A 54,691-nucleotide genomic window follows, 5' to 3' on the forward strand; every position below is an offset into this window, starting at 1 on the left:
CGCCATCCTTGCAGGCACCAGCGTCGCCACGGCCGACGATGCCGGCTGTGCTGCCTTCAAATGGCCGGTGACGCGCGAGGAGGCCCTGTTTGCGGCGGCGCCCGCCGCGCAGTCCGGCGCTGACCTTTCGGTCGGCGAGGCTGCAGATGTGGCGTTGGCGCCGGTCGGCACGATCAGCTTCACCGTTCCGCCGGAACGCGCGCCGGCAGCCGGTACATTCGGCGCGATGGCGAGCGTGGCCGTGCCCCCGGAGGGAGAGCTCCAGATCAGCCTGTCTGATGAGGCTTGGATCGATGTCGTTCAGGACGGTAAAGCCGTGAAGTCGGCGGCTTTCAGTGGTATAAAAACCTGTCCGGGGATCCGCAAGAGCGTGCGCTTCAAGCTAGCCGCCGGCCCGGCGACCATCCAGCTCAGCGGCGCCAAGAAGCCCGATCTCAAAGTTTCCGTGCTGACGCCGGAATAGTTCTCAAAGAGCGTAAGGTTGGAGGGACAGCGCCCCTCTCTGTCCTGCCGGACATCTCCCCCACGAGGGGGGAGATCGGTTTTTGCTGCCGGTTTCGCCAATCGCGACGCGACGTTGCTACCGCACCGGTGCCATTAGCGCGAAATGGGCGCCTTGCGGGTCTGTGCACTGCACGATCCAGCTGCCGCCGGGGACCTCCATCGGACCCATCAGGATCTTGCCGCCATTGTCGGTGACGCGCTTGGCTGCCGCGTCGATGCCGGGCACGTTGAAATAGAACTGCCAGACCGGCATCGGGATCTGCTCGGGCTTGTTCATTATGCCGCCAACGGGCTCGCCGCCGAAGGCGAAAAGCTGGTAGACGCCCATCGGACCCATATCCATGGCGTCGCCCTTCTCCCAGCCGAACTGACTGGAATAGAAATCGGACGCCGCCTTCCAGTCTGATGTGTAGAGCTCATGCCAGCCGATGTTGCCGGGTGTCGCCAATGGTAGCGGCGGCTGGTCGGGACCGCTGGGCTGCAGGAAGTTGAACATCGCGCCTTGCGGATCGGCAACGACGGCGAAGCGGCCAACGCCCGGAATGTCGTCTGGCTCGCGGTGAACCGCGCCACCAGCCTTCTTGAGGGAGGCCGTTGTGGCATCGACATCCCTGGTGAGGATATAACCGATCCAGGCCGGCGGCATTCCCATCTTGCGCGCGTCATCGGGCAGCGTCATCAGCCCGCCGACGCCGCGCTCGCCGACATTCATGACGATATAGCGCGGCATGCCCGGCGCCCCGTCGAAAGGCTGCCCCCGCCAGCCTACCACGGCGGTGTAGAACGCCTCGGCGGCGTCGAGATCGGTGGTCATCAGCTCGTACCAGAAGAAGGGCGTGGGGGACTGTGGCATTGTCGTGCTCCTTGCGGTTTTTCGATCATGCGCGATCCATTCTAGGACGATCTTCACGACGAAAATCCGACAGCCAACCAAAAAAGATGACGGCAAACCGGAAATGTTACCGGGTTGCGCGCCCTGTGGTTTTCGACTTTGCTTGCAGTCAACGAGGGGTTGTTGATCCATGCGCCGGATGTCGCTCACTTCCGAACTTGTCGCGCTGTGCGACGAGATCAGGTTGCTCCATGGCAACGCTCCTGAATGCGGTTCCGTACCTGCTTCGTGACGTATATGGCCGTTTGGAAAAACATGATTATTACAATCATGTTTGTTGAAGCTTTTCAGTCGCTTGGCCGAAAATTGACCAATTGATAAAAAAATAAAACGTGCTAGCCTTCCCCAAAACAAGAACATGGGGAACTGACGATGGCAGAAGGCCAGTTCAAGCAAGGCATTGCCGGCGGGCGGCTTTCGCCGGAACAATATGCCGACAATTTTGCCGACCTGCATCCGCCGCTCGATCATCACGAGGCGCTGGTCGAATCCGACCGCTGCTATTTCTGCTATGACGCGCCGTGCATGAATGCATGCCCGACCTCGATCGACATCCCGCTGTTCATCCGCCAGATTTCGACGGGCAATCCGATCGGCTCGGCCAAGACGATTTTCGAACAGAACATTTTGGGCGGCATGTGCGCCCGCGTCTGCCCGACCGAAACGCTGTGCGAAGAGGTCTGCGTGCGCGAAGTGGCCGAAGGCAAGCCGGTGCAGATTGGTCGCCTGCAGCGCTACGCCACCGATGTCGCCATGGCCGAAAACAAGCAGTTCTACAAGCGCCCCGAACCGACCGGCAAGACCGTCGCCGTGGTCGGCGCCGGTCCGGCCGGGCTAGCGGCCGCGCATCGGCTCGCCCGCTACGGCCACGACGTGACCATCCTGGAAGCCCGCCCGAAGGCCGGCGGCCTTAATGAATACGGTATCGCGGCCTATAAGAGCGTCGACAATTTCGCCCAAGCCGAGGTGGACTATGTCACGTCGATCGGCGGCATCGACATCCAGAACGGCAAGGCGCTCGGCCGTGATTACCAGCTGTCGGACCTGACCCGGAATTACGACGCGGTGTTCCTCGGCATGGGGCTTGCCGGCGTCAATGCCTTGCGAGCGGATGGCGAGGAGGCGCAAGGCGTCACCAATGCTGTCGAGTTCATTGCCGAGCTCCGTCAGGCCAGTGATCTGGCCAGCCTGCCGGTCGGCCGGCGTGTTGTCGTCATCGGCGGCGGCATGACGGCGATCGACGCGGCGGTGCAATCGAAGCTGCTCGGGGCCGAAGAGGTGACGATCTGCTATCGGCGCGGCCCGGAGCACATGAACGCCTCCGAATTCGAGCAGGACCTGGCCGCTGCCAACGGCGTCATCATCCGGCACTGGCTGCAGCCGAAGCGGGTCATTGCCGATGGCGGCAAGGTGTCGGCGATCGAGCTCGAATACACCGCGATGGACGGCGACCGGCTCGTCGGCACCGGCGAGCGGCTGACACTGACCGCCGACCAGGTGTTCAAGGCGATCGGCCAGAGTTTTGTCCCGGCTGCGCTCAACGGCAGCGGGGCTTTGCTTGACCTGGAAGCCGGCCGCATCAAGGTCGACGCCGAAGGCCGCACCTCGCTGCCAAACGTCTGGGCCGGCGGCGACTGCATCTTTGGCGGCGACGACCTGACCGTCTCGGCCGTCGCGCAAGGCCGCGACGCGGCGGAAAGCATTCATCGGGCACTTGCCTCGAACGGGAGGGCATGAGCATGGCAGACATCCGCAATAATTTCGTCGGCATCAAATCGCCGAACCCGTTCTGGCTGGCCTCGGCGCCGCCGACCGACAAGGCCTACAACGTCATCCGCGCCTTCAAGGCGGGCTGGGGCGGCGTTGTCTGGAAGACGCTCGGCGAAGAGGGTCCGCCGGTGGTCAACGTTAATGGCCCGCGCTACGGCGCGATCTGGGGCGCCGATCGTCGCCTGCTTGGCCTGAACAATATCGAGCTGATCACCGATCGTGACCTGCAGGTCAATTTGCGCGAGATCAAGCAGGTCAAGATGGATTGGCCCGACCGGGCGATCGTCGTCTCGCTGATGGTGCCGTGCGAGGAGCATGCCTGGAAGGCTATCCTGCCGGTGGTCGAGGAGACCGGCGCTGATGGTATCGAGCTCAATTTCGGCTGCCCGCACGGCATGTCGGAACGCGGCATGGGTGCGGCGGTCGGCCAGGTGCCGGAATACATCGAAATGGTGGTGCGCTGGTGCAAGGCCAACACCCGCATGCCGGTCATCACCAAGCTGACGCCCAACATCACCGACATACGCAAGCCGGCACGCGCTGCCCTTGCCGGCGGCACCGACGCGGTGTCGCTGATCAACACCATCAATTCGATCACCGGCGTCAATCTCGACAATTTCGCACCGGAGCCGACGATCGACGGTAAGGGTTCGCATGGCGGCTATTGCGGTCCGGCGGTGAAGCCGATCGCGATGAACATGGTGGCCGAGATCGCGCGCGACCCGGAAACGCATGGCCTGCCGATCTCCGGTATCGGCGGCATCACCACCTGGCGCGACGCCGCCGAGTTCATGGCGCTCGGCGCCGGCAATGTGCAGGTGTGCACGGCGGCAATGACCTATGGCTTCAAGATCGTGCAGGAGATGATCGCCGGCCTGGAAAACTGGATGGACGAGAAGGGCCATGCCTCGCTCGACGACATCGTCGGCCGCGCCACGCCCAACGTCACCGACTGGCAGTATCTCAACCTCAACTATATCGCCAAGGCGCATATCGACCAGGACGCCTGTATCAAATGCGGCCGCTGCCACATCGCCTGCGAGGACACCTCGCACCAGGCGATCACCAGCATGGTGGACGGCGTCAGGCATTTCGAGGTGATCGAGGCCGAATGCGTCGGCTGCAATCTCTGCGTCAATGTCTGCCCGGTCGAGAACTGCATCACCATGGAGCCGCTGGCGGTCGGCGTGATGGACCAGCGCACCGGCAAGCCGGTGTCACCGATCTACGCCAACTGGACGACGCATCCGAACAACCCGATGGCCAAGGTGGCGGCGGAATAGCATTGCGAAAAAAAAGCGGCGTTCACGGGCGCCGCTTTTTTAATTTCCCTATTGCGGACAAAGATTATCCACGATAATCTATATCCATGACTAGGAGAGCGAAATGAAGCTGGGTGAGGGCGTCGAAGCGGCCATCCACTGCGCCGCGATGCTTGCTGGCGTTGATGGCGCCGCGACCATGCCGGGTGCTGCCATGGCGGAAGCGTTCGGGCTGTCGCCGAGCTATCTCCTCAAGCATCTCAACATGCTGACGGTGTCGGGCATTCTGGAATCGGTTCCGGGGCCGTCCGGCGGCTACCGGCTGGCGCGGCCGGCGGAACGCATTACGCTGCTCGATATCGTGTTGGCCGTCGAAGGGCGAGAACCGGCCTTTCGCTGCGCCGAAATCCGCCAGCGCGGCCCCGCCAGGCTCGATGCCTCGGTTTATGTCAAACCCTGCGGCATCAAGGTGGCGATGCTGAAGGCCGAGCGTGCCTACCGCGCAGCGCTCGCCGACGCCCGGCTGTCCGACATCGTTGCAGAATACACGGCCGATGCCGATCCCCGTTCGGTCGCCGCCAACTGCGCCTTCGTCGAGCGCCGTCAGCGTCCGCAGAAATCAAGTTCAACCAAGCAAGCATGAAAGGCTAAAAACGATGAAAGAGAGGCTGCAATTTTTCGGCGCGGCGCCGGAGATCATGAAGGCGGTGTCGGTGCTCAACAAGGCAGTCGACGAATGCGGGCTCGAAAAAAGCCTGTTGCATCTGATCAAGCTCAGGGCGTCGCAGATCAACGGCTGCTCGTATTGCGTCGAGATGCACAGCCGCGAGGCGCGCCACGACGGCGAGAGCGAGCAGCGGCTCTATCTCGTCTCCGCCTGGAAGGAATCGCCGCTATTTTCAGAGCGCGAACGCGCAGCCTTTGCCTGGACCGACGCGCTGACCAGGATCGCCGACAACGGTGTTTCGGACGAACTCTACGCAAGGACGCTCGAGCATTTTTCGGAGCAGGAGTTGGTCAAGCTGTCGGTTGCACTCGGCATGATCAACACCTGGAACCGACTTTGCGTTCCGTTCCATGCAATCCATCCGATGCCGGCGGTCATGGCCGCTTGAGCATGGACCAGGCGCGCGGCCTGCGTCGCGCGCCTCTTTTCTGCCCAAGGACCAACAGCATGTTTTCAAGCTTTGATAGTGAGATTCTATTCGCGGCCCGCCTGCTGCTCGGCGGCGCCTTTGTCTTTGCCGGCCTGCGCAACATCCAGAACGCGGCGTTCCTGACCCAATTGATGACGACGCGCGGCGTGCCGCAGGCGCGGCTGGTGCTCTGGCTGGGGATCGTCCTGCAGACCGTCACCGGAGCACTGGTGATCGCGGGCATCTGGACCGCTGCCGCCGCTCTGTGCCTGGTGTTGTTCCTTGTCGTTGCTACGCCGATGTTCCATAATTTCTGGGATCATCAGGGTCCCGAGCGCGCGTCCCGCATCAATGGCTTTGTCGGCAACGTCGCGCTGACCGGAGGATTTCTGGCGCTGATCGCGCAGTCGCTTTGAAAGCGATTGCCGCGTAAATGTAGCCGCGTTACGCCGCATACCGCAAGCCGCCGTCGCAGGTCAGGATCTGGCCGGTGACGAAGCTGTTCGAAACCAGGAACGCGATCGCCTCAGCAACGTCCTCGGCGCGGCCGATGCGGCCGACCGGCGTCTTGCCTGCATAATCGGCAAACACCGCATGGCGCTGTTCATCAGGCAAAAAATCCCACCAGGGCGTGTCAATGACGCCCGGCGCCACGACATTGACGCGTAACGGCTTCAGCTCCATTGCCAGGATCGGCACTACGGTCAGCAGCATGCCGTTGACGGCGGCGATGCCGGCGACACCCGGCGCCGACAATTGCGCCGACACCGCCGAGATGAAAGTCACCGAGCCGCTCTTGTTCAGCGTCGGCAAGGCGGCCTGCAGGCAGGAGAGCTGCGGCCGGACCTTCTCGTCGACGCCGCCGCCGATGTCGGTCAGGTCAAGCGTTTCGAACGGGCCGAGCCCCTTGCCGCCGCTCGCGGCCAGCACCAGGTGATCGAAAGGGCCGAGATCGCTGAAAAACCGGCGAACCTCGTCCGGCTTCGCGGCATCGAAGGCAGCTTTTCCGACGGCACCGCCAAGGCTTTGCCATGCGTTGTCGAGCCGTTCCCGGCTGCGCCCGGTGATCGTCACGTTCATGCCCGGGCCAAGCAGTTTTTTCGCGGTGGCGAGGCCGATGCCGGAGGAGCCGCCGACGACCACAGTGTGTTGCGCTTTCTCGATCATGAATTTTCTCTCTTCGATGTTGCGGAAGCCGGTGCGAGCCCGACAAGACCGAGGCTCAATTCCCGCAATCGACGTCGTGTCTTAGCGTCATAGGCTTGCGCATCGGCGCGGGATTCTTTTTGGCCGTCGAAATAGAGGCCGCTCCGCCCTTCCAGGGCCGGCGATGCGGCGAGGTTGATGATGGCTTCGGCGCCGGTTTCGACCGAGCTCCAGGGTGTGACGCCCGCCTGCCGCACCATCGTGGTGTTCATGTAGCTTGCCGGATGCAGGCTGTTGACCGTGACGCCGATGCCGTTCAGCTGCTCCGCCAGATCGATGGTGAACATGATCTGCGCCAGCTTGCTCTGGCAGTAGGCACGGACGCCGTCATAGGAGCGGGTCAGCATGACGTCGTCGAAATCGATCGCCTGCTGGCCGGCCGAGGCGACGTTGACAATGCGCGCCGGCGCGCTGGCCTTGAGCAGCGGCAGCAGCTCCGTGGTGAGCAGGAAGCCGGCGAGATAATTGACGGCAAAGCGCAACTCGTAGCCGTCGGCGCTGACCTGCCGTTTCGCGTTGGGGCCGGCGGTGCCGACGCCGGCATTGTTGATGAGGACTTCGAGCCGCTTGGTCCTTGTGCGCACGGCCTCGGCGAGGCGGCGGACTTCCGCCAAGGAGGAGAGATCGGCGACGAGCAGCTCGGCCTCGCCGCCGGTGGCTTCGATCTCGGCCACGACCGCCTTGCCCCTGGTCGCGTCGCGGCCATGCACCAGGATGCGGGCGCCGCCGGCGCCGAGCCTTTGCGCGACGACGCGGCCGACGCCGTCGGTCGAACCGGTGATGAGGATTGTCTTGTCTTTCAGTTCCATGTTCAGAGCCTCCATCTCATCGCTCTGAGCGGAAAGATGGGGCACCAGCCACTTGCCAAACAGTTCAAACTTTATCCTGGTATCGGTACTGCTATAATAGCGGCCATGGATTCCACCGCGCATTCCGCCGAAGACAGCCGCCGCCGCGAGCTCGGCGCCTTCCTGCGTTCGCGGCGCGAAAGGCTGACGCCTTCGGCCACCGGCATCTCGACCGGCTTACGCCGGCGCACGCCCGGGCTGCGGCGCGAGGAGGTGGCGATGATCGCCGGCGTCGGCACGACCTGGTACACCTGGCTGGAGCAGGGCCGCGACGTTCGGCCGTCGGTGGAAGTGCTGACCGCACTCAGCCAGGCGCTGCGCCTGGACGCGGCTGAGCAACGGCATCTGTTTATTCTCGCCGGCCGGCCGCAGCCGGAGCGTCGCGTCGACGCGCCGGAAAGGATCGACGGCCCCTTGCTGCACATGCTGCAGAGCCTGGTCCTGCAGCCGGCCTATGTCGTCGGGCGGCGCTGGGATGTGCTGGCCTGGAACCCGGCGGCGGCAGCCGTGTTCGGCGATTATGGCCTGCTGGAGGGCGATGCCCGCAACATCGTCCATATGGTTTTCACCAGCCCGCAGCATCGGCGCCTGCTCGTCGACTGGGAGGAACTGGCGCGCGCCGTGCTGGCGTCATTCCGGGCGGAAAGCGCGAAGTATGTCGGCGATCCGGATTTCGAGCGGTTGATTGCGCTGATGACGCATTCAAGCCCGGAGTTCCGCGCCTGGTGGCCGCTGCGCGATGTGGCCCGCAACCTATCGGGTGTGAAGCATGTCAGGCATCCGATAGCGGGCGCCATGGCGTTCGAACATATGAGCCTGTCGATCGACGACGGCTCGGACATGAAGCTGATCGTCTACACGCCGCTCGCCGAGCAGAACTCGATCGCCAAGCTGCAGAAGCTGCTCGATGCGCTGCCGGCCGCGCGGCGCAGCGCGTGAACCATCAAGGCTAGTCTTTCGGCTTCAGCCCGTCGATGAACAGTTGCTCGAGAAACCTTGCGGCATCCTCGAAGCGGCCGTCGCCGCCGCGGTCGGGGCCGAGCACGGCGCGGACCTGGACGTCGAAATCGGCATAATGCTGCGTCGTCGCCCAGATCGAGAAGATCAGGTGCCAGGGGTCGGTGCGGGCAATCTTGCCGGCGCGCATCCAGCCCTTGATGACGTTGGCTTTCTCGTCGACCAGCGTCTTCAACTCACCTTCCAGCATCGGCATGATGCGCGGCGCGCCCTGCAGGATCTCATTAGCGAATAGCCGGCTCTCGCGCGGGAAATCGCGCGCCATTTCGAGCTTGCGCCTGATGTAGTTGCGCAGTTCGGTCAGCGGATCGCCAATGTCGTCGAGTTCGCGCAGCGGCGCCAGCCAGGTGTCGAGAAGCCGTTGCATCAGCGTCTCGTGGATGTCCTCCTTGCGGCGGAAATAATAGAGCAGGTTCGGCTTCGACATGCCGGCGGCTTCGGCGATCTGGTCGATGGTCGAACCGCGAAAACCGTTGGTGGAGAAGACTTCGAGCGCCGCCTCCAGAATGAGCTCGCGCTTTTCCAGCTGGATGCGGGTGCGGCGTGGAGCGGAGCTTTCGACCGCCCCCGTCACCTCGAACAACCTTCGCTGTGAGGAGCGTCTGGACCAATTCTCTGGACCAGTTTTTCCCCGCCCTGTGGAGCGCACTTCGAAAGCCGCATTTCCGCTAGTAATCCCTTGACCGCTGATAAGGCGGTGCTAACGTTTGTCCAACCGGTCAAAAATTTGCGTAGCACGAAAACGCAGCAAAGACCAAGTGTTGGAAAGACCAAGCGTTAGCCGCACCGAAACAGGTTACAAGGGGAAGTCTTGGTCATGTCCAACCGGCTGAAAGTCACGCCGAACGATCTCAGCGCATTCTGGATGCCGTTCACGGCAAACCGGCAGTTCAAGCAGGCGCCGCGCATGATGGTGTCGGCCAAGGACATGCATTACACGACCAGCGACGGGCGCAAGGTTCTCGACGGCACCGCCGGCCTGTGGTGCGTCAATGCCGGCCACTGCCGCCCGAAGATCACCGAGGCGATCCAGAGCCAAGCGGCAGAGCTCGACTATGCGCCGGCCTTCCAGATGGGCCACCCGATCGTGTTCGAGCTGGCCAATCGCCTGGTCGACATCGCCCCGAAGGGCATGGACCATGTGTTCTTCACCAATTCCGGCTCGGAATCAGTCGAGACGGCGCTGAAGATGGCGATCGCCTATCACCGCGTAAAAGGCGAGGGCTCGCGCACCCGGCTGATCGGCCGCGAGCGCGGCTATCACGGCGTCAATTTCGGCGGCATCTCGGTCGGCGGCATCGTCACCAACCGCAAGATGTTTGGCACGCTGCTCGGCGGCGTAGATCACATGCCACACACGCATTTGCCGGAAAAGAACTCCTTCACGAAAGGCGTGCCCGAGCATGGCGCGGAACTGGCCAACGAGCTGGAACGCATCGTCGCCCTGCACGACGCGTCGACCATCGCCGCAGTCATCGTCGAACCGGTTGCCGGTTCCACCGGCGTCATCCTGCCGCCGAAGGGCTATCTGCAGAAGCTGCGCGAGATCTGCACCAAGCACGGCATCTTGCTGATCTTCGACGAGGTCATCACCGGTTTTGGCCGCCTCGGCACGCCGTTTGCCGCCGACTATTTCGGTGTCACCCCGGATATCATGACGACGGCCAAGGGCGTCTCCAATGGCGTCATCCCGATGGGCGCGGTGTTCGTCAAGAAGGAAATCCACGACGCCTTCATGACCGGGCCCGAGCATATGATTGAGTTCTTCCACGGCTACACCTATTCGGGCAATCCGATCGCCTGCGCGGCGGCGCTGGGCACACTCGACACCTACAAGGAAGAGGGGCTGCTGACGCGCGGCGAGGAACTGGCGCCGTACTGGGAGGACGCGCTGCACTCGCTAAAGGGCGAACCGAACGTCATCGACATCCGCAACATCGGCCTGATCGGCGCGATCGAGCTGGCGCCGATCGCAGGCCAGCCGACGAAGCGCGCCTTCTCGGCTTTCGTCAAGGCGTTCGAGCGCGGTGCGCTGATCCGCACCACCGGCGACATCATCGCTCTGTCGCCACCGCTCATCATTACCAAGGGCCAGATCAACGAATTGATCGACCATGTGCGCGAAGTGCTGAGGGCGGTGGACTAGATGCTCCCCAACATGTAGGGCGACGACGGGAACCGTCGTCCTAATGTGAGTAAATGAGAGGAACTTGAATGGCCGCCCCCGGCGAGAATCTGCGAATCAATTCAGACCGTTTGTGGGATTCGATAATGGAGATGGCGAAGATCGGCCCCGGCATTGCCGGCGGCAATAATCGCCAGACCGTTACCAACGAGGATGGCGAAGGGCGGCACCTGTTCAAGCGCTGGTGCGATGAGGCGGGGCTCGAAATGGGCGTCGACGAGATGGGTACGATGTTTGCCCGTCGCGAAGGCACCGACCCCAGCCTGCCGCCGGTGTATGTCGGCAGCCATCTCGATACGCAGCCGACCGGCGGCAAGTACGACGGCGTGCTCGGCGTGCTCGGCGGCCTGGAGGTTGTGCGCTCGCTCGACGATCTCGGCATCAAGACCAAGCACCCGATCGTCGTCACCAACTGGACCAACGAGGAAGGCGCGCGCTTTGCGCCGGCGATGATGGCGTCCGGGGTATTCGCCGGCGTGCTCGATCAGGCCGAAATCTATTCGCATGTCGACAAGGACGGCAAGAAATTCGGCGAGGAGCTCGAACGGATCGGCTGGAAGGGCACCGAAAAGGTCGGCGAGCGCAAGATCCACGCCTTCTTCGAATTGCATATCGAGCAGGGCCCGATCCTCGAGGACGAGGGCATCGACATTGGCGTCGTCACCCATGGCCAGGGACTGAAATGGCTGCAGGTGACGCTGACCGGCAGGGAGGCGCATACCGGCTCTACGCCGATGCCGAAGCGGCGCAATGCCGGGCTCGGCATGGCGCGGGTGATCGAGTTGGTGCACGAGATCGCCATGGACTACCAGCCGGACGCCGTTGGCGCGGTCGGCCATATGGAGGTCTATCCGAACTCGCGCAACATCATCGCCGGTCGCACCGTCTTCACCATCGACATCCGCTCACCGGAAAAGGAAGTGCTGGACGCCATGGACGGCCGCATCCGGGAAGGCATCGACACGATCTGCGAGGCGCTCGACATCAAATATCAAATCGAGCAGGTCGGCCATTTCGATCCGGTCACTTTCGACGCGGGCTGCGTCAAGGCGGTGCGGGATGCGGCGGAGCGCCTGGGATATACGCATCGCAACATCGTCTCCGGCGCCGGCCACGACGCCTGCTGGATCAACCGCGTCGCACCGACGGCGATGGTGATGTGTCCCTGCGTCGACGGGCTCAGCCACAACGAGGCCGAGGAGATCACCAAGGAATGGGCAACGGCCGGCGCCGACGTGCTGTTCCACGCGGTGGTCGATACGGCGGTGATTGTCGAATGATGGGATAGCTGCCACCTCGCAACGCCGCTCGCAAGAAGCGCGAAAAGAATAAGGGAACAAGAAAATGTCCAAAGTCATCAAGAATGGCACCATCGTCACCGCGGACCGGACATGGAAGGCCGATGTGCTGTTCAGGCACGGCAAGATCGTCGGCATCGGGCCGGATCTGCATGGCGACCATGAGTTCGACGCCAGCGGCTGCTATGTCATGCCGGGCGGCATCGACCCGCATACCCACCTCGAAATGCCGTTCATGGGCACCTATTCGGCCGATGATTTCGAGAGCGGCACCCGCGCCGCGCTCGCCGGCGGCACGACGATGGTCGTCGATTTCTGCCTGCCGGCGCCGCAGCAGTCGCTGCTCGAGGCCTTGCAGATGTGGGACAACAAGACTTCGAAGGCTTCCTGCGATTATTCCTTCCACATGGCGATCACCTGGTGGGGCAAGCAGGTGTTCGACGAGATGGCCACCGTCGTCGACAGGGGCATCACCTCGTTCAAGCATTTCATGGCCTACAAGGGTGCGCTGATGGTCGATGACGACGAGCTGTATTCGTCGTTCCAGCGCTGTGCCGATCTCGGCGCGCTGCCGCTGGTCCATGCCGAGAATGGCGACGTGGTGGCGGCACTGTCGCAGAAGCTGCTGGCGGCGGGCAATAGTGGTCCGGAGGGACACGCCTATTCGCGCCCGCCGGAAGTCGAAGGCGAGGCGACCAATCGTGCCATCATGATCGCCGACATGGCCGGCGTGCCGCTCTATGTCGTGCATGTCTCCTGCGAGCAGGCCCACGAGGCCATCCGCCGGGCGCGCCAGAAAGGCATGCGGGTATTCGGCGAGCCGCTGGTCCAGCACCTGACGCTGGACGAGAGCGAATATTTCAACAAGGACTGGGACCATGCGGCGCGGCGCGTCATGAGCCCGCCCTTCCGCAACAAATGGCATCAGGATTCGCTATGGGCCGGCCTGCAGGCTGGGTCACTGCAAGTGGTGGCGACCGACCATTGTGCCTTCACCACCAAGCAGAAGCGCAACGGCGTCGGCGACTTCACCAAGATCCCGAATGGCACGGGCGGGCTCGAGGATCGTTTGCCGGTGCTGTGGACGACCGGCGTCAACACCGGCCGGCTGACGATGAACGAGTTCGTCGCGGTGACCTCGACCAACATCGCCAAGATCCTCAACATGTACCCGAAGAAGGGCGCCATCGTCGAAGGCGCGGACGCCGACATCCTTGTCTGGGACCCGAAGCGCAAGAAGAAAATCACGGCCAAGAAGCAGCAGTCGGTCATCGACTACAACGTCTTCGAAGGTTTCGAGGTGACCGGCCTGCCACGCTACGTCTTCTCGCGCGGCGAACTGTCGATCGAGGAAAACGAGGTTAAGGCAAAGCCCGGCCATGGCGAGTTCGTCGCTCGCGAGCCGAACGCGGCGGTCAACCGGGCACTGTCGACCTGGAAGGAAATTTCCGCGCCGCGCAAGGTGGAGCGTACAGGCATCCCGGCGACGGGCGTTTGAGCTTGGCGAGCCACGGAGCGATCATCTCAATGGCCGCGGTGATCCTTGCCGCCGGGCCGGCGGCGGACGTCCTTGCCGGCTCCTTTGGCAATGAGGTCGGTTGCGCTGGTGTACGGCTCGGTTATCAGGACCGCGACGATTATGTCGTGCTGACCGCCGAGGGCGTCGAAACCTATGGCAGCGGCTGCGAGTTCGCACAGCCATTGACGACGACGCCTGGCACCCAGTTGTTGAGCTCCACCTGTTTCGCCGAGGGCGAGGAGGGGACGACCACAGATGTCGTCAAGGTCATCAACAAAGGAGGGGACGGTTTCTTCGTGACCATTCCCGGCCTTGAGGAGATAGGGCCGCTGAAATCATGTTCGTGACGGTGCCGATGACGGCCGCCGCCTCGACCCAGTCCTCAGGCGACCAACCCGTCCAGTTCCGGCAGCAGGACGACGCTTTCCTGTTCGTTGGGATCGGTGCGGGCAATAACCGCCGAGGCGGGGCTGTCGCTCAGATTGGCCGGCAGATGCGGCACACCGGGGGGAATATAGAAAAGATCGCCGGCCTTGACCACGATATGCTGTTCGAGCCGGTCGCCATACCAGGTATGGACTTCGCCGGAGAGCACATAGATCGCGGTTTCATGGTTTTCGTGCATATGCGCCTTGGCGCGGGCGCCCGGAGGCATGGTCAGCAGATGCATGCAGATACCGGAGGAGCCGACTGTTTCGGCGGCGATACCGGCGAAATAGCTCAGGCCCTGCTTGCCTTCATAAGAGCTTTCAGGGCGGATAAGATGGCACGTCGGTTTGGGCGACATCGGGGCAACTCCGGGCGTCTATCTGATGGGACAAGGGCACGTAGAACTGGGGCGCGTAGAACTGGCGCGAGTAGGACTGGGCGAGTGGAAAGCAACATCGGGGTAAAATCAATCGGATTCCGGCCGGTGGCGCAGTGGCCGGAAGCGACAGGCTACGGCCGATGACGGGAGCATCGCCAGCCGTTGTTTCGGCAAGCAAGCTTGGCCTGACCTTCCAGACCAATGACGGTCCGGTGCAGGCGCTGTCGAATGTCGACCTGACCATCGGCAAGGGCGAATTCGTGTCCTTCATCGGGCCCTCCGGCTGCGGCAAGACGACCTTGCTGCGCGTCATCGCCGATCTGGAGAAGCCGACATCGGGAGCCATTTCCGTCAACGGCATGACGCCCGAGCAGGCGCGCCAGCGCCGCGCCTATGGCTATGTCTTCCAGGCGGCCGCACTTTATCCGTGGCGCACGATCGAGCGCAATGTGGCGCTGCCGCTGGAGATCATGGGCCTGTCCAGGGCGGAGCAGGCGGCGCGCATCAAGCGAACCCTCGACCTCGTCAACCTCAGCGGCTTCGAGAAGAAATACCCCTGGCAGCTTTCGGGCGGCATGCAGCAGCGCGCCTCGATCGCACGGGCGCTCGCCTTCGATGCCGACCTTTTGTTGATGGACGAACCGTTCGGCGCGCTGGACGAGATCGTGCGCGACCACCTCAACGAACAACTGCTGGAGCTTTGGGAGCGGACCAACAAGACCATCTGCTTCGTCACCCATTCGATCCCCGAGGCGGTCTATCTGTCGACGCGCATCATCGTCATGTCGCCGCGCCCGGGGCGTGTCAGCGATGTCATAGAATCGACGCTGCCGAAGAAGCGGCCGCTCGATATCCGCGAGACGCCGGAGTTCCTGGCCATCGCGGCACGGGTGCGCGACGGGCTGAGGGCAGGGCACAGCTATGATGATTGAGCGGGATGAGGGTCCTCCTCTCCCCGACGGGGAGAGGGTGGCCGGAGCGAAGCGGAGGTCGGGTGAGGGGGCGGCGCCAACAGATCCAACTAAAAGAAATGTTGGGGCAACCGCTCGTGCCCGAAAGCTCCGGTTTGACGAGACCGAGGCTGAGTACCGGCTTTGGGGGGAACTGAGAGGACGTCATCTCAACGGCTACAAATTTGTGAGGCAGGTGCCGCTTGGCCTTTTCATCGCGGACTTCGTTTGTCGCGAGAAGGGTCTGATTGTTGAAGTCGACGGCAGTCAGCATGCGGATTCTCCAACCGATACGGCGAGAACTGCTTGGCTGAATGGCTATGGCTATTCCGTTCTTCGGTTCTGGAACCATGAAGTTCTGGCCGAACGTCGAGCGGTCCTTGATACGATATTGGCTTGCCTCGACGGAAAGATTTCTACCCCCTCACCCGGCCTCCGCTTCGCTCCGGCCACCCTCTCCCCGTTGGGGAGAGGAGGGCGCCAAGCGCCCGAGGATCGCTAGATGGACTCGTTTCGCGACAAGATCGTTCCCGTGACCTCGATCCTCCTGGGCGTGGTCGTCGTCTGGTACGTCATGGCCGTTGTCCTCAACGCGCCGTTCCAGCGCGATCTCGACCGCCGCGCCAATTTGACACCGGGCATTGTGGAATTCATCGGCAAGACGCTGGCACAACCGAAGCCGACGCTACCGGCGCCACACCAGGTGGCGGTGAATTTTTTCGAAAACACCTTTTTGCGCAGCATCACCTCGAACCGCAGCCTTGTCTACAATGCCTGGGTGACGCTGTCGTCGACGCTGCTCGGCTTTGCCTTCGGCACGGCGCTCGGCATCGTCATCGCCGTCGGCATCGTGCATGTGGCGACGCTCGACCGCAGCATGATGCCGTGGATCATCGCCTCGCAGACCATTCCGATCCTGGCGGTGGCGCCGATGATCATTGTCGTGCTGGCGGCGGTCGGCATCACCGGGCTGATCCCGAAAGCGCTGATCTCGACCTATCTGTCGTTCTTCCCGGTGGCGGTTGGCATGGTGAAGGGGCTGCGCTCGCCCGAGCTCACCCATCTCGACCTGATGCATACCTATAATGCCAGTCCCTCGCAGACCTTCTGGAAATTGCGGGTGCCGGCCTCGGTGCCGTTCCTGTTCACCTCGATGAAGGTGGCGGTGGCCGCCAGCCTCGTCGGCGCCATTGTCGGCGAGCTGCCGACCGGCGCCATCGCCGGCATCGGGGCCAAATTGCTCGCCGGCGCCTACTACAGCCAGACGATCGACATCTGGTCGGCGCTGGTCGCCGGCTCGGTGGTGGCGGCGCTGCTGGTTATGCTGGTCGGCATTGCTGGGCGCCTTGTTGACCGCGCCATGGGCGGGAGGCCGGCATGAGCTCGCTCCTGAGCCTTTCCTCAATCACCCCCCGATCCTGGCAAGGATATGCCGCGCTTATCCTGCTTGTCGGCGCGCTGCTTCTTTGGCCGCTCGTCAGTGCTACGCCCGGTTACGGCATGGCGACTACGGTTTTGATTTTCATTTTGCTGCTCATGGCAATCGAGGCCGACAACTTTCCACCGATGATCGGGGTGGTGTTGCTGTTCCTTGGCGCGCACGGCGCGGCGTGGATGTTGCTCGCCGGCATAACCGGCAATGAGGGCAGCGCTCGTGGCTCCTTCTATCTGCTGCTCGTCGCGGCGTGGTTTTTGGCCTGGCGCTGCGTAACGGTCTTGTCGTCGGTTCGCCCGACGTCGCGCTGGGCGTCAACCGCCTTGCGCCTGATCATTCCAGCCATCTTCGGCGCTTGGATCCTGATCATCTGGGAGGCGGTGACGCGTGGCGCCGGCATTCCCTTCATCCTGTTGCCGCCGCCAAGCGCCATCGGTGCACGCATCGTCGGCTCGCTGCCGGTGCTGGGGGCCGATGTCAGGCAGACCATCTTCAAGGCGGTGATCTTCGGCTATGTCGTGGGCAGCAGCGCCGGCTTCCTCGTTGCCATCGCCGCCGACCGTGTGCCGTTCCTGCGGCGCGGGCTTTTGCCGATCGGCAATATGGTGTCGGCGCTGCCGATCATCGGCGTCGCGCCGATCATGGTCATGTGGTTCGGCTTCGACTGGCAATCCAAGGCAGCCGTGGTCATAATCATGACCTTCTTCCCGATGCTGGTGAACACCGTCGCCGGGCTTACCGCCTCCGGCCATATGGAGCGCGACCTGATGCGCACCTATGCCTCGAGCTACTGGCAGACGCTGTTCAAGCTGCGGCTGCCGGCGGCGGCACCGTTCATCTTCAATGCGTTGAAGATCAATTCGACGCTGGCGCTGATCGGCGCCATCGTCGCCGAGTTCTTCGGCACGCCGGTGGTCGGCATGGGATTCCGCATTTCGACGGAAGTCGGACGGATGAACATCGACATGGTGTGGGCCGAAATCGCAGTTGCAGCACTTGCGGGTTCGGTCTTTTATGGCGTGGTCGCTCTTTTCGAGAGAGCAATCACGTTTTGGCATCCCTCTGTCCGTGGTGGATAGGGGCGGTGGGTTTAGGGCGCTAACTTCAGAGGGTAAAAACATGAAAAGACTTGTTGTTTCGATGCTGGCCGGCGCGATGTCGCTTGCCGCCTTCCAGGCGATGGCCGCGGATAAGGTGACGCTGCAGCTGAAATGGGTCACGCAGGCACAGTTCGCCGGCTATTATGTCGCCAAGGCCAAGGGCTTCTATGACGCCGAAGGCCTCGACGTCGACATCAAGCCCGGCGGCCCGGACATCGCACCCGAGCAGGTCATTGCCGGCGGCGGCGCCGACGTCATCGTCGATTGGATGGGCGGCGCGCTGGCTGCACGCGAAAAGGGCGTGCCGCTGGTCAACATCGCCCAGCCGTTCAAGAAGGCCGGCATGGAGCTGGTCTGCCCGAAGGACGGCCCGATCAAGACGGAAGCCGACTTCAAGGGCCACACGCTCGGCGTCTGGTTCTTCGGCAACGAGTATCCGTTCTATGCCTGGATGAACAAGCTTGGCCTCAAGACCGACGGCGGGCCGGACGGCGTCACCGTGCTCAAGCAGAGCTTTGACGTGCAGCCGCTGATCCACAAGCAGGCGGATTGCATTTCGGTCATGACCTATAACGAATACTGGCAGCTCATCGACGCCGGCTACAAGCCGGAAGAGCTGACTGTCTTCAACTATTCCGCCATGGGCAACGATCTGCTCGAAGACGGGCTCTATGCATTGGAGGACAAGCTCAAGGATCCGGCCTTCGAGGACAAGATGGTGCGTTTCGTGCGCGCTTCGATGAAGGGTTGGAAATACGCCGTCGACAATTCCGACGAGGCGGCCGGCATCGTCATGGACAATGGCGGCCAGGACGAGAACCACCAGAAGCGGATGATGGGCGAAGTCGCCAAGCTGATCGACAATGCCGATGGCAAGCTCGATCCGGCGACGTACGAGCGCACCGCGAAGGCGCTGCTCGACCAGAAGATCATCAGCAAGGAGCCTACCGGCGCCTACACGACCGCGATCACCGACAAGGCCATCAAATAGGGGCTGTCAAACCGGCTCCGTTGGAAACCGAAAGGGGCGGGCGACCGCCCCTTTTTAGTGGGATGTAAAATGAACGTTACCGGTGGAAACATCCGCTCGCAAAATCGTTGTGCCGGTGCATCCGCCTCAAGGGTGTCACAACGGAGGTTTCCATGCGCATCCAGTCCTTCACGCCGATGCTTTCGGCGCTGGCCATTTCTGCAGCCATCTTCTCTGCTTCACCGGCCCTGGCCGAAACTATAAAGATGACGGCGACGCTCGATGGTGCTCAGCAGAACCCGCCCGTCACCACGAAGGGCAAGGGCACCGCCACGCTCAGATTCAACACCGCCACCAAGAAACTCAGCTGGACGGTGAGATATTCCGGCCTCAGCGGGCCGGCGAAGGCCGCACACATTCACGGCCCGGCGGCAGAGGGTCAAAACGCCGATCCAGTGGTGCCGTTCGAAGGCAAGCTGAAGAGCCCGATCAAGGGTTCGGCGACATTGACCGATGCCCAGGCCACCGATCTTGAGGCGGGCAAATATTACGTCAACATCCACACCGCGGCCCACGCCGACGGCGAGATCCGCGGCCAGATCGAAAAGGTCAAATAGGCACATCAAGACGACAAAAACAGGGCAACCACCCTGTTTGTCAGGCCTTGTCGCGAATCTGGGTCATCGTGCGGGTCGGCGTGATGGCTTCGGGGTCGAGCCTGATCTCGACGATCGACGGCTTGCCGCTAGCACGGGCGCGCTCGAAGGCCGCCGCGAAGTCGGCGGTCTTTTCCACCGTCTCGCCATGGCCGCCATAGGCACGGGCCAAAGCAGCAAAGTCGGGGTTTTTCAGATCGGTGGCGACGACACGGCCCGGATATTCGCGCTCCTGATGCATGCGGATGGTGCCGTAAATGCCGTTGTTGACGACTATGACGATGATCGGCAGCCCGTATTGCACGGCGGTGGCGAATTCCTGCCCGTTCATCAGGAAACAGCCGTCACCGGCAAAGGCGATCACGTCGCGGTCGGGGAAAAGCTGTTTGGCGGCGACGGCCGCCGGCGTGCCGTAACCCATCGAGCCGGATGTGGGTGCTGCCTGCGTGCCGAAACGCCGGAAGCGATGGTAGCGATGCACCCAGGTGGCGTAGTTGCCGGCGCCATTGGTGAGGATGGCGTCGTCCGGCAGCATCGTTTCGAGATAATTCATGATCGGCCCCATCTGCACGGCGCCGGGGCCGCTCTCCGGAGGCGTCGACCAGTCGAGATAGGCGGTGTGCAGCTTCGCTGCCTCCGCCGCCCACACCGGCGTTGCGGCCGGCTTGCGTTTGGCAAAGGCTTCGACGAAAGCGGCAGGCGAGGTATTGATCGCCAGCGCCGGCCGGTAGACGCGGCCGAGCTCGCCGGCGTCGGCATGGATATGGACCAGCGTCTGGTCGGGGTAGGGGCTCTTCAGCAGCGTGTAGTCGGATGACGGCATCTCGCCCATGCGGCCGCCGATCAGCAGCACAAGGTCGGCCTGCTTGATGGCGGTTGCCACTTTGGGATTGATGCCGATGCCGACATCGCCGGCATAGTTCGCGTGGAGATGGTCGAACAGCATCTGGCGGCGGAAGGAGCAGCCGACCGGCAGCGACCAGGCTTCGGCTATCGTCCGCATCCGTGCAACGGCCTGCGCATCCCAGCGCGTACCGCCAAGGATGACGAACGGCCGCTTTGCCTTGTTGAGCAGCTCGTCCAGCGCGTCGAGCTCGGCTTCGCCAGGCCGCGTCTCGACAGGGGTGTAATGCCGGGCTTCCCGTGCCTCGGCAAGGCTGGTCAGCATGTCCTCGGGCAGCGAGATGACGACCGGGCCCGGGCGGCCGGACGTCGCCACTGCAAATGCCCGTGTGACGAATTCGGGGATGCGCGCGGCGTCGTCGATCTCGACCACCCATTTGGCGATATCGCCGAAGAACCTGACATAGTCGACCTCCTGGAAGGCCTCGCGCCCCTTGGCGTGGCTGGCGACCTGGCCGATGAACAGGATGAGGGGGACCGAATCCTGCATGGCGATGTGGATGCCGGCCGAGGCATTGGTGGCGCCTGGGCCGCGGGTGACGAAGCAGATGCCGGGCCTGCCGGTCAGGCGGCCATGGCAGTCGGCCATCATTGCGGCACCGCCCTCCTGGCGGCAGACGATGGTGCGGATTGGCGAATCATGCAGCGCGTCGAGCACCGCCAGATAGGATTCGCCGGGCACGCAATAGATACGGTCCGTTCCGTTGGCTTCGAGCGCATCGACGATGAGTTGTCCGCCGGTCTTCATTTTCCTGACCTCTCCAGTTCGGCAAGGATTTCTTCGGTGTGTTCGCCGAGACGCGGCGACGGCCGTTCATAGACCAGCGGCGTGCCGGACATGACCATCGGCGCGCGCACCGAGGGCAAGAGATTGCCATGGCCGTCATCGAGGTCGAGCCGCATGCCGCGCGCGATGGTCTGCGGGTCGGCAAACATCTGGCCGATATTGTTGATCGGGCTGGCCGGCACGCCGACTGTCTCCAGCTTGGCCAGCAGCGGGTCGCGATCGAAGACCTTCAGCGCCTCGACCATGTGCTCGCGCAGCTTTGCCCGGTTGGCGACGCGGGCGGGATTGGTGGCGAAGTCAGGGTTCGAAGCCAGCTCATCGAGGCCGACGGCAGCGCAAAACTTTGCGAATTGGCCGTCATTGCCGACCGCCAGGATGATGTGGCCATCTTTCACCGGCACCACCTCGTAGGGCGCGATGTTCATATGCGCATTGCCCATCTGCACCGGCGATTGTCCGGAGACGAGATAGTTGAGGTTCTGGTTGCCGAGCGTTGAGATCTGGGTGTCGTAGAGCGCCATGTCGATATGCTGGCTTTCGCCGGTCTTCTCGGCGTGGCGAAGTGCCGCCTGGATGGCAACGACCGAATAAAGCCCGGTGAAGACATCTGAAATAGCCACGCCCGCCTTCTGCGGTTCGCGGCCGGCTTCGCCGGTGATCGACATCATGCCGGCCATGCCCTGGATGATGAAATCATAACCGGCGCGCGGCGCATACGGTCCCGACTGGCCAAAACCGGTGATCGAGCAATAGATCAGCCGTGGGTTGATTTTCCTCAGGCTGTCATAGTCGAGGCCGTATTTCTTAAGCCCGCCGACCTTGAAGTTTTCGATCAGCACATCCGATGTCGCGACCAGCCGGCGCACCGTCTCGGCGCCCTCGGGCGTCGAGAAATCGATGGCGATGGAGCGCTTGCCGCGGTTGCAGGAATGGTAATAAGCGGCCGAAAGGTTCTCGCCGTCATGGCCGATGACGAAGGGCGGTCCCCATTTGCGGGTGTCGTCGCCGCCGTCCGGGCTCTCGACCTTGATCACGTCGGCGCCGAGGTCGGCAAGCAACTGCCCGGCCCATGGCCCGGCAAGGATGCGTGCGAGTTCGATGACGCGGATGCCTTTGAGCGGAGGCTCAGTCATGGATCACCTGGTTGATCGAAAGCGCAGCCTCTATCAACCCCGCGCGCCGCTGTCACGGCCCTTGCGATGGGCCAACCGTTACGGCACCCTCAGCACGCGGTCGGCCCAGGCGGCAAAATCCTCCATTATGATGTCTCGGTTGATCTCGTTCAGGCTTTCGTGGCGGGTTTCGGCGTAAACCTTTGAAACGAGATTCGAAAAACCCATCATGTGCATCCGGACGGCAAGATGGCTGACCGCCTTGCCGCTGTCCGAGGCCGGATCCTGCTCGCCTCCGACCAGATTGACGAACAGGTCGCGCCGCACGCCGGAAAAATTGCGGTCGCGGCCGCAATGCAGCGTCATCTTGACGATGTCCTGCCACATCGACACCGATGCGTCCCAGCCGCAGAGCGGGTCGGCGATGTATTTCTCGACTTCGGCGGCATCGCGCGACAGCCAGTCGAAGGGCGTCCGGCGATCGGGCACTGCCTTGCCCCAAGCCCGGAACGTCAGCCGGGGCAGCATGCGCGACGGCACGTCTGAGCCAAGCCGGAACTTTTCCCAGGCAAGCATGCCCAGCGCGATTTGGCCGAGCAGTCCGGCAGAGAAATTGCCGTTCCAGATCGCGGCGGCATGGATGCGCGCCGAGTTGCGGAGGACAAAGTTCAGCGCGACCGACGCGCCCAAGGAGTGACCGAAGGCGATGACCGGCAGGCCGGGCTGTTCCCTGGCGATCAGATCATGGACGGCAGCGACATCGGCGATGACCTTGGCACTTCCATCCGCATCGGCGAACCTGCCAGGTGGCGCGTCGGGCGCCTTGGTGACGCCGTGGCCACGGTGGTCGTGCGCGTAGACCTGGTAGCCGCGCGCGCCGAGGAAATCGGCGAAGCGGGCATAGCGCGCCGCGTGCTCGGCCAACCCGTGATTGATCTGGACAATGGCGCGCGGCTGGCCTGTGGCGTGTTTCACATAAAGGTTGAGCTCGGCGCCGGTCGGCGATGCCAGCATCCTCTGCTTGTCAAATGGCATGTCTCGCTCCCGTCGGCGACTGTTGGGCGACGCAGCGATCGACGTCAAGAGACGTAGGGTACCCATTCGACGCTAGTTGACAGTATGCTGTCAATATGATTACATGACAGCATACTGTCAATTGGCCAGCAGATTGGGGGTATGACTATGAAAACCACCGGGGCCATTTCGCGGCGTGCAATCTTGCTGGCGGGCTTCGCCTTCACGACGGCCACCCTGTTGCCAGGGATTGCTGCGTTCAGTCAGGAAACCAGGGAGATGACCCATGATGACGTCCACCGTTCCAGGCCCGCAAGGCCAGCTTGCCACTTATAGGATCAACGCCGGCAATGGCCTGCCGATCCTGTTCCTGCATGGAGATTGCAGCCGCGCTTCCCACTGGGACCGGGTGATGCAGCTCTCCGTCGAAGGCCGCGAGGCGGTAGCCTTCGATTTTCGCGGCCATGGCGCCTCCGCGCCGGCGCAGGACGGTGACTATGGCTATGACGGCCGTGCAATGGATGTCGGTGCCGTGGCCGACGCGTTTGGCCTGAAGCGGTTTCTCATTGTCGCGCACAGCGGCGGCGGTGGTGTGGCGCTCGCTTATGCCGCCAGCCATGCCGACCGGGTCGCAGGTGTCTTGCTCGTCGACCCGGCGACCAATCCTCGTGCGCTGCCGCAGGCGATTCGCGACGGCTTTGTCCGCGATCTGGCCGGTCCGCAAGGCCGCGATGTCCTGAACGCCTATTACACGTCGATTGCCGGCCCTAACGCGGCTGTTCGCCAGCGTGTTCTGGCCGATGTGGCAGTGGTCGATCCGGCGGCGAGGGCAGGTGTCGGCAAGGCACTGGCCGAATGGAACCCGGAGCCGGCACTCAATGCGTATCGCGGGCCTATGTTCGTATTGGCTACCGAGGCCAGTGACACTCCAGCCGCGCTCTACCGGCTGCGCACGGACATTCCGCGCCAGATCGTGGCGGGCAGCGGCCATTGGGTGATGCTTGACAAGCCCGAGGTCGTAGCCGAAGCCGTTAATAATTTCGTCGCGACCATCGAGGCCGGCCAGAAATGACGACCAGGACCGAAGCGGCAAATGTGTTCACGGAACTCGTGCTTGCCGTGTTCAGGATGAACGGCAGTTTTCTGGATGCGGCCGACCGGCTGGCCGCTCCAACCGGGCTGACGGCAGCGCGCTGGCAGGTTTTGGGTGCGGTTTTGAAGGAGCCGAAATCCGTGGCCGACGTCGCCCGCGACATGGGTCTCGCCCGTCAGAGCGTACAGCGGCTGGCCGACATACTGGCTGCGGAGGGGCTTGCCGCCTATGCCGACAACCCAGCGCATCGCCGCGCCAAGCTGTTGTCGATAACCGATGCCGGCCGGGCAGCGGTCAAGAATATCGGCACACGCCAGCATGTTTGGGCGAACCGCGTTTCGGAGGGTATGGACGCCGACGCGCTAAAAGCCTCGCTTGATCTGCTGCGCACCTTGACAGAACGCGTGGAGGCGGGCGGATCCTGATCGACCACACGGGAACCGTCTCAATGCGCTGGCGATTGTTTTTACGGCCGACGAAAGAAATCGTAATTCTGACATGTCGCAAGTTCTAGCTTGCGGCGTGAATACGAGGAGTGCCGGAATGCGGATTTGGGCGATATGGGGGGCGGTGTTTCTTGCGTTTGCTGGCGCAAGCGCGGCGCGGGCCGATGTGAAGATGACCGGCTCTTTCGTCGCCGATGCCGCCTGTCCGGCAACGCAGGCGATCAAGAGCGGCAAGAATCCCCGCAACGTCTCGACCGCGGCTGGCCAGAGTTACGATCTGCTGGCCGGCAACAAGGACGCGCCCACGCACTATCTCATCCGCGTTCCGGGCGCCGATCCGGAGCGCCGCTGGGTTAAGATCAGCTGCGGTCACGTTTCGGGCGGCAGCGCGTCGACGATACCGGCTGCACCGGCGCCTGCCGAGCCGAACAAGCCATCGGCGTCCGGAAAGCCGGAATATGTCTTCGCGCTGAGCTGGCAGCCGGCTTTCTGTGAGACCAAATCCAGCAAGACCGAATGCCGGGCGCAGACCGCCGCCGGTTTCGATGCGACCCACTTCACCTTGCATGGGTTGTGGCCGCAACCGAATGGAAATTTCTATTGCCAGGTCGCGGCAAGCGACAAGGCGAACGACGATCCGGCACATTGGCGGGATTTGCCGCCGGTCACGCTGGACCCGAATACGCGATCGGAACTCGACCAGGTGATGCCGGGCACCGCATCCGCCCTCGAAAGGCATGAATGGATCAAGCACGGCACCTGCTACGGCAAGAGCCAGCAGGAGTATTTCTCCGACGCTTTGAACCTGATGCAAGCGGTGAACGCGTCGCCGGTGCGCGATCTCTTCACCAGGAACATCGGCAAGCAGCTGACATCCGATCAGATCCGCAGCACCTTCGACAGCGCCTTCGGCAAAGGCGCGGGCGACCGGGTCCGCGTATCCTGCGTGGTCGATCCCTCGAGCGGCAGGCGGCTGATCGACGAGCTGACGCTCGGCCTGGCCGGCCCGATCGCTTCGAACTCTTCGCTCGGTGCGCTGCTGCTTGCCTCGGCACCGACAGCCAAGGTGGGTTGTCCGAAGGGTACCGTCGACGCCGTCGGGTTCCAGTAGACAGGCCGAACGCGACTGTCGCCTTGCGCCGGGGGTGGTATGGTCTTGAAGGCACACATTCGTAGGGGGTGGCGATGAGTGGCATGACGAACGGGGCGCTGGCGCGGCTGGCGTTCTGGGCCAGGGGCATGACGGCGATCCGAGACGGCCATATGGAATGGCCGGGCTTTTCCTACACCGAAGTGGAGTGGGCGCGCATGACCACGCTGGCCAAACCGATCGGCGGCGGCACCTACCAATTGTTCACGCTGGTCAACGCGGCGATCTTCATCGCCATCGCCGCGCTCGGGATCTTCTGTGTCTTCCTGCCGCTGGCGACGCTGCTGTTCCCGGTACCACCCGAAACCAGTGCGCTCAAGTTTTCGCTGCTCCTGGCGGCATGCGCCTTGCTGATCATCGGCATCGGCTTGCCGATTTCGCTGCGTCTCTCGACCGCGCTGGTCGCGCCGAAGGCAATGCGGGCCGCGCTTGTCGCCGTGCCCGGCGACCAGATGCTTGCGGCAAAAGTGTCATGGCAGATCAACCGGATCACGCTCGTGCTTTGCGGCCTGCTGGTGCCGGGCATTCTTCTGTTCATCGCCTACGACATCGATGCCGGCCCGGTCATCGCGGCAATGAAATGGCTGGCGATCGGGTTGATGGCGGTTTCGGTTGCGATCGGCGCATGGCAGCGGCGCAAACAATCCTGATTGCGCCAATCCGAGACCAGAGTGAGAGTTACGCGCCGGCGCTGCGCTCCGGCCTGTTCCATGTGTTGCGCCCGTCTGCTTCGTTGCCACCCGGTTCGCCGACAACGCGATCGCGTCCGGTCGATTTGGCCTTGTAGAGACGCTGGTCGGCCAGCGCAAAGAGATCGGCAAGGCAACGCGTCGTCTCGCTGACCGTCGAGATGCCGGCGCTGACGGTGATGTCGAACCGGCTGGTGCTCGCAGACGTCTTGACCGCTTGCCTGACGGTTTCGCCCAGCAGTCTGGCGAGCGGCTGTGGACGCCAGCAGAGGATGGCGAATTCCTCACCGCCGATCCTGAACAATTGATCTTCGGTCCCGACAAGTTCGCCAAGCAAAATCGCCAGGGCTTTCAGCACCTTGTCTCCCTCGGCGTGGCCGAAGCGGTCATTGATCGATTTGAAGTGGTCGACATCGATGATCAGCAGGCTGAGCGGCCTGGCAGTCCGCAGGCTGGCGGCGACGGCGGCCTCGCCATCGCTGTCGAAGCGCCCCCTGTGCAGGAGGCCGGTGAGGCCGTCGCGACCGACATGCTCGACCAGCGCCTCATAGCGCTCGCGATAGGTCAGCGTGTCGAAAATGTCGGAAAGCCCGCGCGGCGCCGGCACCTGCCGCGCCTCGAACCACCTGATATAGGCGACCAGCATGGTGCTGTAGACCAGGGCCGCTGCCATCTTGGCGAACCAGCCGCCGAAGAACACCGCGACCGGCGCACCGGTGACGAAATGCAGCGCCGTGAAAAAGCCTGCCTGGTCGAAGGTGAGCACGCAGGCGACGGAGACCAGGATGCGGGTGAAAAGCGCCTTGCGCAGATATTTGCCGAGCTTTTCATAGAGCAGGATGATCAGGATGGCGTCGACGAACAGCAGCGTCGTGCCCCACACCATCAGCCAGCCCATCTCGTCGATGAAGCCGATGTCGGGAAGCTTGCCGTCGGGCAGCGGTGCGATGTCATGCAGGCGCAGGATCAGCACGAGCCCGATCATCAGGGCATTGCCGAGCAGCAGGCCGTAAATCGGCTGCCGGACAGTTGCCGCGTCCTCCTTGATGTAGAGCAGGAGCAGCATGACCAGCTTGCCGGAAAACAGCACAGCCGAACCCGGCGACACCATGCCGAACGGCAGCGCGACGTAGAAGACGCTGGCGAGGTAGGTTTCCAGGAAATGCATAACGCCAAGGGCGCAGACAAAGACGCCGAGGCCGATGCGGCCTCTGAACCGGAAAAGCGTGACCATGATGCCGAAATAGAGAACCGCTTCGGCAAAAAGCAGGAAACTGTTCAGCACGGCCCGATCTCTCTCCCCGAAATCGCGGCTGCCAGCGATTTCCCATCCAAACACTGTTTTGACGCGGAATGGTTAACCGGAGCTTTCGCCCGGGCGCCGGCACGAAATGAAGCGGCTAAGCGTTCGCGGTGCGACCAATTCCGCCTGGGACCAAAACTGTTTGCCGTTCGGGGCCGCATCGCTTACATAGCCCCCAACTTCCATTCAATCCGACATCAGTCGACTTTTCAGGGAAAGCGCGCGTGGCACGCCAGTTCATCTATCACATGGCCGGCCTCAACAAGGCCTACGGCACCAAGAAGGTGCTCGAGAACATTCATCTGTCCTTCTACCCGGACGCCAAGATCGGCATCCTCGGCCCCAACGGCGCCGGCAAGTCGACGATTCTCAAGATCATGGCCGGCATCGACAAGGAGTGGAGCGGCGAGGCCTGGCTGGCCGAAGGCGCGACCGTCGGTTACCTGGCGCAGGAGCCGGCGCTCGATCCGAACAAGAATGTGTTCGAAAACGTCATGGAAGGCGTTGCCGCCAAGACCGCGATCATCGAGCGCTACAACGAATTGATGATGAACTATTCCGACGAGACGGCGGACGAGTCGGCCAAGCTGCAAGACGAGATGGACCGGCTCAATCTGTGGGATCTCGAGCAGCAGGTCGAGATGGCGATGGAGGCACTCGGCTGCCCGCCCAAGGAGGCCGATGTCACCAAGCTGTCGGGCGGCGAACGCCGTCGCGTCGCGCTCTGCCAGCTCTTGCTGCGCCAGCCCGACCTTCTGCTGCTCGACGAGCCGACCAACCATCTCGACGCCGAGACGACGGCGTGGCTGGAAAAGCATCTGCGCGCCTATCCGGGCGCGGTGATGATCATCACCCACGACCGCTACTTCCTCGACAATGTCACCGGCTGGATCCTCGAGCTCGATCGCGGCCGCGGTATCCCGTACGAAGGCAACTACACCAAATATCTCGAAGCCAAGGCCAAGCGGCTCAAGCAGGAAGGCCGCGAGGACGATGCGCGCCAGCGGGCGATCGGCCGCGAGCGCGAGTGGATCCAGTCCAGCCCGAAAGCCCGGCAGACCAAGTCGAAGGCCCGTATCCAGGCGTTCCAGGATCTGCTGGATGCGGCCGACAAGCGGCGTCCGAGCGATACGCAGATCGTCATTCCGCATGGCGAGCGGCTCGGCAATGTGGTGATCGAGGTCGAGGACCTGTCGAAGGGCTTTGGCGACACGCTTTTGATCGACGATCTCGAATTCAAGCTGCCGCCCGGCGGCATCGTCGGCGTCATTGGCCCGAACGGCGCCGGCAAGACGACGCTGTTCCGCATGATCACCGGCCAGGAAAAGCCCGATGCCGGCACCATCCGCGTCGGCGAGACGGTCAAGCTCGGTTATGTCGACCAGAGCCGCGACGCACTCGACCCGACCAAGACCGTCTGGGAAGAGATCTCGGGCGGCGCCGAAGTGGTCAAGCTCGGCAAGTTCGAAGCCAACACCCGCGCCTATTGCGCGTCGTTCAATTTCCGCGGCGGCGATCAGCAGCAGAAGGTCGGCAACCTGTCCGGCGGACAGCGCAACCGCGTGCATCTGGCAAAGATGCTGAAGACCGGCGGCAATGTGCTGCTGCTCGACGAGCCGACCAACGATCTCGATACCGAAACGCTGGCCGCACTTGAAGACGCGCTCGAGAGCTTCGCCGGCTGCGCCGTCATCATCTCGCACGATCGCATGTTCCTCGATCGTCTGGCGACGCACATCCTCGCCTTCGAGGGCGACAGCCATGTCGAATGGTTCGAGGGCAATTTCGAGGATTACGAGCAGGACAAGATCCGCCGCCTCGGCCCGGACGCGGTCAACCCGCACCGGATGACGTATAAGCGGCTGACGAGGTAGGGTCTCGATCCGTTGCGGGCGATCGTCGTTTGGCCTAAATTGATCGGATGGAGTTGCCCATGATCACGGTCAAATTGCCGCAAAAAGCCGAGAAGCTGCTGGCCGATATTGCCAAGGCCAGCGGCCGTACGATCGATCAGGTCGCAGTTGAAACGATCCTCGAAACCATTGAGGATTGGCAGGATGCCAGGATTGCGGAGGAACGCCTGAGGGATGACGACGGCGTACGCATTCCGTTGGAAGAGGTGATCCGGAAGCTTGAACTTCGCGAAGTCGAGGAGCGGCACAAGAAACCTGCCGCTGAATGAGTTGGCAGGTCGAGTTTACGCGAGCCGAAAAAGACATTGAAGGGCTTTCACCGAAGGACTAGCGCCGTGTCCTAGAATTCCTGTATCAAAGAGTTTCTGTGCACCCCAATCCAAGAGCACTCGCCAAACGGCTGACTGGGACCAAGGAAGCTTGGCGGTTTCGCGTCGGCGACTACAGAATCATTGCCCAGTTTCAGGACAGCCGGCTCGTCGTGCTGATCGGGAGATAGGCAACCGTCGCGAGATCTATCGATGAATAACAGCATAGCGGTAAAGGCAAAACCCGACTGGTCCGCCGCACTCTACCTGAAATTCGAGGATGAGCGCACGCGGCCGGCGCGCGACCTCCTAGCGCAGGTGCCAGTGCCGGAACCGCGCCGGGTGGTGGACATTGGCTGTGGGCCGGGCAATTCGACCGAATTGCTGGTCGAGCGCTGGCCGCAGGCACAGATCAGCGGCTTCGATACCTCGCCCGACATGATCGAGAAGGCGAAGGCGCGCCTGCCCGGCGTCACCTTTGCCTTGGCGGACGCGGCGACGTGGCAGCCGGCCGAACCGGTCGACGTGATCTTCGCCAATGCAGTGTTTCAGTGGCTACCGGAGCATCCGGCTGTCTTCCAGCGGCTGATAGGATTTTTGGCGCCCGGCGGCGCGCTTGCCGTGCAGATGCCGGACAATATGGGCGAGCCTTCGCACCGGCTGATGCGGGAGACCGCGGCCGAGATGCCGTTCACTGAAAAGTTCGAGCGTGCGGCCCGCGCGCCGCTGCCGCCTGTCGCGTTCTATTACGACCTTTTGTCGCCATTCTCGGATCGGCTCGATATCTGGCACACGATCTACAACCATCCGCTGGCCGATGCCGAGGCGATCGTCGAATGGGTGAAGTCGACGGGGCTGAAGCCGTTCCTCGATCCGCTCGACGAAGGCGAGCGGCAGCTTTTCCTGAAGCGCTACACGGCCAGGATCGCCGAAGCCTATCCGAAAACGGCAAGCGGCAAGGTGTTGCTGCGCTTTCCCCGTGTCTTCATCGTGGCGCGGCGTTCTGCTTAGAAACTCTTAGCTACACCCAAAAACAGCCAGCAGCGGATGCTTGACCGGCTTTCGCCGTCATGCGCATCTCGCTGGGGCAGGGATGGCGGCCCTCATGGGCCATGGGGGGTGGATGATGACACTGAAAACGCTCATTTTCGGCGGCAGCATTTGTGCGGCCGCTGTGCTTGCCTTTCGATATCGGCGCAGGCCAAGCGAGCGCGCTGCTTCACCAGCGATGACGGGTATTTCTCCTGCAGCTATCGGGCGCTGGATGATGCCGGCAGCTTTCGCATCTCGGCGCCGGGCTATCCGACTTACGTCCTGGAGATCGACGACCCGGGTTTTGCCTACGGCTATGTCAATCTCGGCCAGCGCAACGTGCCGCTGCCCGGACAATTCGTGCGCAGCAATGATGACGGTGCCTGCTGGAACAACCCGCAGACCAATACCAAGCTCTGCGCCTGGTAAAGACCCGTTCCAGGGACTTGATTTAAGCCGGCATAAACTGGCTAGGTGCAAAAAGAGGTTGCGCCGAGCTTTTGCGGCGTCGACATGAAGCCGCAACGCCTGCGCACGGGACGAACTGGAAATGCATCGCGTCATCATCAGCGGCATCGGCGTTGAAATCCCCGAAGCGTCGATCACCAATGAGGAGCTCGTCGCCAGCTTCAACACTTGGGTGGACATGGAGAACGTCCGGCGCGAGGTCTCGGGCGAGCCGCTGCTGCAGAAATCGGACAGTGCCTTCATCGTCCACGCCTCGGGCGTCCAGACCCGCCATGTCATCGAACGGGAAGGCATCCTCGACCCGACCCGCATGGCGCCGCGCTTCCCGGCGCGGCCCGACGATGCGCTGTCGCTGGAGGCCGAGTTCGGCATCGCCTCGGCCAGCAAGGCGCTCGATCATGCCGGGCTGAAGCCTGGGGATATCGACCTGGTGATCTGCTCGGCCTCGCACCATCAGCGGCCCTATCCGGCTATCGCCATCGAAATGCAGCAGGCGCTGGGCACGAGAGGCGCCGGCTTCGACATGGGGCTTGGCTGCTCTTCGGCGGCGGTCGCATTGCACATTGCGGTCAATCTGGTGCGGGCAGGGGCGCATAAACGCGTACTGGTGACGACGCCGGAGATCATCACGGGCCACCTCAATTTTCGCGACCGGCAGACGCATTTCATCTTCGGCGACGCGTCCGTGTCGATGATCGTCGAAGGGCTCGCCCAGGGCGAGAAGCGGTCGGGGCGTTTCGAGGTGCTCGACACGCGTGCCTGGACGCAGATGTCGAACAGCATCCGCACCAATCTCGGTTACTATACCCGCGCCACCCAGGACGATCCGTACATGATCGATCTGGAAGGCAATCTGATCAAGCAGATCGGCAACAAGGTGTTCAAGGAAGTCACCGTCGCCGGCCACAAGTTCATCGTCGAATTCCTGGCCGAACACGGGCTGACACCGCAAGCGATCCGGCGCTTCTGGCTGCATCAGGCGAATGCGCGGATGAATGCCATGATCCTGAAATTGTCGTTCGGCCATGACGTCGACCATGACCGCGCGCCGATGGTGCTGGAGCGCCTCGGTAATACTGCCGCCGCCGGTGCCATCATCGCCCTGTCGGAGAACCATGCCGACATGAAGGCCGGCGACTACGGCCTGCTCTGCGCCTTCGGCGCCGGCTACTCGATCGGCGGCGCGCTATTGCGCACGCTTTGACCATTTCGGCGCGAACGGAACCAGCATCGGAACGCGCCGAGCAGAGTCGCATCAGTCCGCTTGATCGGAGCATCAGCGCTTTCGACTGGACCCGATGAGCTGACCGCGGCTAATTGCGCGTATCACGCGAGGAACGAACCCATGCTGGATCTTTTTCCCGAAGCCGAAACTCCGGTCGAGATCGTCCCGGCGCGAAAGCTCACCGCCAGGGTGGCCTCGCTCTATCTCGCACCATTCGATCATTTCGAGACACGGGCGGTGGATAAGTTGCAGCTTGGCTTCGACGGCATTGAAGGCGATTTCCACGCCGGCACGACGCGGCGCTCCGGCGGACGGGAACCCTGGTATCCGCGCGGCACCGAAATGCGCAACGAACGGCAATTGTCGATCGTCGCGGCGGACGAACTGGCAATCGTTGCCGAACGGATGGGCATCGCCGAGATCAAGCCGGAATGGATCGGCGCCAATCTCCTGATCGAAGGCCTGCCGCACCTCTCGATGCTGCCGTCCGGCGCGCTGCTGTTCTTCAAAGGCGGCGCGACTGTCAAGATCGACGCGCAGAACGGGCCTTGCCGCATCGCCGGGCGATCGGTCGCCGAAAATGCCGGGATGGCCGATCACGAGGCCGGCGCGCTGCTGTTCGCGAAAGCGGCGAAGCGTTTGCGCGGCCTCGTCGCCTGGGTCGAGAAGCCCGGCACGATCACGGCCGGCGAGGAGATTTCGGTGCGCGTGCCAGAACAGTGGATTTACCGGGCCTGAAGACTAAAATCTTAGAGGATCAGGGATTGTCTGTTTGTAGTTGGCTGCTGAAACAGCTTCCAATCCATCGCCTTGTTTGGCCGTTTTCTTTGTTCGCCGCAATTTCTTCACCGCAATTCTTGCAACGATAGATGCCGGAATTCGGTGGCTTGCTGCCTGGCGACCATTCGTTGTCGTAAGCAACGCTGTATTCTTGTGCCGCAAGCTCGGTGTTATCATAACAGTTTCAGGCGTGGCCGCGTTTCATCCGCGCCTGCTTAAGGATGGCGCGCCAGCGGATCATGGCGAAGGGGATCGGCTCGTTGTTGTTGGCGATGTGGAAGATCTCGTTGTTGAGGTTCTTCAGCGAGCGCCAGAAATCATAGTCGGTGATGCGTGGGTCAGCCGCCAGCCTGTCCGCCTCGACCTTTATGTCGGTTTTCATGCACGTTCCCCGAACCGCTGCTGCTCCGCCGCCCGTATCGCAACTCGATGCGGATGGTTTTCCAACGCCGCGCTGAGTCGTTCAACGTCTCAATTCGGCTTGTTCACGTTAAAACCTCGGTAAGGTTAACGGCGGTTGGGTTGCGGTTCAAGCCGGCTTACGACGAATACCGATCGAGCGGCCGGCGCGCTCCGGCATCGGCAGGGCGGCATGGGCGGCGCGCATCGCTTCCACCCTGGCAAGGACGTCGGCGGGGAAGGGCGCCACCTTCGGGCCAGCCATGTCGACATGCAGCGACAGCGTTTCGGACGTGGCGGCAAGCCAGCCGTCGACATGGCGGATTTCCTGATAGGCCCTCAGCCGCTTGTCGTCATGGTCGAGGAGCTGGAACGAGACCGTGACCTTGTGGTCGAGATGCAGCTCCTGGACGTAGCAGACATGGACTTCCGCGGTGTAGATGGTCAGCCGCCGTTCCCTCACATAGTCCATCCCCATTCCCATCATCTCGAAGGCTTCGTCGGAGCAACGGTCGAACAGCACGTTGTAATAGGCCATGTTCAGATGGCCGTTGTAGTCGATCCAGGCCTTCTCGATGTCCATGGCGCGAGAGACGAAAGGGGCGGGGATGGGCATCGGAAACTTCCTTCTCGTCATGCCGGGATGAGCGTGGACTGGACAGAGCGTGGTCGGTGAGACTACGCATCCCTAGATGCAGAACAAGGGTGGACGCTGGTCCATTCGCGGAGGAATCGATGGCTCTAAGCGACCTCAACCCGGTCGAACGCAACGAGGAAGGCATTGCCGCCGTGCTCGGCATCCTCAAGCAGCGGCTCGGCGAGCGCTTCCAGACCGGCCAGGCGATCCGCGCCCAGCACGCGCACACCACGACCTATATCCCGACGCAGGCGCCGGACGGTGTCGCCTTTGCCGAGACGACGGAGGAGGTGCAGGAGATCGTGCGTGCGTGCGCTGCACATCGCGTGCCGGTGATCGCCTTTGGCGTCGGCTCTTCGCTGGAAGGCCATACCAATGCGCCGGGCGGCGGCATCTCGCTCGATACGTCACGCATGAACCGTATCGTTGCAGTCAATCCGCAGGACCTCGATTGCACCGTCGAGCCCGGCGTGACGCGCGAGGACCTCAACCGGCATCTGCGCGACACCGGCCTGTTCTTTCCGATCGACCCGGGCGCCAACGCTTCGCTCGGCGGCATGGCGGCGACACGGGCGTCGGGCACCAACGCCGTGCGCTACGGCACGATGCGCGACAACGTCCTGTCACTGACGGCGGTGATGGCCGACGGCGAAGCGGTTACGACCGGAAAGCGCGCCAAGAAAAGCTCGGCCGGCTATGATCTGACGCGGCTGCTGATCGGCTCGGAAGGTACGCTTGGCATCATCACCCAGCTGACCTTGAAGCTGCAGGGCATTCCGCAGGCGATTTCGGGCGGCGTCTGCCCGTTTCCCAGCGTCGAGGCGGCCTGCAACGCGGTGATCGCGACCATCCAGATGGGCATTCCGGTGGCGCGCATCGAATTGGTCAATGCGCTGCAGATGCGAGCGATGAAGACCTATTCGAAGCTCGACTATCCGGAGAGCCCCTGCCTGTTCGTCGAGTTCCACGGCAGCGATGCCAGCGTCGCCGAACAGGCCGAGACTTTCGGCATGATCGCCGAGGAAAATGGCGGCGGCCCGTTCCTGTGGACCAGCATCGCCGAAGAGCGGACAAAATTGTGGAAAGCCAGGCACGATGCCTACTGGTCATCGCTGACGCTGCGGCCGGGCGCCAAGGGCCTGTCGACCGATGTCTGCGTGCCGATCTCGCGCTTTGCCGAATGTGTCACCGAGACCGAGGCGGATATCGCCGAGATGGGCCTGATCGCACCGATCGTCGGCCATGCCGGCGACGGCAATTTCCATGTATTGGTGCTGATGGACGTGGACGACCCGAAGGAGATCGCATTGGCGGAAAAATTCGTGGCGCGGCTCAATATGCGCGCCATCGCCATGGACGGCACCTGCACTGGTGAGCATGGCATAGGGCAGGGCAAGATCGGCTTCCTGCGGCATGAGCTCGGTCATGGCGTCGACATCATGCGCACGATCAAGCAGGCGCTCGACCCGCTGAATATCATGAACCCGGGCAAGATATTGCCGGCCGAATAGTGGAAGAAGATCCAGATGGTCCCTGGCTTGACCGCACCACCATTTGGATCGAGACTCCAAGGACCTGAGAGGCAGGCAGGCGTCACAGACGGAGGAATGGTGTCATGGCGATTTCACGCAAGGAAGAGGCTCGGGCGCTGAGCGCCGACGAACATGCTCTCGTCGAGAAGTCGCACCATCCAGCAGTGCAGCATCTTGCCGACGCCGAACTCGCCAGCCTGGTCAAGCTCCTAAGGGAGCGGCGCGACAAGGCCCAGACCGAGGCGCATCGCCGCCGCCGCGAAATGCGCGGCAAGGGTGCGCCAAAGGGCGCCGGCGCCTCGAAGGCCGATGAAGGTTCGCAGTTGAAGCTGGCGGTTCTGGCGATGACCATGCGGCGGCTCAATGGCGAGGCCGAACGCCGCCGCCAGTTGGCAGCGCGTGTTTCGCTGGTCGAGAATGCACGCAAGGCGCTGTCCATGAAGCAGGGCGCTGCGGCAGACGGTCCCGAGTTCAACACGCGCACCGCGCACAAAGGCATGCGCGCGATCGTGAGCCGGCGGCCCGAGAATCTGATCCGGCCGATGGAACTCGGCCGGCAGCGGCAGGCGGCAAAGGTGGCGCAGGCAAAGCGCGACGCGCGCTGAGTTTTCTTGGCCGCCTTCTTTTGCCCTGGACTTTTGCCCTGGACGCCTGTCTGGCGGGAATTGCCTCTTTATCGACACGCTGATGCGGGTAGAGTGCGGCTGATTTTCAATCAACCGCTTCGGAGTTCATGCTCGCACGCCTGTTCGTGATCTTCGGTGGGCTTCTCGTGCTGGTGCTGTGTGCGGCGCTGGTGGTGCCGTACTTTGTCGACTGGACGGGTTATCGCGCCGATTTCGAACGCGAGGCGAGCGCCGTTCTTGGCCGCAAGGTGACCGTGCGAGGCGATGCAACGGCAAGGCTGCTGCCGTTTCCCTCGGTGACCTTTTCCAACGTCGCCGTCGCCGGTGGCCCCAACGGCCAGCCGGCGATGACCGTCGAAACCTTTTCGATGGATGCAGAACTCGCGCCATTCCTGCGCGGCGAGGTGCTGATCTTCGACATGCGCCTGGTGCGGCCGAAGGCGACGATCGACATCGCCGCCAACGGCACGGTCGACTGGACGATACGGCCGTCCTCGCCGTTCGATCCCGGCCAGATCTCCATCGAGAAGCTGACGGTGACGGAAGGACAGATCGCGCTCAGCCACGCCGCCGGCGGCCGTAGCCATCTTATTTCCGAGATCAACTCGACGATCTCGGCCAAGTCGCTGGGCGGCCCCTGGCGGATGGACGGCTCCCTGTTGCTGGACGGGTTGCGGACCACGATCGCCGCTTCCACCGGCAAGGCTGAACCGGACGGGCAAATGCGGCTCAGGCTCAAAGCCGGTCCGGATGACTATCCGCTGGTCATCGAGACCGACGGCAATGTGGGCCTCGTCGAGGGCGCCGCGGTCTATTCGGGCCAGTTCAAGATATCGGGCGCAGACCAGACTGTAGCGCAGTTGCGCGGCACCGACGGCGAGGCAGTGAAAGTCAGCGCCGGCAAGCCGGATCCGGGGTTCAGGCTGAACGGCAAGTTTTCGCTCGACCACCAGGAGCTCGGCGTCGACGAATTCCGCTTCGAGACCGGACCGCTCGACAATCCCTACACCGCCGATGGCAAGGCTGCGGTCGACCTTGGGCTGAAGCCGCATTTCTCGATCGAGGCCAATGGCGCGCAGGTGCAGTTCGACGAGGCAGTGGGGGCGGCGGCCAGTGCCGGATTGACGCTGTCCGAGCGGGTGGCGGCGCTGGAGCAGGCGCTGCTCGATCTGCCGAAGCCGACCATACCGGGCACGGTCGAGGTGAAACTGCCGGCGGTGGTGGCAGGCGACACGACGATTCGCGACGTGCATCTGTCCGCCGAACCGGCCGAGGGCGGCTGGGCGGTAAAATCGCTGGCCGCCACGCTGCCCGGCCGCGCCAAGCTGGAAGCCAATGGCATGGTCAGCGTCGAGGATCATTTTGGATTCACCGGATCGCTGCTTCTGGCCGTGGCGCAGCCCTCCGGCTTTGCCGCCTGGCTGTCGAAGGACGTCGACGAGGCGATCCGCCGCTTGCCGGCCGCTGGCTTCAAGGCAAAAGTAGATTTGAGTGAAAAACACCAGGCCTTCAGCGATCTCGAACTCATCCTCGGCAAGGCGAAGTTCTCCGGCCGCATCGATTCCACCCAGCCCGAAGACACAAGGCCATCGGTGCTGATGCAACTGGAAGGTGGCGAACTCGACGTCGATGGGCTCGCCGCCTTCGCCTCGATCTTCGTCAGCGACAAGGGCGCCAACCGCTTTTCCGACCGCGACCTCGATTTCCAGATCAAGGCCGGGCCGGTCAGCGCAGGTGGGTTGACCGCCGATAGCGTCGACACCGCGCTTAGATTGCGCGACGGGCTGCTTGAGATCGACCGCCTGTCGGTCGGCGGACTTGCCGGCGCCTCTATCAGCGCCACCGGCCGGATCAAGGACTTCCCAGCGAGCCCGACCGGCAAGCTCGACGCCTCGGTGGTCGCCGTCGACCTCAAGCCGCTGATCGACGTCGCCGTCCGGCATTATCCGGACAATGCGGTGCTGAAGGGGCTGGCGGCGCGCGCCGCTGCCTATCCGGAGCTGTTCCAGGATGCGCGTATCGACGCCGTCACGAGTGCCGCAGACAACGGCGACGGTACGACTGGACTGGCAATGAGCGCACAGGGCAGGGCCGGTGGTTCGGCCTTTTCGGCGTCGCTGTCCGGCAAAGGGGCGCTCGACCGGCCCCTCGAAGCGCCGGTGACGTTGACCTTCAATGCCCGGAACGCCGACGCCACCGCACTTCTGGCGCTTTACGGGTTGCCGGCGCTGCCACTCGGCATGCTCGGCGAGGCGACCACCGACGTCTCGGCCAAAGGCACACTTGGCGGCGGCCTGGCGACACGCTTCAGCCTGGCCGGCAACGACTTCAAAGCTGGTTTCGACGGGACAGTTGCCGACACGCCTCAGGGCGCGGCCGCCAAGGGCAAGGTCAGCCTGGAAACGGCCGACATCGAGCCATGGCTGATGACGACCGGCGTCGGCCTGCCTGGCATGGGGACCGGCATGTCGACGTCGCTTGCTGCCGATGCCGACTACGGCAATGGTCTTTTGGTGCTGAGCGGCCTCAACGGCGCCGTCAACGAAGCGGCGGTTTCCGGTGACGTAAATATCGACGTCAAGGAGGGGCTGCCGCATCTTGCCGGCGCGCTGTCGCTGGACGAGCTGGACCTCGATCCGATGGCGATGATGCTGTTCGGCGACCAGGCCTTCCTCGTCAATGACGGGGCCTGGCCGACGGCACCGTTCAGCCAGAAATCCAGTTTGCCATTTACCGCCGATCTCGATCTGACGGCGGCGTCGCTTGCCGCCGGCCCGCTTGCCACCGCCTATGACGCTGCGCTTTCGCTGCAGCTCGACCAGGAGGGCATTCGTGTTTCCGACCTCAAGGCAAAATTCCTCGGCGGCGAGTTGAGTGGCCTGTTCGAGCTCAAGAACAATGACGGGACCGGGCTTTTCTCCGGTCAGATGAAACTCGCCGGCTCCGATCTGGCAGCCGTGCTGCCGGAGGCCGGTTTCAGCGGAAGCGGCGATTTCTCGACGGCGCTTTCGACCAGCGGCAAATCGGTCGACGCGATGGTCGCGGCGCTGTCCGGTTCCGGCACGGCGACGCTGAAGGGCATGACTATTGCCGGCTTCAATCCCGATGCCTTTGGCGCATTCATCGCCAAGGCCGACGCGATAGGGCGCGATATCGACGCGTCGAAGACTGCCGGCTTCGTGCCGCAGATCGCCGCGGCGGGAAGTTTTCCGGCGCAGGACACCGATATTGCCTTCACCATCGCCGGCGGCACGCTGAGGGCGCCACCGGTCAAATTCGAAAGCCCGGGCGCGACGCTGTCCGCCGACATCACCGCCGATCTGAATACCAGCACCGTCGATGCCAAGGGCGAGATCGCCTACCGACCCGGCGACGAGGCGCTGGTCGGCTCCGAACCAATTTTGAATTTCAGCGTCGACGGTCCGTTCGGCGCCATCAAACGGCAGTTCGACAGCGAGCCACTGGCACAGTTCCTGACCCAGCGTGCGCTGGAAAAGGAGCAGCAGCGGGTCGAAGCCATGCAAGCCGCGCTGCTCGAGAAACAAAGGCTGCGGCGTGAGGTGCGCTACTACGCTGCCCTGCAAACCGAGCGTGAAAGAGCGGCGGAGGAACTGCGCAGGCAACAGGAAGCAGCGCGGCTGAAGGCCGAGGCCGACGCCAAGGCAAAGGCCGAAGCTGAGGCGCAGGCCCAAGCCGAAGCGGAGGCGAGGGCGCAGGCTGAAGCCAAGGCGAAGGCTGAAGCGGACGCTAAGGCACAGGCCGAAGCCGAGGCTCAGGCCCAAGCCGAAGCGGAGGCCAGGGCGCAGGCTGAAGCCAAGGCGAAGGCTGAAGCGGACGCCAAGGCAAAGGCCGAAGCTGAGGCGCAGGCCCAAGCCGAAGCGGAGGCCAGGGCGCAGGCTGTAGCCAAGGCGAAAGCGGATGCAGCGGCGAAGGCCGAAGCCGAGGCCAGGGCGAAAGCCGAGGCGGCTGCAAAGGCCAAAGCGGATGCCGAAGCCAAAGCCGAGGCGGCGCAACAGGCTGCCGAGGAAGCAGCGCAGGCCGAAGAACAGCAACGCCAGAGGGCGGAAGAGGCGTTGCGGATCGCCTCGGAAGAGAAGGCAAAGCTCGACGCCGAACGCAAGGCCGCGGCGGAGCAAGCGCAGAAAGCAGAACGTGCGCCACCGGCCGCAAATAACGTGCCACCCTCAGTGCCGCCCCCGCCAAAGCTCAAGTTCGATCCCTCGTCGATCGACGATCTGCTAAAATCGCTGAATGGCGGGTGACGGCGCATCCCTTATGCGCCGCGTCCAGCAAGCAAGCGCTTCAGCATCGGCTCGATCCGCCCGAGTTCGTCGAGATGAGCGGCTGACAGATCGGCGAGACTGTCGTCGGCGCGGTCGGTCAGCCGCAGCAGCACGCGGCGGTGGTCCTCCTCGTAGTGGTCCCTCGCGACGAGCCCGGCTTCGCAAAGACGGTTGCCTATCCGGATGAGTATCTCGAGGGCCCCTCCGACAAGCTGCTGATGGCGAACGTGTCCCATTTGCCCGTCGTCACGCGAGAAAATGCGCGGCTGGTGGGCTATGTCGGCTGGAAGGACCTGATGCGTGTCAGATCGAAGAAGCAGGCCGAAGAACGCGACCGCTCGGCTTTGCTGGGCTTCCGTATCCGGCGCAGGAAACAAAATAGCGTTGCCTGAAGGCTACAACTTGCGGCGCTTGGCCCAGTCCAGCACATAGAGCCTGAGCGCCGAGGAGAGGTTCGCATCGCGCGGGCGGCTCTCGTCGATTTCGGCGACAAGCGCGGCGAGCGTCAATTTTCGCGCGGCCGCGATGGCGACCAGGTCGTCGTAAAAAGGCTTTTCGAGCGAATAGCTGGTGCGGTGGCCGCGAATGGTGACCGAGCGCTTTTCGACCGGGCTCACGCGACCGCCCTCACACTTCAAGCATCGGATTTGTCCGAATCGCCCGATTTTTCCCGGCGATGACTGGCGACGAATTTGTCGGCCTTGTCGGCGATCAGGCGGTCGCGATCCCGGCTGGTTTTGGAACGGCCATGCAGCGCCCGGTTCTGTTCGGCCAGGCGCTCCTTCTCGGCTCGCGCCTTCTGCTTGCGTGCCTGACGGAGATTGACGATCTCGGCCATGTCACGCCGCCCGTCGGGTCACTTCTTGCGGAAGGCGTCGAGCGACACCACGTCGGCCCCCTTGGCGCCGGCGTCGGCCGCGGCAGGCTTCTTTTCCGCCTCAGCGGTTTTCTTCTTCGTCTCAGGCTTTTTCTCGGCGACGATGGCCAGCGGCTCGGGAGCAGGCTTGGCCTTTGTCTCCTGTTCAGCCGGGGTATCCGTCTTGACGTCGAATTCGAGCTCGAAGTTGACGGACGGATCGTAAAAGCCGCGTACGGCCGAGAACGGGATTTCCAGTTTCTCCGGCACGTCGGAAAACGACAGCCCGACCTCGAAGCCGGTGTCGCTCACCTTCAGGTCCCAATATTGGAACTGAATAACGATGGTCATCTGTTCGGGATAGCGTTCGCGCAGCCGCGAAGATACGCGCACGCCCGGCGCGCCGGTGAGAAATGTGATGAAGAAGTGATGGTTGCCTGGGAGACCGGTGCGCGCGACCTCGGCCAGGACCTTGCGCATGACGCCGCGCAACGCCTCCTGGGCCAAAATGTCGTAGCGGATGTGGTCGTCGGCCATGTGGCTGTCGGCTTCCGTTGAATCGTCCTGATAGCTGTAATCAAGCTTGAGCGCGGCGTAAACCGGATATAGATCGCCTGCGTGCGGAAGCGAAGCCCATTGGCGACGATTTGATCGTCAAACGGCTTTGACCGTCAAGCGCTGGCGAGCGCGCCCTGCTTACGAGCCACAGGCTGCCGCTTGCCGAAGGCGCGCAGGAAGGTGCGCACGCCATTTGTCGCTGACTGCACCACCTCGTCCTCGGTTGGTGCGCCGCCGAGCATGAACGTCGTCTGCAACTCGGCATTGGCAAGCGCCATGAACTGGCGCGCTGCGACATCGGGATCGTCGATATCAAGGAAGCCGGCATGAGCGAGGCGGGCGAAACGGGCGGCGATCGCCGGCCATGTCCTGCCCGGTCCTTCTTCGCGCCATTCGGCGAACAACTCGGGATAGCGCCCGCCCTCGGTCTGGATCAGCTTGCGCAGGAATTTGCCGTCGCGGTTGCAGATGCAGTTGTGATTCATCCGCACAGCAAAGGCGATGAGGTCGGCTTCGAGATCCTTCGGCTGATCGGGAAAAGTGGAAATCGTGGCAAAGATGCCGGCGTTGCAACGTTCGGTGAGGTCGCGGACGATGGCAACGAAGAGTTTTTCCTTGTCGCCGTGATGATTGTAGATGGTCTGGCGGGAGACGCCGGCCTCGGCGGCAATCATGTCGATATTGGCACCGGCGAAGCTTTCGCGGCAGAAGACCGAGGTGGCGGCATCGACAATCGACATCCGCTTGGCCTCATGGCCCCGTGGCGGGAAAATGTCAGGAGAAACGTTGGCCTTCATGCAAAACTATATAGAGGTGGTTGACGAATTAGACAAGCCTGTCTAAATTTGTGGACTGCACGAAGGGAGTTTCGTTCCGCAGAAGAGTCGGAACTCCATGGGATGGAACGTCCTAGGGTTACGCGCCGGTCCTCGGCGGCAACCAGAATTCGAAAGAGCCTGCTATCATGAACGCCAAATTCCTCCGCATTGCGGTCGTGCTCGGCCTATTGTCCGCGATCGGCCCGTTTGCCATCGACATGTATCTTCCGGCCCTGCCGTCAATAGGCGAGGATCTGCATGCCGGCACTGCCGCGGTGCAGATGAGCCTGCTGATCTTCTTTCTTTCCATGGGCTTCGGCCAGATCGTCGTCGGACCGATCTCCGACATGGTCGGCCGCAAGCTGCCGCTCTACGGCGGCCTGGCGCTGTTCATGGTCGGCGGCGTCGGCTCGGCGCTGGCTCCCTCGATCGAATGGCTGATCGCCTTCCGTTTCCTGCAAGGGCTCGGCGCCAGCGCCGGCATGGCCGTGCCGCGCGCGATCGTTCGCGACCTGCATACCGGCACCGAGGCCGCCAAGTTGATGTCGCTGCTGATGCTGGTGTTTTCGGTGTCGCCGATCCTGGCGCCGCTGACCGGTAGCCAGATCATCGAGAACTTCGGCTGGCGCGCCGTGTTCTGGACGGTGACGGGCGCGGCCGTGCTCGCCACCATCCTGCTGGCGACCTCTCTCAAGGAGACGCGGCCGGTCGAAGAGCGCGCCGGTTCGTCCTTCGGGACGGCACTTTCCGGCTACCGCTTCCTGATGGGCGACCGCAACTTCCTTGGCCTGACGGCCATCGCCGGCTTCGGCATTGCGAGCTTCTTTGTCTATCTGTCGAGCTCGTCCTTCATCCTGATCGACCATTATGGCCTGTCCCCTTCGGTTTACAGCGTGTTCTTCTCGATCAATGCGGTTGCCTTCATCGGCATGTCGCAGCTGACCGGGTTGCTATCGGAGCGGTTCGGGCTGCAGCGCGTGGTGCGCGTCGCCGTGACCGGCTATGCGACGACGATGGTGGTGCTGTTTGCGGTGATGGCATCGGGTGTCGACCGGCTCGACGTAATGGCGGCGCTGCTGTTCATCGGCTACGGTTTCCTCGGCCTGGTTATCCCGACGACGTCGGTGCTGGCCATGGAAGAGCATGGTGAGATCGCCGGCACGGCGTCGGCGCTGATGGGCACGCTGCACTTCGCCATCGGCGCGGTCGCCATGGGTGTCGCCGGCGTGTTCTTTGACGGCACGCCGCTGCCAATGGTGGCGGGCATCACGCTGTGCGCGGCGATCTCCTTCACACTGGCCAAGATAACGCTCGGCCGCAGCCGGGACGTTGCGGAAGCGCCGGCGGAGTAAGCTTCACCTATCGAGACAAAAAGGCCGGGCGATGTTCCCGGCCTTTTCACGTTTGCGGTCCCGGTTCAAAGCAGCCTTTGCCTATATGACGGGTTCAAGACATGCAGCTTAGACATCTCAAGACCTTCGTGGCGGTCGCCACCACCTTGAACATCACGCGCGCCTCCGAGCGGGTTCATCTTGCCCAATCGAGCGTGACCGAACAGATCCAGGCGCTGGAAGCCGATCTGGGCACGTCGCTGTTCGACAGGTCACGGCGTGGCTTGAAGCTGACGGCGGCAGGACAGCGCCTGCTGGACTACGCAAACGATCTCCTCGACCTTGCGGACGAAGCCCGTTCCGCTGTCGCCGACGCGAGCGGTACGGTTGCCGGTCGCCTGACGGTCGGCGGCCTGGAGACGCTTTGCGTTACGCGCTTGCCAGCCTTGCTGAGCGAATTCCACCGGCGCTATCCAGACGTGGAACTGAACCTCCAGGCGGGCGATAGCAGCCGGTTGCGTGCCGGCGTGGCCAGCGGGGCGCTGGACGTGTCTTTGCATTTCGGGGCCGCCCCGGCGGCGGCGCCGGAGCTGCGAAGCGAGCAGGTGGCAGAAGAAGAGCTCGTCATCATAATGCCGGCAAATCACCGGTTGGCCGGATATTCTGCCATAACGCCCGACGATCTGGCTGACGAGGCCTTCCTCGTCACCCAGCCCGGTTGCGTCTACAGGCGGATGTTCGACGAAACGTTTGCCGCAACGTTGCCTGACCGTCCAAAACTGGTCGGCGAGTTCGCCAGCATGGGCGCGATACGGGGCCTTGTTGCAGCCGGTCTTGGATGCGCGCTGGTCCCGCGTCTCGTGGGTTCTGCGGCTGACGCCAATATCGTCGTGCTGCCTTGGGTCGGAAGCAGCCCGGTGACGCCGGTCACCATGGTATGGCGCCACCGGCGCATTCAAGCGCCGGTCTTGCAACTGTTCCTCGCAATGGTTCGCGAGGTCTGGCCATCACTAGACCAATCGCTGGCCACCATCGACATGAAGCACGGTTCCGGTGATGAAGCCGTTATGCATCAGGGACGTGATAGCTTGGGCAACGTCGGCTGCCCGGCCGATCCGGCCGACGAGCAGACGCTTTGCCATGGCGTCCAGCGCAGCCGTCTTTCCGCTGCCGACGACGGCATCCCAAATCGGCGTGTCGACCCAGCCCGGCGAGACGACATTGACGCGGATCGGCGCCAGTTCGACGGCAAGCGCGTAGGCGAGTGAGCCAAGGGCCCCATTAACGGCTGCCACCACCGAGCCTTTCGCCGCCGGACGATAGGCGGCGATGCCCGAGGTCAGCGTGATCGACCCCCTGGGCGTCAGATGAGGCGCGCCGTGTTTGGCGAGAAGAAGCGGCGCGACGACTTTGGAATCCATCACTTTCCGCGCTATCGAGACGTCCATCTCGGGAAGCAACACATAGACGCCGATGATGTCTGCGGCGGTCGAGACGATGTGGTCGAGCGTACCGACGTCCTCGAACAGGCGCTGGACCTCGTCCTCGCTTGTGACGTCGGCTGCGATCGTCCTCAGCCTTTCCGGGTGAGGCAAGTGCTGCCGTGCGGCCGACAACCGGTCCTCGGAGCGGCCGACGATCGTAACCTCGGCGCCGGCAGCAAGCTGCTGTTCGGCAAGCGACAGTCCCATGCCGGAACTGCCGCCAACGATCAGGATGCGTTCGGGTGTTGGTGTGGTTTCCTGGTTCATCTTTTCTCCATCAGGTAGCTCGCGGGGCGTGACCGACACGCGGCGAGAAACTGAAGCCTTGTTCGACAAAGGCAGGGGAGAAGGGAAACGGGAAGATACGAATGCTGCCATCGGAAATTCCGATGAAGGGAAGCCCTTGGGTTTTCGCCTTGGCCTGAGACGCCTTAGCCTGAGACGTTGACGATGCGCGATTTTCTGTGTTAGCAGCGATGATCATGAAGATCGCTATGGTTCTTGCAGTGGTAGGAAAGCGCATGGGCAGGATGGTGTAACCATCCGGCGACAGCCACCCGTGCGCGACAAACAGGCTCCTGACGGGGCCTTTTTTTATGCCCGAAATTCTTCTTACGCCCGATTTCGGCGATGCCCCGTCAACCCATCCTCATCACGCTACGGGACAGAACCATGACAAGCGATAATTCCATTCAGGATACGAGCAACCGCATGACAGGAGCGGAGATCGTTCTCCGCGCACTCAAAGACAATGGTGTGGAGCATATTTTCGGCTATCCCGGCGCGGCTATTTTGCCGATCTATGACGAGATATTCCAGCAGGACGATCTCAAGCATATCCTTGTGCGCCACGAACAGGGCGCCGGCCATGCCGCCGAGGGTTATGCCCGGTCCACGGGCAAGGTCGGCGTGATGCTGGTCACGTCAGGCCCAGGCACGACGAATGCCGTGACGCCCCTGCAGGACGCACTGATGGTCGTCTGTCTGTCCGGACAAGTGCCGACAACATTGATCGGCTCCGATGCCTTTCAGGAATGTGACACGATCGGCATCACGCGATCCTGCACCAAGCACAACTCTTTGGTCAAAGACGTCGATGACTTAGCGTCAGCGATCCATAGGGCGTTCCACATCGCCCAGTCGGGGCGACCGGGGCCTGTTCTCGTCGACATGCCAAAGGACGTTCTGTTTGCGTCCGGCATGTACACGCCGCGTTCGGACGTTGCTGCGCTGAAAAATTATCAACCGAAGCTGCAGGGCGACATCAACAAGATCGGCCAGGCGATAGCGCTGATGGCCAATGCCAGCCGTCCCGTTATTTATGCCGGCGGCGGCATCGTCAATTCCGGCCCGAAAGCATCGACATTGCTCCGGGAGCTGGTTCAACTGAGCGACTTTCCGGTCACCTCGACGCTTATGGGCCTTGGAGCTTACCCCGCCTCCGGCAAGAACTGGCTCAAGATGGACGGTCTGCATGGTTCCTATGAGGCGAACATGGCGATGCACGATTGCGACGTCATGATCTGTATCGGCGCGCGCTTCGATGACCGCGTGACCTCGCGTGTGGATGCTTTTTCGCCCAACTCCAGGAAGATACATATCGATATAGATCCGTCCTGGATCAACAAGAACGTCCACGCCGATATCGGCATACAAGGCGATGTCGGCAATGTTCTGGGTGACATGGTTCGTCTATGGCGCGCATTATCTCAGAAACCGGATGGAAGCCGCCTTCAGGACTGGTGGAGAAAGATCGCCGCCTGGCGCGCATGCAATTCGTTCTCCTATGAGATGAACAACGACGTGATCATGCCGCAATATGCGGTGCAGCGCCTTTACGAGCTGACGAAGGATCGCGACACATACATCACCACTGAAGTCGGCCAGCATCAGATGTGGGCGGCCCAATTCTACGGCTTCGAAAAGCCGAACCGCTGGATGAGTTCGGGCGGCCTGGGGACGATGGGTTACGGCCTGCCGGCGGCGCTCGGCGTGCAGATCGCTCATCCGGACAGCCTCGTCATCGATATCGCCGGCGACGCGTCGGTTCAGATGACCATGAAAGAGCTGTCGACGGCAGTCCAGTACGACGCGCCGATCAAGATATTCATCCTGAACAACGGATATATGGGCATGGTTCGCCAGTGGCAGCAAATCCTTCATGGCAACCGCCTCGCGCATTCCTATTCCGAGGCCTTGCCCGATTTTGTCAAATTGGCCGAGGCGTTCGGAGCGGTCGGCCTGCGCTGTGACAAACCAGCCGACCTTGACGATGCGATACAGGAAATGATCGACGTGGACCGGCCGGTGCTCCTCGACTGTCGTGTTGCCAAGCTCGCCAATTGTTTTCCGATGATCCGGACGGGCAGAGGGCACAATGAGATGCTGTTGCCCGATGAGGCTACTGGTGAAACATTCGCCGGTGCGATCGACGCGGTCAGCCAGGGGCTGGTATAAACGCCGCGGCGTCTTGAGCGTATCAGGGCGCATAAAAAGCCCAGCCGGCGAGGCCTGCAGCTGCACATATCAAAAAAGAAGAAATGGAGGTTTCTGTTGCCAGGTACCTCCGAACCCCGCCTAGAAGTGCGAACCACTAGGGCTTGAATTGAAGCTATCGCACCGCTTACGCGGCGAGACGTGCTTCCGCATAGTTGTCGTTGGCAACTATAAGTTTAGCCCGATAACGGTGGTACAATGCCGGGCAAAAGTACGATCTTTACACCTTCGTCGATCCTATTTCGCCCCCAGCAAAAGCCGCTCTTGAGCAGCGGTTTTTGGTGGAGGCGCCGGGTACCGCCCCCGGGTCCGAACGGCTTATTTCATCGCCTGTTTATCACCATAGTCGGTCGAGCCGACGAGGCGAATATAGGGACTGGCGGTGGAAAATGAAAGGCCGGAATGCCACTTTCGTCCGTGTCAAAGTGGATCATCAAGGGGTTGACTTGCAGCCGGTCTCAACCGAAGCTTTGTGGCGGTGAGGAGACCCAGCGCACAGTTGCGGCAGCGCGCCACAATCCTCATCGACCGGATCCCGTGGCGCCGACGAGGGGAAATTCGATGGCCGATTATCTCGCAGACGTAAAAAAATATGATGCGGCGGCGGATGCCGACGCGGTCGCCAAGATCGTCAAGCATCTGGGCATCGCGCTCAGGAACCGCGATTCCTCGCTGGTGTCCTGCACCGACCCGGAGGAACTGAAGCGCGTCAGGAACAGCTGGGTCGCTGGCAAGCTCGGTGTCACCGACGGCGCCAAGGCGGATGCGGCTATCGAAAAGACCTGCAAGGCGATGGCGGCCGACAACAGCAAGAGCCGGGTGACGTTCTATTATCTTGTCGCCAAGGATCTGGGCATGCTCGGCTCGCTCTGAACAAACTCGCCGCTGATGCTGGCGAGGCTTCTGCTGGAATTGTCTCGCTTTGCTGTGTTCGGCCGACGGTCATTCGGCTATGATGGCTGACAACCCGAATCGGACCGGAGCCGATGCGCCAGTATCTCGACCTTCTGAAGCATGTGCTGGAAAACGGCGCAGATCGCGGCGACCGTACCGGCACCGGAACGCGCTCGATATTCGGCTACCAGATGCGCTTCGACCTGGCCCGCGGCTTTCCGGTCACCACCACCAAGAAGCTGCACCTCAAGTCGATCATCCATGAGCTTTTGTGGTTCCTGGCCGGCGACACCAACATCAAATATCTCAACGATCACGGCGTCTCGATCTGGGATGAGTGGGCCGACGAGAATGGCGATCTCGGCCCGGTCTATGGCAAGCAATGGCGTTCGTGGCCGGACGGCCATGGCGGCGCCATCGACCAGATTGCGAATCTTCTGAAGGAGATACGCAAAAATCCTAACTCGCGGCGGCTGATCGTTTCGGCGTGGAACCCTGCCGAGGTAGAGGCCATGGCGTTGCCGCCCTGCCACTGCCTATTCCAGTTCTATGTTTCGGAAGGCAAGCTTTCCTGCCAGCTCTATCAGCGCTCCGCCGACATCTTTCTCGGTGTGCCCTTCAACATCGCTTCCTATGCGTTGCTGACGCTGATGGTGGCGCAGGTGACCGGATTGAAACCCGGCGATTTCATCCACACGCTCGGCGACGCGCATCTTTACTCGAACCATTTCGAGCAGGCGCGCGAACAATTGCGGCGTACGCCCAAGGCGTTGCCGACGCTATGGATCAATCCCGAGGTGAAGGATCTCTTTGCCTTCGGCTTCGAGGATTTCCGGCTCGACAACTATTTCGCCGACGCGACGATCAAGGCGCCGATCGCGGTTTAGCACCCTACCTGACTGTGCATATCGAAATTGCCTACTGCGGCTACGCCCTCGGACGTTGTCAGCATCCATCTTGATCGACCGACGTCTGTGGTGCGCGCAACAGATTCCATGCGATATTTTCTTCGACCTCGATACCGCTGTATCTAAAGGAGGTTATCGCAGGCGGAGAAAACCGCAGCTCAGAATGCCGTCGCCTGGTAAAGAGCCTTTCCTTGTTATGTTCACATGGATATATCGATGGACGGCTTCGGGCGATCCGAGATGAGGAGAGTTCATGCTGGCGCGCAAAGGTTCGACGACGATTGCCATCGCGGGTCTCGCTGCCATGCTGATGGCCGCGGTGCCGGCGGCCCATGCCGATGACAAGGTGGTCGTGTTTGCCGCGGCGAGCCTGAAGGACGGGCTCGATGCCGTCAACAAGGCCTGCGAGGCCAGTGTCGGCGAGGCGGCAACCATTTCCTACGCGGCGAGCTCGGCGCTGGCCAAGCAGATTGAAAGCGGCGCGCCGGCGGACGTGTTCATCTCGGCCGATCTCGACTGGATGAAATATCTTTCCGACAAGGAGCTGACCAAGCCCGACACCGAAGTGAAATTGCTCGGCAACCAGATCGTGCTGATCGCGCCGCAGGATTCCAAGGTTGAAACCAGGATTGAAAAGGGTTTCGATCTTGCCGGGCTCGTGGGTGACGGCAAACTTGCCATGGGCGATTTCAAGGCGGTGCCGGCAGGCAAATACGGCAAGGCGGCGCTCGAATCGCTCGGTGTCTGGTCTTCCGTCGAAGGCAACGTGGCGCAGGCCGAGAATGTGCGCGCCGCCCTAAAGCTGGTGTCGACCGGCGAGGCAGCACTCGGCATCGTCTATGCCACCGACGCGCATGCCGAGCCTGGCGTGAAGGTGGTCGGCACTTTCCCCGACAATACACATCCGCCGATCATCTATCCGGTTGCCCAGCTTGCGGATTCGAAGGGCAAGGATACCCCGGCATTCCTGAAATGCCTGCAATCCGCCAAGGCTGGCGAACTCTTCAAGGCGCAAGGTTTTACCGTGCTTGCGCCGAGCAACTGACGAACGGCCCTGAGCATGAGCTGGCTGCTGGATCTCGCTCCCGACGAATGGAATGCGGTCCGACTGTCCATCAAGGTGGCGACCGTGGCGATGATTGCCAGCCTGCCGCCGGGCGTAGCGATCGCTCTTGTGCTCGCCCGCGGCCAGTTCTGGGGCAAGACGCTGCTCAACGGGCTGGTGCATCTGCCGCTGATCCTCCCGCCGGTGGTGACCGGCTATTTGCTGCTTTTGACTTTCGGCAAGCGCGGTCCGGCCGGAGCTTTCCTGGCCGAACATTTCGGCATCGTTTTTTCCTTTCGCTGGACCGGCGCCGCGCTCGCCTGCGGCGTGATGGGTTTTCCGCTGATGGTGCGGGCGATCCGGCTGTCGATCGAAGCGGTCGACCGCAAAATCGAGGCGGCCGCCGGCACGCTCGGCGCCAATCCATTATGGGTGTTCGGCACGATCACGCTGCCGCTGATCCTGCCCGGCCTGATCGCCGGTGCGATCCTCTCCTTCGCCAAGGCGATGGGCGAATTCGGCGCGACGATCACCTTCGTCTCCAACATTCCGAACGAGACGCAGACGCTGCCGTCGGCGATCTACACTTTCACGCAGGTTCCCGGCGGCGACGCCGGCGCGCTCAGGCTGACGCTGATCTCGATCGTCATCTCGATGGCGGCACTGGTCGCCTCGGAAGTGCTGGCGCGACGCGTCGGCCGGCGGATGGACATCGAATGACGGTTCAGGTCGACATCAGCCACCGGCTTGGCGATTTCGCCGTCAATGCCCGCTTCGAAAGCGCCGGGCGGCTGACTGCGCTGTTCGGGCCTTCCGGCTCCGGAAAGACGACGCTGATCAACCTGATTGCCGGGCTGATCCGCCCGGACAAAGGCCGTATCGCGGCCGACGGCCGTGTGCTGGTCGATAGCGATGCCGGCTTGTTCATGCCGAAGCACAAGCGGCGGATCGGCATGGTGTTCCAGGACGCGCGGCTGTTTCCGCATATGAGCGTGGCGAGCAATCTGCGCTATGGCCGCTGGTTCACGCCGGCTGCTGAGCGCTACGCGGATATCAATGGCGTGGTCGAACTGCTCGGGATCGGCCATTTGCTCGACCGGCGGCCGGCAAAACTCTCCGGTGGCGAGAAGCAGCGCGTGGCAATCGGCAGGGCGCTGCTTGCCAGTCCGAAATTGCTGCTGATGGACGAGCCGCTGGCGTCGCTCGACGAGGCGCGCAAGGCCGAGATCTTGCCTTATATCGAGCGGCTGCGCGACGAGACGAAAATCCCGATCGTCTATGTCAGCCACTCGATCGCCGAAGTGGCGCGGTTGGCGAGCGACGTCGTGGTACTGATGCAGGGCAAGGTCGCTGCTTCCGGTCCAACCGGAGTGATCATGCAGCGTCTGGATCTATTGCCGGCCGAAGAGCGCGGCGAGGGCGGTGCCGTGCTGGATACCGCGGTTCTGCGCCACGACGAGGCGTTTGGCATGACCGTGCTTGGCTCGGCGGCGGGCGAGATCCGTGTGCCGCTTCTGGCAACGCCGGTCGGTGCGCCGGTGCGCGTCCGCATCCGCGCCCGCGACGTGATGATCGCCACCGAGCAGCCGGTTGGCCTCAGCGCGCTCAACATATTCCCGGGCGCGATCATGGCGATAAAGCCGGGCGAAGGGCCTACGGTCGAGATCGGCATCGACTGCAATGGCGCAACCGTGCTTGCCCGCATCACTGAACAGTCGCGGCAGACGCTAGGGCTCCAGCTTGGTCGAAAGGTCTTCGCGGTGGTCAAGACGGTGAGCTTCGACCGGGCAAATACCGGCGCCGGCCTCCCCGCCGAGGCGGATGGGTGAACGGCCGATGATTCGCTATATCGTGTTGGAATAGCGGTATCGCTGGAGAACTTGTAGAATGGCGTGACCGCGGAGGAGCAAATGCCGTCGCTGAGCTTGCGGATAAATCTCGATCCAGATGGCCGCATCGGGCCGGGCAAGATCGAGCTTCTGGAACAGATCGCTGCCTTCGGCTCGATTTCGGCCGCGGCGCGCGGCATGGAGATGTCCTACAAGCACGCTTGGGATCTGGTCGAGGACATGAACCGCGTGTTCGGCAAGCCGCTGGTTGCGGCACAGACGGGCGGCAAGAAAGGCGGTGGCGCCCAATTGACGTCGGTCGGGCTTGCGGTGGTCAGCCGCTTCCGCGCCATCGAGCGGGCTGCGTCTTCAGCAGCGGCGGCGCATATGGAGGCGCTGCAGGCCGAGATCGATGCTGCGTGAACTCGGCGGAATTCATGCCGCGCTCAATCCCTGTCACTCCTCAGGCTCGCCCGGCTTGCGCAGCAGATAGGTGTCCATGATCCAGCCCTTTTTCCGGCGGGCCTCCTCACGAGTGCTGACGATCTCGTCGCTGACGTCGCCAATCCGGCCCGAGATGATGATCTCGTCGGGTGTGCCGAGATAGGCGCCCCAGTGGACGCTAACGTCCTTGTCGGCCAGCGTGTTGAAGGCGCATTTGCCGTCCAGCATGACGATGGTGCTGCCGGCGTTTTCGGGCAGACCTTCCTCGGCGAGCCGGCGGCCGGTGGTGATCAAAATGGCGTCGCCGATGCGGTTCAATGCCATTTTGTGACTGGCTGCGAGTGCCTGGATGGCGGTGATGCCAGGGATGACCTCCAGTTCGAACGCGACATTGCCTCTGAGGCGCACGCGCTCCAGGATACGCAGCGCGCTGTCATAGAGCGAAGGATCGCCCCAGATCAGGAAGGCGCCGCAGCCATCTTCGGGGAGTTCGCCGCGAATCAGGCCTTCATAGATCGCGGCGATCGCCTCGTGCCAGTCGTCGACGGTCGAGCGGTAGGAAGGCGCCGGCTCGGCGCGCACCGGCACATCGAATTCAACGCGGCGCGAGTTCGGATTGATGACGAAGCGGTCGCAGATCTGGCGGCGCAATTCGGCGAGATCGTTCTTCTTCGCGCCCTTGTCGGGGATGAACAGCACGTCGGCCCGATTGAGGCCGTTGATGGCCTGGACCGTCATGTGCTCCGGATTGCCGGCGCCGATGCCGATGACA

Annotated in this window: 58 protein-coding genes, 1 other RNA gene and 1 pseudogene (2 of these 60 running past the window's edge); 41 read left to right on the plus strand and 19 right to left on the minus strand. The window is 62.7% G+C overall.

What is annotated here, in order from left to right:
* Positions 1-463 carry the 3' portion of a hypothetical protein gene (locus tag NKH89_RS11350; protein WP_031194518.1) on the plus strand. Its footprint begins 44 nt before the window's first position, so the window shows 463 of its 507 coding nt (coding positions 45-507); the start codon falls outside the window, past its left edge; its stop codon occupies positions 461-463.
* Positions 464-580: 117 nt separating this feature from the next.
* On the opposite strand, the gene NKH89_RS11355 is transcribed toward NKH89_RS11350, so the two are convergent.
* Positions 581-1,357 (minus strand): VOC family protein, encoded by a 777-nt coding sequence (locus NKH89_RS11355; protein WP_352495146.1) that lies wholly within the window; start codon positions 1,355-1,357, stop codon positions 581-583.
* Between the two features lie 411 nt (positions 1,358-1,768).
* Here NKH89_RS11355 and NKH89_RS11360 point away from each other — a divergent pair, with 411 nt between their 5' ends.
* The 5 genes from NKH89_RS11360 to NKH89_RS11380 all read left to right on the plus strand — a co-directional run bounded on the left by NKH89_RS11360 (position 1,769) and on the right by NKH89_RS11380 (position 5,980).
* On the plus strand, positions 1,769-3,133 hold the full coding sequence (locus NKH89_RS11360; protein ID WP_352589962.1) for an NAD(P)-dependent oxidoreductase: 1,365 nt from the start codon (positions 1,769-1,771) through the stop codon (positions 3,131-3,133).
* Between the two features lie 2 nt (positions 3,134-3,135).
* Positions 3,136-4,449, plus strand: coding sequence for an NAD-dependent dihydropyrimidine dehydrogenase subunit PreA (preA, locus tag NKH89_RS11365; RefSeq protein ID WP_352495148.1), 1,314 nt, complete (start codon positions 3,136-3,138; stop codon positions 4,447-4,449).
* A 103-nt stretch (positions 4,450-4,552) separates the two neighbouring features.
* Positions 4,553-5,071, plus strand: coding sequence for an RrF2 family transcriptional regulator (locus tag NKH89_RS11370; protein ID WP_352495149.1), 519 nt, complete (start codon positions 4,553-4,555; stop codon positions 5,069-5,071).
* Between the two features lie 13 nt (positions 5,072-5,084).
* Complete coding sequence (locus NKH89_RS11375; protein ID WP_352495150.1) at positions 5,085-5,543, plus strand: carboxymuconolactone decarboxylase family protein; 459 nt, start codon at positions 5,085-5,087, stop codon at positions 5,541-5,543.
* Between the two features lie 59 nt (positions 5,544-5,602).
* A complete protein-coding gene (locus NKH89_RS11380) occupies positions 5,603-5,980 on the plus strand; it encodes a DoxX family protein (RefSeq protein WP_023720860.1) in 378 nt (125 codons plus the stop codon).
* Positions 5,981-6,008: 28 nt separating this feature from the next.
* On the opposite strand, the gene NKH89_RS11385 is transcribed toward NKH89_RS11380, so the two are convergent.
* Complete coding sequence (locus NKH89_RS11385; RefSeq protein ID WP_352908880.1) at positions 6,009-6,731, minus strand: SDR family oxidoreductase; 723 nt, start codon at positions 6,729-6,731, stop codon at positions 6,009-6,011.
* Positions 6,728-7,579 carry an SDR family NAD(P)-dependent oxidoreductase gene (locus NKH89_RS11390; RefSeq protein ID WP_352589974.1) on the minus strand — a complete coding sequence of 284 codons (852 nt, stop codon included), beginning with the start codon at positions 7,577-7,579 and terminating at the stop codon, positions 6,728-6,730. The genes NKH89_RS11385 and NKH89_RS11390 overlap by 4 nt, the downstream gene beginning before the upstream one ends.
* 105 nt (positions 7,580-7,684) lie before the next feature.
* Here NKH89_RS11390 and NKH89_RS11395 point away from each other — a divergent pair, with 105 nt between their 5' ends.
* Positions 7,685-8,557 carry a helix-turn-helix transcriptional regulator gene (locus tag NKH89_RS11395; RefSeq protein WP_352908881.1) on the plus strand — a complete coding sequence of 291 codons (873 nt, stop codon included), beginning with the start codon at positions 7,685-7,687 and terminating at the stop codon, positions 8,555-8,557.
* A 10-nt stretch (positions 8,558-8,567) separates the two neighbouring features.
* On the opposite strand, the gene NKH89_RS11400 is transcribed toward NKH89_RS11395, so the two are convergent.
* Complete coding sequence (locus NKH89_RS11400) at positions 8,568-9,209, minus strand: TetR family transcriptional regulator C-terminal domain-containing protein (protein ID WP_352482943.1); 642 nt, start codon at positions 9,207-9,209, stop codon at positions 8,568-8,570.
* A 243-nt stretch (positions 9,210-9,452) separates the two neighbouring features.
* Here NKH89_RS11400 and aptA point away from each other — a divergent pair, with 243 nt between their 5' ends.
* The 4 genes from aptA to NKH89_RS11420 all read left to right on the plus strand — a co-directional run bounded on the left by aptA (position 9,453) and on the right by NKH89_RS11420 (position 13,984).
* Positions 9,453-10,781 (plus strand): omega-aminotransferase AptA, encoded by a 1,329-nt coding sequence (gene aptA / locus NKH89_RS11405; RefSeq protein WP_352465212.1) that lies wholly within the window; start codon positions 9,453-9,455, stop codon positions 10,779-10,781.
* 68 nt (positions 10,782-10,849) lie between these two features.
* The gene (locus NKH89_RS11410; RefSeq protein ID WP_352908884.1) at positions 10,850-12,100 is read left to right on the plus strand and encodes a Zn-dependent hydrolase; all 1,251 of its coding nucleotides are present in this window, start codon (positions 10,850-10,852) and stop codon (positions 12,098-12,100) included.
* A 64-nt stretch (positions 12,101-12,164) separates the two neighbouring features.
* Entirely contained in the window at positions 12,165-13,616 is a 1,452-nt protein-coding gene (hydA, locus tag NKH89_RS11415) for a dihydropyrimidinase (RefSeq protein ID WP_023720852.1), read from the plus strand.
* 29 nt (positions 13,617-13,645) lie between these two features.
* Complete coding sequence (locus NKH89_RS11420; protein ID WP_352814703.1) at positions 13,646-13,984, plus strand: hypothetical protein; 339 nt, start codon at positions 13,646-13,648, stop codon at positions 13,982-13,984.
* A 35-nt stretch (positions 13,985-14,019) separates the two neighbouring features.
* Here NKH89_RS11420 and NKH89_RS11425 read toward each other — a convergent pair whose 3' ends face one another.
* Positions 14,020-14,424, minus strand: a complete 405-nt coding sequence (locus tag NKH89_RS11425; RefSeq protein ID WP_023720850.1) for a cupin domain-containing protein — start codon at positions 14,422-14,424, stop codon at positions 14,020-14,022.
* 161 nt (positions 14,425-14,585) lie between these two features.
* Here NKH89_RS11425 and NKH89_RS11430 point away from each other — a divergent pair, with 161 nt between their 5' ends.
* The 6 genes from NKH89_RS11430 to NKH89_RS11455 all read left to right on the plus strand — a co-directional run bounded on the left by NKH89_RS11430 (position 14,586) and on the right by NKH89_RS11455 (position 19,517).
* Positions 14,586-15,377 carry an ABC transporter ATP-binding protein gene (locus tag NKH89_RS11430; protein ID WP_023720849.1) on the plus strand — a complete coding sequence of 264 codons (792 nt, stop codon included), beginning with the start codon at positions 14,586-14,588 and terminating at the stop codon, positions 15,375-15,377.
* Positions 15,370-15,897, plus strand: a complete 528-nt coding sequence (locus NKH89_RS11435) for an endonuclease domain-containing protein (protein WP_023720848.1) — start codon at positions 15,370-15,372, stop codon at positions 15,895-15,897. Before NKH89_RS11430 ends, NKH89_RS11435 begins: the two co-directional genes overlap by 8 nt.
* A complete protein-coding gene (locus NKH89_RS11440; RefSeq protein ID WP_352495156.1) occupies positions 15,898-16,776 on the plus strand; it encodes an ABC transporter permease in 879 nt (292 codons plus the stop codon).
* Positions 16,773-17,909 carry an ABC transporter permease gene (locus NKH89_RS11445; protein WP_031194513.1) on the plus strand — a complete coding sequence of 379 codons (1,137 nt, stop codon included), beginning with the start codon at positions 16,773-16,775 and terminating at the stop codon, positions 17,907-17,909. Before NKH89_RS11440 ends, NKH89_RS11445 begins: the two co-directional genes overlap by 4 nt.
* A gap of 40 nt (positions 17,910-17,949) precedes the next feature.
* Positions 17,950-18,921, plus strand: a complete 972-nt coding sequence (locus tag NKH89_RS11450; RefSeq protein WP_352908886.1) for an ABC transporter substrate-binding protein — start codon at positions 17,950-17,952, stop codon at positions 18,919-18,921.
* Between the two features lie 152 nt (positions 18,922-19,073).
* The gene (locus tag NKH89_RS11455) at positions 19,074-19,517 is read left to right on the plus strand and encodes a CHRD domain-containing protein (RefSeq protein ID WP_352495157.1); all 444 of its coding nucleotides are present in this window, start codon (positions 19,074-19,076) and stop codon (positions 19,515-19,517) included.
* A 40-nt stretch (positions 19,518-19,557) separates the two neighbouring features.
* Here NKH89_RS11455 and NKH89_RS11460 read toward each other — a convergent pair whose 3' ends face one another.
* The 3 genes from NKH89_RS11460 to NKH89_RS11470 all read right to left on the minus strand — a co-directional run bounded on the left by NKH89_RS11460 (position 19,558) and on the right by NKH89_RS11470 (position 23,393).
* On the minus strand, positions 19,558-21,207 hold the full coding sequence (locus NKH89_RS11460; RefSeq protein ID WP_352908888.1) for a thiamine pyrophosphate-binding protein: 1,650 nt from the start codon (positions 21,205-21,207) through the stop codon (positions 19,558-19,560).
* Positions 21,204-22,379: a CaiB/BaiF CoA transferase family protein gene (locus tag NKH89_RS11465; RefSeq protein ID WP_352908889.1), complete on the minus strand. Its 1,176-nt coding sequence runs from the start codon at positions 22,377-22,379 to the stop codon at positions 21,204-21,206. Before NKH89_RS11465 ends, NKH89_RS11460 begins: the two co-directional genes overlap by 4 nt.
* 78 nt (positions 22,380-22,457) lie before the next feature.
* On the minus strand, positions 22,458-23,393 hold the full coding sequence (locus NKH89_RS11470) for an alpha/beta fold hydrolase (protein ID WP_352908891.1): 936 nt from the start codon (positions 23,391-23,393) through the stop codon (positions 22,458-22,460).
* A 265-nt stretch (positions 23,394-23,658) separates the two neighbouring features.
* On the opposite strand from NKH89_RS11470, the gene NKH89_RS11475 reads away from it, so the two are divergent.
* From NKH89_RS11475 to NKH89_RS11490, 4 genes are all read left to right on the plus strand, one after another.
* Complete coding sequence (locus NKH89_RS11475) at positions 23,659-24,444, plus strand: alpha/beta fold hydrolase (protein ID WP_023720840.1); 786 nt, start codon at positions 23,659-23,661, stop codon at positions 24,442-24,444.
* Positions 24,441-24,890 carry a MarR family winged helix-turn-helix transcriptional regulator gene (locus NKH89_RS11480; protein WP_352482959.1) on the plus strand — a complete coding sequence of 150 codons (450 nt, stop codon included), beginning with the start codon at positions 24,441-24,443 and terminating at the stop codon, positions 24,888-24,890. The genes NKH89_RS11475 and NKH89_RS11480 overlap by 4 nt, the downstream gene beginning before the upstream one ends.
* A 118-nt stretch (positions 24,891-25,008) precedes the next feature.
* Positions 25,009-26,022, plus strand: coding sequence for a ribonuclease T2 family protein (locus tag NKH89_RS11485; protein WP_352908893.1), 1,014 nt, complete (start codon positions 25,009-25,011; stop codon positions 26,020-26,022).
* Between the two features lie 74 nt (positions 26,023-26,096).
* Positions 26,097-26,711, plus strand: a complete 615-nt coding sequence (locus NKH89_RS11490) for a hypothetical protein (protein ID WP_352482961.1) — start codon at positions 26,097-26,099, stop codon at positions 26,709-26,711.
* Positions 26,712-26,739: 28 nt separating this feature from the next.
* On the opposite strand, the gene NKH89_RS11495 is transcribed toward NKH89_RS11490, so the two are convergent.
* A complete protein-coding gene (locus tag NKH89_RS11495; protein WP_352860219.1) occupies positions 26,740-28,035 on the minus strand; it encodes a GGDEF domain-containing protein in 1,296 nt (431 codons plus the stop codon).
* Positions 28,036-28,277: 242 nt separating this feature from the next.
* Between NKH89_RS11495 and ettA the strand changes: the two genes are divergently transcribed.
* The 7 genes from ettA (at position 28,278) to NKH89_RS11530 (ending at position 33,737) form a co-directional block, all read left to right on the plus strand.
* Positions 28,278-29,927, plus strand: a complete 1,650-nt coding sequence (gene ettA / locus NKH89_RS11500; RefSeq protein ID WP_023720834.1) for an energy-dependent translational throttle protein EttA — start codon at positions 28,278-28,280, stop codon at positions 29,925-29,927.
* A 59-nt stretch (positions 29,928-29,986) separates the two neighbouring features.
* On the plus strand, positions 29,987-30,235 hold the full coding sequence (locus NKH89_RS11505) for a DUF6290 family protein (RefSeq protein WP_352482964.1): 249 nt from the start codon (positions 29,987-29,989) through the stop codon (positions 30,233-30,235).
* Between the two features lie 98 nt (positions 30,236-30,333).
* Entirely contained in the window at positions 30,334-30,465 is a 132-nt protein-coding gene (locus NKH89_RS11510) for a type II toxin-antitoxin system RelE family toxin (RefSeq protein ID WP_352482966.1), read from the plus strand.
* Between the two features lie 22 nt (positions 30,466-30,487).
* A complete protein-coding gene (gene tam, locus NKH89_RS11515) occupies positions 30,488-31,285 on the plus strand; it encodes a trans-aconitate 2-methyltransferase (protein ID WP_352482967.1) in 798 nt (265 codons plus the stop codon).
* A 108-nt stretch (positions 31,286-31,393) separates the two neighbouring features.
* A complete protein-coding gene (locus NKH89_RS11520; protein ID WP_352482968.1) occupies positions 31,394-31,735 on the plus strand; it encodes a hypothetical protein in 342 nt (113 codons plus the stop codon).
* Between the two features lie 121 nt (positions 31,736-31,856).
* Complete coding sequence (locus tag NKH89_RS11525) at positions 31,857-32,978, plus strand: beta-ketoacyl-ACP synthase III (protein WP_352908895.1); 1,122 nt, start codon at positions 31,857-31,859, stop codon at positions 32,976-32,978.
* A 141-nt stretch (positions 32,979-33,119) separates the two neighbouring features.
* Positions 33,120-33,737: an MOSC domain-containing protein gene (locus NKH89_RS11530; protein WP_352495167.1), complete on the plus strand. Its 618-nt coding sequence runs from the start codon at positions 33,120-33,122 to the stop codon at positions 33,735-33,737.
* Positions 33,738-33,963: 226 nt separating this feature from the next.
* Here the strand turns inward: NKH89_RS11530 and NKH89_RS11535 are convergent, their stop codons facing one another.
* Both NKH89_RS11535 and NKH89_RS11540 read right to left on the minus strand, forming a co-directional pair.
* The gene (locus NKH89_RS11535) at positions 33,964-34,161 is read right to left on the minus strand and encodes a hypothetical protein (protein WP_023676715.1); all 198 of its coding nucleotides are present in this window, start codon (positions 34,159-34,161) and stop codon (positions 33,964-33,966) included.
* Between the two features lie 147 nt (positions 34,162-34,308).
* Positions 34,309-34,794 carry a thioesterase family protein gene (locus tag NKH89_RS11540; RefSeq protein ID WP_352495168.1) on the minus strand — a complete coding sequence of 162 codons (486 nt, stop codon included), beginning with the start codon at positions 34,792-34,794 and terminating at the stop codon, positions 34,309-34,311.
* 119 nt (positions 34,795-34,913) lie between these two features.
* Between NKH89_RS11540 and NKH89_RS11545 the strand changes: the two genes are divergently transcribed.
* The 3 genes from NKH89_RS11545 to NKH89_RS11555 all read left to right on the plus strand — a co-directional run bounded on the left by NKH89_RS11545 (position 34,914) and on the right by NKH89_RS11555 (position 41,235).
* On the plus strand, positions 34,914-36,326 hold the full coding sequence (locus NKH89_RS11545; RefSeq protein ID WP_023720827.1) for an FAD-binding oxidoreductase: 1,413 nt from the start codon (positions 34,914-34,916) through the stop codon (positions 36,324-36,326).
* A 104-nt stretch (positions 36,327-36,430) separates the two neighbouring features.
* Entirely contained in the window at positions 36,431-36,952 is a 522-nt protein-coding gene (locus NKH89_RS11550) for a hypothetical protein (protein ID WP_352482975.1), read from the plus strand.
* Positions 36,953-37,080: 128 nt separating this feature from the next.
* Positions 37,081-41,235 carry an AsmA family protein gene (locus tag NKH89_RS11555; RefSeq protein ID WP_023720826.1) on the plus strand — a complete coding sequence of 1,385 codons (4,155 nt, stop codon included), beginning with the start codon at positions 37,081-37,083 and terminating at the stop codon, positions 41,233-41,235.
* Positions 41,236-41,246: 11 nt separating this feature from the next.
* Here NKH89_RS11555 and NKH89_RS11560 read toward each other — a convergent pair whose 3' ends face one another.
* The gene (locus NKH89_RS11560; protein ID WP_023720825.1) at positions 41,247-41,492 is read right to left on the minus strand and encodes a winged helix DNA-binding protein; all 246 of its coding nucleotides are present in this window, start codon (positions 41,490-41,492) and stop codon (positions 41,247-41,249) included.
* Between NKH89_RS11560 and NKH89_RS11565 the strand changes: the two genes are divergently transcribed.
* Positions 41,376-41,648 (plus strand): CBS domain-containing protein, encoded by a 273-nt coding sequence (locus NKH89_RS11565; RefSeq protein ID WP_245278655.1) that lies wholly within the window; start codon positions 41,376-41,378, stop codon positions 41,646-41,648. The two genes, NKH89_RS11560 and NKH89_RS11565, sit on opposite strands and share 117 nt — an antisense overlap.
* Before the next feature lie 3 nt (positions 41,649-41,651).
* Here the strand turns inward: NKH89_RS11565 and NKH89_RS11570 are convergent, their stop codons facing one another.
* The 4 genes from NKH89_RS11570 to NKH89_RS11585 form a co-directional block, all read right to left on the minus strand.
* Positions 41,652-41,873, minus strand: coding sequence for a ribbon-helix-helix domain-containing protein (locus NKH89_RS11570; protein WP_023720823.1), 222 nt, complete (start codon positions 41,871-41,873; stop codon positions 41,652-41,654).
* 17 nt (positions 41,874-41,890) lie between these two features.
* Entirely contained in the window at positions 41,891-42,094 is a 204-nt protein-coding gene (locus NKH89_RS11575) for a DUF4169 family protein (RefSeq protein ID WP_023720822.1), read from the minus strand.
* Between the two features lie 18 nt (positions 42,095-42,112).
* The gene (locus NKH89_RS11580) at positions 42,113-42,649 is read right to left on the minus strand and encodes an SspB family protein (RefSeq protein WP_023676707.1); all 537 of its coding nucleotides are present in this window, start codon (positions 42,647-42,649) and stop codon (positions 42,113-42,115) included.
* Between the two features lie 134 nt (positions 42,650-42,783).
* Positions 42,784-43,467 (minus strand): TetR/AcrR family transcriptional regulator, encoded by a 684-nt coding sequence (locus NKH89_RS11585; protein ID WP_352495172.1) that lies wholly within the window; start codon positions 43,465-43,467, stop codon positions 42,784-42,786.
* 167 nt (positions 43,468-43,634) lie between these two features.
* Here NKH89_RS11585 and NKH89_RS11590 point away from each other — a divergent pair, with 167 nt between their 5' ends.
* On the plus strand, positions 43,635-44,840 hold the full coding sequence (locus tag NKH89_RS11590; RefSeq protein ID WP_023676705.1) for a multidrug effflux MFS transporter: 1,206 nt from the start codon (positions 43,635-43,637) through the stop codon (positions 44,838-44,840).
* A gap of 101 nt (positions 44,841-44,941) precedes the next feature.
* A pseudogene (locus NKH89_RS11595) lies at positions 44,942-45,763 on the plus strand (LysR family transcriptional regulator); the annotation flags it as partial.
* Between the two features lie 66 nt (positions 45,764-45,829).
* On the opposite strand, the gene NKH89_RS11600 reads toward NKH89_RS11595, so the two are convergent.
* A complete protein-coding gene (locus NKH89_RS11600; RefSeq protein ID WP_352482982.1) occupies positions 45,830-46,570 on the minus strand; it encodes an SDR family oxidoreductase in 741 nt (246 codons plus the stop codon).
* A 405-nt stretch (positions 46,571-46,975) separates the two neighbouring features.
* Here NKH89_RS11600 and NKH89_RS11605 point away from each other — a divergent pair, with 405 nt between their 5' ends.
* Complete coding sequence (locus NKH89_RS11605) at positions 46,976-48,760, plus strand: acetolactate synthase 3 large subunit (protein ID WP_352908897.1); 1,785 nt, start codon at positions 46,976-46,978, stop codon at positions 48,758-48,760.
* Positions 48,761-48,842: 82 nt separating this feature from the next.
* Here the strand turns inward: NKH89_RS11605 and ssrA are convergent.
* Positions 48,843-49,198: a transfer-messenger RNA gene (ssrA, locus tag NKH89_RS11610) on the minus strand.
* Between the two features lie 162 nt (positions 49,199-49,360).
* Here ssrA and NKH89_RS11615 point away from each other — a divergent pair.
* From NKH89_RS11615 to NKH89_RS11640, 6 genes are all read left to right on the plus strand, one after another.
* On the plus strand, positions 49,361-49,672 hold the full coding sequence (locus tag NKH89_RS11615; RefSeq protein ID WP_023676702.1) for a DUF2853 family protein: 312 nt from the start codon (positions 49,361-49,363) through the stop codon (positions 49,670-49,672).
* A gap of 113 nt (positions 49,673-49,785) precedes the next feature.
* The gene (locus tag NKH89_RS11620) at positions 49,786-50,580 is read left to right on the plus strand and encodes a thymidylate synthase (protein ID WP_352482986.1); all 795 of its coding nucleotides are present in this window, start codon (positions 49,786-49,788) and stop codon (positions 50,578-50,580) included.
* Positions 50,581-50,854: 274 nt separating this feature from the next.
* Positions 50,855-51,646: a molybdate ABC transporter substrate-binding protein gene (modA, locus tag NKH89_RS11625; RefSeq protein ID WP_031194508.1), complete on the plus strand. Its 792-nt coding sequence runs from the start codon at positions 50,855-50,857 to the stop codon at positions 51,644-51,646.
* 15 nt (positions 51,647-51,661) lie between these two features.
* Positions 51,662-52,366: a molybdate ABC transporter permease subunit gene (gene modB, locus NKH89_RS11630; protein WP_352495174.1), complete on the plus strand. Its 705-nt coding sequence runs from the start codon at positions 51,662-51,664 to the stop codon at positions 52,364-52,366.
* The gene (gene modC, locus NKH89_RS11635; protein ID WP_023720813.1) at positions 52,363-53,475 is read left to right on the plus strand and encodes a molybdenum ABC transporter ATP-binding protein; all 1,113 of its coding nucleotides are present in this window, start codon (positions 52,363-52,365) and stop codon (positions 53,473-53,475) included. Before modB ends, modC begins: the two co-directional genes overlap by 4 nt.
* A gap of 81 nt (positions 53,476-53,556) precedes the next feature.
* Positions 53,557-53,898 carry a winged helix-turn-helix domain-containing protein gene (locus tag NKH89_RS11640; RefSeq protein ID WP_023676697.1) on the plus strand — a complete coding sequence of 114 codons (342 nt, stop codon included), beginning with the start codon at positions 53,557-53,559 and terminating at the stop codon, positions 53,896-53,898.
* A 33-nt stretch (positions 53,899-53,931) separates the two neighbouring features.
* Here NKH89_RS11640 and cobF read toward each other — a convergent pair whose 3' ends face one another.
* On the minus strand, positions 53,932-54,691 hold the 3' portion of the coding sequence (gene cobF, locus NKH89_RS11645) for a precorrin-6A synthase (deacetylating) (RefSeq protein WP_023720812.1). It continues 14 nt past the right edge of the window; 760 of the gene's 774 nt are visible here — the last part of the coding sequence; its start codon lies off the right edge, out of view; it ends in the stop codon at positions 53,932-53,934.

Origin of the sequence: Mesorhizobium sp. M0923, assembly GCF_040319365.1 — a bacterium.
Taxonomy (GTDB): Bacteria; Pseudomonadota; Alphaproteobacteria; order Rhizobiales; family Rhizobiaceae; genus Mesorhizobium.

Bases quoted from the DNA above. Each gene is read 5' to 3' on its own strand.
- NKH89_RS11440 (WP_352495156.1), top strand. From the start codon at position 15,898: ATGGACTCGTTTCGCGACAAGATCGTTCCCGTGACCTCGATCCTCCTG.
- NKH89_RS11410 (WP_352908884.1), top strand. From the start codon at position 10,850: ATGGCCGCCCCCGGCGAGAATCTGCGAATCAATTCAGACCGTTTGTGG.
- NKH89_RS11480 (WP_352482959.1), top strand. From the start codon at position 24,441: ATGACGACCAGGACCGAAGCGGCAAATGTGTTCACGGAACTCGTGCTT.
- NKH89_RS11390 (WP_352589974.1), bottom strand. From the start codon at position 7,579: ATGGAACTGAAAGACAAGACAATCCTCATCACCGGTTCGACCGACGGC.
- NKH89_RS11505 (WP_352482964.1), top strand. From the start codon at position 29,987: ATGATCACGGTCAAATTGCCGCAAAAAGCCGAGAAGCTGCTGGCCGAT.
- NKH89_RS11360 (WP_352589962.1), top strand. From the start codon at position 1,769: ATGGCAGAAGGCCAGTTCAAGCAAGGCATTGCCGGCGGGCGGCTTTCG.
- NKH89_RS11380 (WP_023720860.1), top strand. From the start codon at position 5,603: ATGTTTTCAAGCTTTGATAGTGAGATTCTATTCGCGGCCCGCCTGCTG.
- NKH89_RS11485 (WP_352908893.1), top strand. From the start codon at position 25,009: ATGCGGATTTGGGCGATATGGGGGGCGGTGTTTCTTGCGTTTGCTGGC.
- NKH89_RS11385 (WP_352908880.1), bottom strand. From the start codon at position 6,731: ATGATCGAGAAAGCGCAACACACTGTGGTCGTCGGCGGCTCCTCCGGC.
- NKH89_RS11525 (WP_352908895.1), top strand. From the start codon at position 31,857: ATGCATCGCGTCATCATCAGCGGCATCGGCGTTGAAATCCCCGAAGCG.
- NKH89_RS11430 (WP_023720849.1), top strand. From the start codon at position 14,586: ATGACGGGAGCATCGCCAGCCGTTGTTTCGGCAAGCAAGCTTGGCCTG.
- NKH89_RS11550 (WP_352482975.1), top strand. From the start codon at position 36,431: ATGGCGATTTCACGCAAGGAAGAGGCTCGGGCGCTGAGCGCCGACGAA.
- NKH89_RS11420 (WP_352814703.1), top strand. From the start codon at position 13,646: ATGGCCGCGGTGATCCTTGCCGCCGGGCCGGCGGCGGACGTCCTTGCC.
- NKH89_RS11490 (WP_352482961.1), top strand. From the start codon at position 26,097: ATGAGTGGCATGACGAACGGGGCGCTGGCGCGGCTGGCGTTCTGGGCC.
- NKH89_RS11545 (WP_023720827.1), top strand. From the start codon at position 34,914: ATGGCTCTAAGCGACCTCAACCCGGTCGAACGCAACGAGGAAGGCATT.
- NKH89_RS11455 (WP_352495157.1), top strand. From the start codon at position 19,074: ATGCGCATCCAGTCCTTCACGCCGATGCTTTCGGCGCTGGCCATTTCT.
- NKH89_RS11465 (WP_352908889.1), bottom strand. From the start codon at position 22,379: ATGACTGAGCCTCCGCTCAAAGGCATCCGCGTCATCGAACTCGCACGC.
- NKH89_RS11585 (WP_352495172.1), bottom strand. From the start codon at position 43,467: ATGAAGGCCAACGTTTCTCCTGACATTTTCCCGCCACGGGGCCATGAG.
- NKH89_RS11445 (WP_031194513.1), top strand. From the start codon at position 16,773: ATGAGCTCGCTCCTGAGCCTTTCCTCAATCACCCCCCGATCCTGGCAA.
- NKH89_RS11590 (WP_023676705.1), top strand. From the start codon at position 43,635: ATGAACGCCAAATTCCTCCGCATTGCGGTCGTGCTCGGCCTATTGTCC.
- NKH89_RS11435 (WP_023720848.1), top strand. From the start codon at position 15,370: ATGATTGAGCGGGATGAGGGTCCTCCTCTCCCCGACGGGGAGAGGGTG.
- hydA (WP_023720852.1), top strand. From the start codon at position 12,165: ATGTCCAAAGTCATCAAGAATGGCACCATCGTCACCGCGGACCGGACA.
- NKH89_RS11425 (WP_023720850.1), bottom strand. From the start codon at position 14,424: ATGTCGCCCAAACCGACGTGCCATCTTATCCGCCCTGAAAGCTCTTAT.
- NKH89_RS11450 (WP_352908886.1), top strand. From the start codon at position 17,950: ATGAAAAGACTTGTTGTTTCGATGCTGGCCGGCGCGATGTCGCTTGCC.
- NKH89_RS11540 (WP_352495168.1), bottom strand. From the start codon at position 34,794: ATGCCCATCCCCGCCCCTTTCGTCTCTCGCGCCATGGACATCGAGAAG.
- NKH89_RS11605 (WP_352908897.1), top strand. From the start codon at position 46,976: ATGACAAGCGATAATTCCATTCAGGATACGAGCAACCGCATGACAGGA.
- preA (WP_352495148.1), top strand. From the start codon at position 3,136: ATGGCAGACATCCGCAATAATTTCGTCGGCATCAAATCGCCGAACCCG.
- NKH89_RS11370 (WP_352495149.1), top strand. From the start codon at position 4,553: ATGAAGCTGGGTGAGGGCGTCGAAGCGGCCATCCACTGCGCCGCGATG.
- NKH89_RS11620 (WP_352482986.1), top strand. From the start codon at position 49,786: ATGCGCCAGTATCTCGACCTTCTGAAGCATGTGCTGGAAAACGGCGCA.
- NKH89_RS11575 (WP_023720822.1), bottom strand. From the start codon at position 42,094: ATGGCCGAGATCGTCAATCTCCGTCAGGCACGCAAGCAGAAGGCGCGA.
- NKH89_RS11640 (WP_023676697.1), top strand. From the start codon at position 53,557: ATGCCGTCGCTGAGCTTGCGGATAAATCTCGATCCAGATGGCCGCATC.
- NKH89_RS11470 (WP_352908891.1), bottom strand. From the start codon at position 23,393: ATGCCATTTGACAAGCAGAGGATGCTGGCATCGCCGACCGGCGCCGAG.
- NKH89_RS11555 (WP_023720826.1), top strand. From the start codon at position 37,081: ATGCTCGCACGCCTGTTCGTGATCTTCGGTGGGCTTCTCGTGCTGGTG.
- modB (WP_352495174.1), top strand. From the start codon at position 51,662: ATGAGCTGGCTGCTGGATCTCGCTCCCGACGAATGGAATGCGGTCCGA.
- modA (WP_031194508.1), top strand. From the start codon at position 50,855: ATGCTGGCGCGCAAAGGTTCGACGACGATTGCCATCGCGGGTCTCGCT.
- NKH89_RS11475 (WP_023720840.1), top strand. From the start codon at position 23,659: ATGATGACGTCCACCGTTCCAGGCCCGCAAGGCCAGCTTGCCACTTAT.
- NKH89_RS11535 (WP_023676715.1), bottom strand. From the start codon at position 34,161: ATGAAAACCGACATAAAGGTCGAGGCGGACAGGCTGGCGGCTGACCCA.
- NKH89_RS11460 (WP_352908888.1), bottom strand. From the start codon at position 21,207: ATGAAGACCGGCGGACAACTCATCGTCGATGCGCTCGAAGCCAACGGA.
- NKH89_RS11355 (WP_352495146.1), bottom strand. From the start codon at position 1,357: ATGCCACAGTCCCCCACGCCCTTCTTCTGGTACGAGCTGATGACCACC.
- NKH89_RS11560 (WP_023720825.1), bottom strand. From the start codon at position 41,492: ATGGGACACGTTCGCCATCAGCAGCTTGTCGGAGGGGCCCTCGAGATA.
- aptA (WP_352465212.1), top strand. From the start codon at position 9,453: ATGTCCAACCGGCTGAAAGTCACGCCGAACGATCTCAGCGCATTCTGG.
- NKH89_RS11615 (WP_023676702.1), top strand. From the start codon at position 49,361: ATGGCCGATTATCTCGCAGACGTAAAAAAATATGATGCGGCGGCGGAT.
- NKH89_RS11395 (WP_352908881.1), top strand. From the start codon at position 7,685: ATGGATTCCACCGCGCATTCCGCCGAAGACAGCCGCCGCCGCGAGCTC.
- NKH89_RS11580 (WP_023676707.1), bottom strand. From the start codon at position 42,649: ATGGCCGACGACCACATCCGCTACGACATTTTGGCCCAGGAGGCGTTG.
- NKH89_RS11530 (WP_352495167.1), top strand. From the start codon at position 33,120: ATGCTGGATCTTTTTCCCGAAGCCGAAACTCCGGTCGAGATCGTCCCG.
- tam (WP_352482967.1), top strand. From the start codon at position 30,488: ATGAATAACAGCATAGCGGTAAAGGCAAAACCCGACTGGTCCGCCGCA.
- NKH89_RS11600 (WP_352482982.1), bottom strand. From the start codon at position 46,570: ATGAACCAGGAAACCACACCAACACCCGAACGCATCCTGATCGTTGGC.
- NKH89_RS11375 (WP_352495150.1), top strand. From the start codon at position 5,085: ATGAAAGAGAGGCTGCAATTTTTCGGCGCGGCGCCGGAGATCATGAAG.
- modC (WP_023720813.1), top strand. From the start codon at position 52,363: ATGACGGTTCAGGTCGACATCAGCCACCGGCTTGGCGATTTCGCCGTC.